45 protein-coding genes (1 of these 45 running past the window's edge) are annotated in these 48706 nt (G+C 71.4%); 24 read left to right on the top strand and 21 right to left on the bottom strand.

The genetic code is table 11. The features are described from left to right. The coding region (locus tag AUV07_RS07880; RefSeq protein WP_197462126.1) for a sterol carrier protein domain-containing protein at positions 1–434 on the top strand (434 nt) is incomplete at its 5' end. 62 nt (positions 435–496) lie between these two features. Here AUV07_RS07880 and AUV07_RS07875 read toward each other — a convergent pair. Beyond that, a complete protein-coding gene (locus tag AUV07_RS07875; RefSeq protein ID WP_062635106.1) occupies positions 497–4180 on the bottom strand; it encodes a multifunctional oxoglutarate decarboxylase/oxoglutarate dehydrogenase thiamine pyrophosphate-binding subunit/dihydrolipoyllysine-residue succinyltransferase subunit in 3684 nt (1227 codons plus the stop codon). Positions 4181–4341: 161 nt separating this feature from the next. Here AUV07_RS07875 and AUV07_RS07870 point away from each other — a divergent pair, with 161 nt between their 5' ends. The 3 genes from AUV07_RS07870 to AUV07_RS07860 all read left to right on the top strand — a co-directional run bounded on the left by AUV07_RS07870 (position 4342) and on the right by AUV07_RS07860 (position 8287). After that, on the top strand, positions 4342–5796 hold the full coding sequence (locus tag AUV07_RS07870) for a GuaB1 family IMP dehydrogenase-related protein (protein ID WP_062635104.1): 1455 nt from the start codon (positions 4342–4344) through the stop codon (positions 5794–5796). Positions 5797–5909: 113 nt separating this feature from the next. Further along, positions 5910–7229 carry a hemolysin family protein gene (locus AUV07_RS07865; protein ID WP_062635102.1) on the top strand — a complete coding sequence of 440 codons (1320 nt, stop codon included), beginning with the start codon at positions 5910–5912 and terminating at the stop codon, positions 7227–7229. Further along, the gene (locus AUV07_RS07860; RefSeq protein ID WP_025103069.1) at positions 7226–8287 is read left to right on the top strand and encodes a hemolysin family protein; all 1062 of its coding nucleotides are present in this window, start codon (positions 7226–7228) and stop codon (positions 8285–8287) included. Before AUV07_RS07865 ends, AUV07_RS07860 begins: the two co-directional genes overlap by 4 nt. A 59-nt stretch (positions 8288–8346) precedes the next feature. Here AUV07_RS07860 and AUV07_RS07855 read toward each other — a convergent pair whose 3' ends face one another. Next, complete coding sequence (locus tag AUV07_RS07855; RefSeq protein ID WP_062635100.1) at positions 8347–9414, bottom strand: NADH:flavin oxidoreductase/NADH oxidase; 1068 nt, start codon at positions 9412–9414, stop codon at positions 8347–8349. A gap of 56 nt (positions 9415–9470) precedes the next feature. On the opposite strand from AUV07_RS07855, the gene AUV07_RS07850 reads away from it, so the two are divergent. The 5 genes from AUV07_RS07850 to AUV07_RS07830 are packed head-to-tail and all read left to right on the top strand — an operon-like array spanning position 9471 to position 13727. Then, entirely contained in the window at positions 9471–10301 is an 831-nt protein-coding gene (locus AUV07_RS07850; protein ID WP_062635098.1) for an NAD(P)H-hydrate dehydratase, read from the top strand. Beyond that, entirely contained in the window at positions 10298–11536 is a 1239-nt protein-coding gene (locus AUV07_RS07845) for a hypothetical protein (RefSeq protein ID WP_062635096.1), read from the top strand. Before AUV07_RS07850 ends, AUV07_RS07845 begins: the two co-directional genes overlap by 4 nt. 4 nt (positions 11537–11540) lie before the next feature. Then, a complete protein-coding gene (locus AUV07_RS07840) occupies positions 11541–11873 on the top strand; it encodes a thiamine-binding protein (protein WP_062635094.1) in 333 nt (110 codons plus the stop codon). A gap of 9 nt (positions 11874–11882) precedes the next feature. Beyond that, entirely contained in the window at positions 11883–13112 is a 1230-nt protein-coding gene (locus AUV07_RS07835; RefSeq protein ID WP_062635092.1) for an MFS transporter, read from the top strand. A gap of 9 nt (positions 13113–13121) precedes the next feature. Beyond that, positions 13122–13727: an NUDIX domain-containing protein gene (locus tag AUV07_RS07830; RefSeq protein WP_062635090.1), complete on the top strand. Its 606-nt coding sequence runs from the start codon at positions 13122–13124 to the stop codon at positions 13725–13727. 6 nt (positions 13728–13733) lie between these two features. On the opposite strand, the gene metX is transcribed toward AUV07_RS07830, so the two are convergent. Both metX and AUV07_RS07820 read right to left on the bottom strand, forming a co-directional pair. After that, positions 13734–14939, bottom strand: coding sequence for a homoserine O-acetyltransferase MetX (gene metX / locus AUV07_RS07825; RefSeq protein WP_062635088.1), 1206 nt, complete (start codon positions 14937–14939; stop codon positions 13734–13736). Positions 14940–15043: 104 nt separating this feature from the next. Further along, positions 15044–16366, bottom strand: coding sequence for a bifunctional o-acetylhomoserine/o-acetylserine sulfhydrylase (locus AUV07_RS07820; protein WP_025103077.1), 1323 nt, complete (start codon positions 16364–16366; stop codon positions 15044–15046). 160 nt (positions 16367–16526) lie between these two features. Between AUV07_RS07820 and AUV07_RS07815 the strand changes: the two genes are divergently transcribed. The 3 genes from AUV07_RS07815 to AUV07_RS07805 are packed head-to-tail and all read left to right on the top strand — an operon-like array spanning position 16527 to position 18644. Continuing rightward, positions 16527–17309, top strand: coding sequence for an SDR family oxidoreductase (locus tag AUV07_RS07815; RefSeq protein WP_197462125.1), 783 nt, complete (start codon positions 16527–16529; stop codon positions 17307–17309). Then, positions 17306–18025: a uracil-DNA glycosylase gene (locus AUV07_RS07810; protein ID WP_062635083.1), complete on the top strand. Its 720-nt coding sequence runs from the start codon at positions 17306–17308 to the stop codon at positions 18023–18025. The genes AUV07_RS07815 and AUV07_RS07810 overlap by 4 nt, the downstream gene beginning before the upstream one ends. Before the next feature lie 4 nt (positions 18026–18029). Next, a complete protein-coding gene (locus AUV07_RS07805; RefSeq protein ID WP_062635082.1) occupies positions 18030–18644 on the top strand; it encodes a GNAT family N-acetyltransferase in 615 nt (204 codons plus the stop codon). Between the two features lie 87 nt (positions 18645–18731). Here the strand turns inward: AUV07_RS07805 and AUV07_RS07800 are convergent, their stop codons facing one another. From AUV07_RS07800 to AUV07_RS07775, 6 genes are all read right to left on the bottom strand, one after another. Continuing rightward, positions 18732–19520: an ABC transporter ATP-binding protein gene (locus AUV07_RS07800; protein ID WP_025103081.1), complete on the bottom strand. Its 789-nt coding sequence runs from the start codon at positions 19518–19520 to the stop codon at positions 18732–18734. Continuing rightward, entirely contained in the window at positions 19517–20308 is a 792-nt protein-coding gene (locus AUV07_RS07795) for an ATP-binding cassette domain-containing protein (protein WP_062635080.1), read from the bottom strand. Before AUV07_RS07795 ends, AUV07_RS07800 begins: the two co-directional genes overlap by 4 nt. Beyond that, positions 20305–21174: an ABC transporter permease gene (locus tag AUV07_RS07790; RefSeq protein ID WP_062635078.1), complete on the bottom strand. Its 870-nt coding sequence runs from the start codon at positions 21172–21174 to the stop codon at positions 20305–20307. Before AUV07_RS07790 ends, AUV07_RS07795 begins: the two co-directional genes overlap by 4 nt. Beyond that, entirely contained in the window at positions 21171–22121 is a 951-nt protein-coding gene (locus tag AUV07_RS07785; protein WP_062635075.1) for an ABC transporter permease, read from the bottom strand. The genes AUV07_RS07790 and AUV07_RS07785 overlap by 4 nt, the downstream gene beginning before the upstream one ends. Positions 22122–22137: 16 nt before the next feature. After that, on the bottom strand, positions 22138–23655 hold the full coding sequence (locus AUV07_RS07780; protein WP_062635074.1) for an ABC transporter substrate-binding protein: 1518 nt from the start codon (positions 23653–23655) through the stop codon (positions 22138–22140). A gap of 92 nt (positions 23656–23747) precedes the next feature. Next, positions 23748–24665, bottom strand: a complete 918-nt coding sequence (locus tag AUV07_RS07775; RefSeq protein WP_062635073.1) for an alpha/beta fold hydrolase — start codon at positions 24663–24665, stop codon at positions 23748–23750. A gap of 177 nt (positions 24666–24842) precedes the next feature. Between AUV07_RS07775 and AUV07_RS07770 the strand changes: the two genes are divergently transcribed. Genes AUV07_RS07770 through AUV07_RS07760 form a run of 3 tightly spaced genes read left to right on the top strand, consistent with a single transcriptional unit; the run spans position 24843 to position 26554 of the window. Next, on the top strand, positions 24843–25319 hold the full coding sequence (locus AUV07_RS07770; RefSeq protein WP_062635071.1) for a carboxymuconolactone decarboxylase family protein: 477 nt from the start codon (positions 24843–24845) through the stop codon (positions 25317–25319). Further along, positions 25316–26050 (top strand): tyrosine-protein phosphatase, encoded by a 735-nt coding sequence (locus tag AUV07_RS07765; protein WP_062635069.1) that lies wholly within the window; start codon positions 25316–25318, stop codon positions 26048–26050. Before AUV07_RS07770 ends, AUV07_RS07765 begins: the two co-directional genes overlap by 4 nt. A 33-nt stretch (positions 26051–26083) precedes the next feature. Continuing rightward, positions 26084–26554: an SIP domain-containing protein gene (locus AUV07_RS07760; RefSeq protein ID WP_025103089.1), complete on the top strand. Its 471-nt coding sequence runs from the start codon at positions 26084–26086 to the stop codon at positions 26552–26554. A 1-nt stretch (position 26555) separates the two neighbouring features. On the opposite strand, the gene AUV07_RS07755 is transcribed toward AUV07_RS07760, so the two are convergent. From AUV07_RS07755 to AUV07_RS07740, 4 genes are all read right to left on the bottom strand, one after another. Then, positions 26556–26999, bottom strand: a complete 444-nt coding sequence (locus tag AUV07_RS07755) for a hypothetical protein (protein ID WP_062635067.1) — start codon at positions 26997–26999, stop codon at positions 26556–26558. Beyond that, positions 26996–27799 (bottom strand): arginase family protein, encoded by an 804-nt coding sequence (locus AUV07_RS07750; protein WP_062635065.1) that lies wholly within the window; start codon positions 27797–27799, stop codon positions 26996–26998. The genes AUV07_RS07755 and AUV07_RS07750 overlap by 4 nt, the downstream gene beginning before the upstream one ends. Positions 27800–27862: 63 nt before the next feature. Further along, complete coding sequence (locus AUV07_RS07745) at positions 27863–28606, bottom strand: PspA/IM30 family protein (RefSeq protein ID WP_025103092.1); 744 nt, start codon at positions 28604–28606, stop codon at positions 27863–27865. A 59-nt stretch (positions 28607–28665) separates the two neighbouring features. Continuing rightward, on the bottom strand, positions 28666–30696 hold the full coding sequence (locus AUV07_RS07740; protein WP_062635063.1) for a TPM domain-containing protein: 2031 nt from the start codon (positions 30694–30696) through the stop codon (positions 28666–28668). A gap of 122 nt (positions 30697–30818) precedes the next feature. Between AUV07_RS07740 and AUV07_RS07735 the strand changes: the two genes are divergently transcribed. Genes AUV07_RS07735 through AUV07_RS07720 form a run of 4 tightly spaced genes read left to right on the top strand, consistent with a single transcriptional unit; the run spans position 30819 to position 34389 of the window. Beyond that, complete coding sequence (locus AUV07_RS07735) at positions 30819–31658, top strand: DUF3097 domain-containing protein (protein WP_062635061.1); 840 nt, start codon at positions 30819–30821, stop codon at positions 31656–31658. A gap of 41 nt (positions 31659–31699) precedes the next feature. After that, on the top strand, positions 31700–32425 hold the full coding sequence (gene trmB, locus AUV07_RS07730) for a tRNA (guanosine(46)-N7)-methyltransferase TrmB (protein WP_062635059.1): 726 nt from the start codon (positions 31700–31702) through the stop codon (positions 32423–32425). Beyond that, complete coding sequence (locus AUV07_RS07725) at positions 32422–33273, top strand: CPBP family intramembrane glutamic endopeptidase (protein ID WP_062635057.1); 852 nt, start codon at positions 32422–32424, stop codon at positions 33271–33273. Before trmB ends, AUV07_RS07725 begins: the two co-directional genes overlap by 4 nt. A gap of 39 nt (positions 33274–33312) precedes the next feature. After that, the gene (locus AUV07_RS07720; protein WP_062635054.1) at positions 33313–34389 is read left to right on the top strand and encodes a DNA polymerase IV; all 1077 of its coding nucleotides are present in this window, start codon (positions 33313–33315) and stop codon (positions 34387–34389) included. A gap of 1 nt (position 34390) precedes the next feature. Here the strand turns inward: AUV07_RS07720 and AUV07_RS07715 are convergent, their stop codons facing one another. Genes AUV07_RS07715 through AUV07_RS07705 form a run of 3 tightly spaced genes read right to left on the bottom strand, consistent with a single transcriptional unit; the run spans position 34391 to position 36095 of the window. Continuing rightward, positions 34391–34792, bottom strand: a complete 402-nt coding sequence (locus tag AUV07_RS07715) for a RidA family protein (protein WP_062635254.1) — start codon at positions 34790–34792, stop codon at positions 34391–34393. A gap of 43 nt (positions 34793–34835) precedes the next feature. Then, a complete protein-coding gene (locus AUV07_RS07710; RefSeq protein ID WP_062635052.1) occupies positions 34836–35669 on the bottom strand; it encodes a mechanosensitive ion channel family protein in 834 nt (277 codons plus the stop codon). Positions 35670–35708: 39 nt separating this feature from the next. Then, positions 35709–36095 (bottom strand): SHOCT domain-containing protein, encoded by a 387-nt coding sequence (locus AUV07_RS07705; RefSeq protein ID WP_025103101.1) that lies wholly within the window; start codon positions 36093–36095, stop codon positions 35709–35711. Positions 36096–36277: 182 nt separating this feature from the next. On the opposite strand from AUV07_RS07705, the gene AUV07_RS07700 reads away from it, so the two are divergent. Further along, positions 36278–37948, top strand: coding sequence for a SulP family inorganic anion transporter (locus AUV07_RS07700; protein WP_062635050.1), 1671 nt, complete (start codon positions 36278–36280; stop codon positions 37946–37948). A gap of 615 nt (positions 37949–38563) precedes the next feature. On the opposite strand, the gene AUV07_RS17545 is transcribed toward AUV07_RS07700, so the two are convergent. Then, positions 38564–38728 (bottom strand): hypothetical protein, encoded by a 165-nt coding sequence (locus AUV07_RS17545; RefSeq protein WP_157523948.1) that lies wholly within the window; start codon positions 38726–38728, stop codon positions 38564–38566. Positions 38729–38776: 48 nt separating this feature from the next. On the opposite strand from AUV07_RS17545, the gene AUV07_RS07690 reads away from it, so the two are divergent. Together AUV07_RS07690 and AUV07_RS07685 are read left to right on the top strand one after the other, a co-directional pair. Next, positions 38777–39034 carry a hypothetical protein gene (locus AUV07_RS07690; protein ID WP_197462124.1) on the top strand — a complete coding sequence of 86 codons (258 nt, stop codon included), beginning with the start codon at positions 38777–38779 and terminating at the stop codon, positions 39032–39034. 132 nt (positions 39035–39166) lie between these two features. After that, positions 39167–41698, top strand: coding sequence for a LuxR C-terminal-related transcriptional regulator (locus tag AUV07_RS07685; protein WP_062635044.1), 2532 nt, complete (start codon positions 39167–39169; stop codon positions 41696–41698). 23 nt (positions 41699–41721) lie between these two features. Here the strand turns inward: AUV07_RS07685 and AUV07_RS07680 are convergent, their stop codons facing one another. The 3 genes from AUV07_RS07680 to AUV07_RS07670 all read right to left on the bottom strand — a co-directional run bounded on the left by AUV07_RS07680 (position 41722) and on the right by AUV07_RS07670 (position 45624). Then, positions 41722–44064 (bottom strand): arylsulfatase, encoded by a 2343-nt coding sequence (locus AUV07_RS07680; RefSeq protein ID WP_062635042.1) that lies wholly within the window; start codon positions 44062–44064, stop codon positions 41722–41724. 127 nt (positions 44065–44191) lie between these two features. Then, positions 44192–44908 carry a GAP family protein gene (locus AUV07_RS07675; RefSeq protein ID WP_062635040.1) on the bottom strand — a complete coding sequence of 239 codons (717 nt, stop codon included), beginning with the start codon at positions 44906–44908 and terminating at the stop codon, positions 44192–44194. Between the two features lie 44 nt (positions 44909–44952). Further along, on the bottom strand, positions 44953–45624 hold the full coding sequence (locus AUV07_RS07670; RefSeq protein WP_062635037.1) for a GAP family protein: 672 nt from the start codon (positions 45622–45624) through the stop codon (positions 44953–44955). Positions 45625–45791: 167 nt separating this feature from the next. On the opposite strand from AUV07_RS07670, the gene AUV07_RS07665 reads away from it, so the two are divergent. Both AUV07_RS07665 and AUV07_RS07660 read left to right on the top strand, forming a co-directional pair. Next, complete coding sequence (locus AUV07_RS07665) at positions 45792–47138, top strand: hypothetical protein (protein WP_197462123.1); 1347 nt, start codon at positions 45792–45794, stop codon at positions 47136–47138. 80 nt (positions 47139–47218) lie between these two features. Beyond that, positions 47219–48706, top strand: the 5' portion of a protein-coding gene (locus tag AUV07_RS07660) for an arylsulfatase (protein ID WP_062635035.1). It continues 846 nt past the right edge of the window; 1488 of the gene's 2334 nt are visible here — the first part of the coding sequence; its start codon is at positions 47219–47221; the stop codon falls past the right edge of the window.

The following is a 48706-nucleotide window of genomic DNA, read 5'->3' as shown; positions in this document are numbered from 1 at the left end:
TCGACGAGGTGACCGCCGATCTCCGACCGCTCGACGACGCCCTGCCGTGGCTGGTCGCGGACCCGCGCGGCGTCACCCAGGAGGTTCACGACCACGGTTGGCTCCGCGTCCTGGACGTCCCCGCCGCGCTCACGGCCCGGACCTACGCCGCGCCCCTGGACACCGTGCTCCGCATCGAGGACCCCCTGGGATTCGCCGCGGGCACCTGGCGCCTGCGCGTCGACGCGGAGGGGCGGGCGCACATCGAGGAGGCTCCGGGCGCCGAGGCGGACCTCGTCCTCGACGTCTCCGCACTCTCGTCGATCTACGCCGGCAGCATCCGCGTCGCCGCGCTGCACGGAGCGGGCCGGATCACGGGCCCGGTGGACGCCGTCGAGGCACTGGACCGTGCGTTCGTCGCCTTCCCGGCGCCGTCCCTCGACATCTGGTACTGACCCACAAACCGAGAAGGGCGCCCCGGCCGAAGCCGGGGCGCCCTTCGTCGTCAGAGAGGCGGTCAGCCCAGGGTGACCGCCGCGCGGATGAGCGCGGCCTGCTCGGTCGCATGCACCTTGGACGAGCCCGTCGCCGGCGAGGCCGACGCCGGACGCGAGACCGGGCGGAACGAGCGGTCGCCGGGGACGTCCGCGAAGGCCAGAGCCAGGAACGGCCACGCGCCCTGGTTCTCCGGCTCCTCCTGCACCCACACGAGCTCGGCGTTCGGGTACGAGTCCGTGATCTTCTTCAGCGCGTCGATGGGCGTCGGGTAGAGCTGCTCCAGACGCACCAGGGCGATCTCCGGGTTCGGGTTCTTCTCCAGCTCGGCGCGGAGGTCCCAGTGCACCTTGCCGCTGTGCACGAGCACGCGCTTCACGGTGGAACGGTCGAGACCGCGGTCGTCGTCGAGGACCGGCTCGAAGCGGCCCCCGGTGAACGCCTCCACCGGGCTCGTCGCGCCGCGCAGGCGCAGCATGGCCTTCGGGGTGAACACGATGAGAGGCTTGCGCGGGCGGGCGTAGGCCTGCCGGCGCAGCAGGTGGAAGTGCGACGCCGGGGTCGACGGACGCGCCACGATCATGTTGTCCTGGGCGCACAGCTGCAGGAACCGCTCGATGCGCGCGGAGGAGTGGTCCGGTCCCTGGCCCTCGTAGCCGTGGGGGAGCAGGAGCGTGACGCTGGACTGCTGACCCCACTTCTGCTCCGCGGCGGAGATGTACTCGTCGATGACCGACTGGGCGCCGTTGACGAAGTCGCCGAACTGCGCCTCCCACAGCACCAGGGCCTCGGGAGCTTCCACGGAGTAGCCGTACTCGAAGCCGAGCGCGGCGTACTCGCTGAGGAGGGAGTCGTAGACGAAGAAGCGGCCCTGCGCGTCGGACAGGTTCGACAGCGGCAGCCACTCCTGGCCGTTCGCCCGGTCGTGGAGCGCGGCATGCCGCTGCACGAAGGTCCCGCGGCGCGAGTCCTGGCCGGCGAGGCGCACCGGGGTGCCCTCGACCAGGAGCGAGCCGAAGGCGAGCAGCTCGCCGAAGCCCCAGTCGATGTTCCCGTTGCGGCTCATGTCGAGGCGCTTCTCCAGCAGCTGCTGGATCTTCGGGTGCACCGTGAAGCCCTCGGGCTTGTTCACGAACGCGTCGCCGATGAGGCGGATGACCTCGGCGGGGACACCGGTGACCTCGGGGGCTCCGACCTGGTCCTCGACCTGGGGGGCCTCCTCGGGGGCGATCGGGGTCGCGCCGGTCTCGGCGGCGTGCGTCTCGGCGAAGGCGATCTCCAGACGGTTCTGGAAGTCGGCCTTGGCCTCGTCGTACTCCTCCTCGGTGATGTCGCCGCGACCGACGAGGGACTCCGTGTACAGGCGGCGGACGGAGCGCTTCGCCTGGATGAGGTCGGTCATCAGCGGCTGCGTCATCGAGGGGTCGTCGCCCTCGTTGTGGCCGCGACGGCGGTAGCAGACGAGGTCGATCACGACGTCGCGGTGGAAGCGCTCGCGGTACTCGAACGCGAGCTGCGCGACGTGGATGACCGCCTCGGGGTCGTCGCCGTTCACGTGGAAGACCGGCGCCTGGATCGTCTTGGCGACGTCGGTGGCGTAGACCGAGGTGCGGGCGTCGCTCGGCGTCGTGGTGAAGCCGACCTGGTTGTTGACGACCACGTGGATCGTGCCGCCCGTGCGGTAGCCGCGCAGCTGCGACATCTGCAGGGTCTCGACGACGACGCCCTGGCCGGCGAAGGCCGCGTCGCCGTGGACGAGGATGGGCAGCCAGGCGAAGGTGCCGATGGGCTTGCGGTCCTGCTTGGCGCGGACGATGCCCTCCAGCACGCCGTCGACCGTCTCCAGGTGGGAGGGGTTGGCGGCGAGGTACACCGGCAGCGCGGAGCCGTCGTCGGCGACGAACGTGCCCTCGGTACCCAGGTGGTACTTCACGTCGCCCGAGCCGCGCTGGTTGCCGGGGGTCTGCGTGCCCTCGAACTCCCGGAAGACCTGGCCGTACGTCTTGCCGGCGATGTTGGTGAGCACGTTCAGGCGGCCGCGGTGGGCCATGCCGATCGCGGCGCCCTCCAGCCCGGCCGTGGCCGCGCCCTGGAGGATCTCGTCGAGGAGCGGGATCAGCGACTCGCCGCCCTCGAGCGAGAAGCGCTTCTGGCCGACGAACTTCGTCTGCAGGAAGGTCTCGAAGGCCTCGGCCTCGTTGAGCTTGCGCAGTACGCGCAGCTGCTCGTCATGGCCGGGCTTCTGGTACTTGACCTCGACCTTCTCCTGGAACCAGCGGCGCTGCTCCGGGTCCTGGATGTGCATGTACTCGATGCCGAGAGTGCGGCAGTACGAGTCGCGCAGCACGCCGAGGATGTCGCGGAGCTTGGCGACGCGGCGTCCGCCGAACCCGCCCGTGACGAACTCGCGGTCGAGGTCCCAGAAGGTCAGGCCGTGGCTCTCGATCTCCAGGTCGGGGTGCGAGCGCTGACGGTACTCGAGCGGGTCGATGTCGGCCATGAGGTGGCCGCGCACGCGGAAGGAGTTGATGAGCTCCTGCACGCGGGACTGCTTGTCGACGCGCTCGGCGAGGTCGACCGCGATGTCCGGGTTCCAGCGGATGGGCGCGTACGGGATGCGCAGCGCCGCGAAGATGTCGTCGTAGAAGCCCCGCTGCCCGATGAGCAGCTCGTGCACCTTCTTCAGGAATTCGCCGGAGCCGGCGCCCTGGATGACGCGGTGGTCGTAGGTGCTCGTGAGCGTGATGGTCTTGCCGATCGCGAGCTCGTTGAGCGTCTTGTCGCTCGCGCCCTGGAACTCGGCGGGGTACTCGAGGGCGCCGGCGCCGATGATGCAGCCCTGGCCCTTCATGAGACGCGGGACCGAGTGCACCGTGCCGATGCCGCCCGGGTTGGTGAGCGAGACCGTGGTGCCCTGGAAGTCGGCGGCGGTGAGCTTGTTGGCGCGGGCGCGGGTGACGAGGTCCTCATAGGCGGCGAGGTACTCGGTGAAGGTCATGGTGTCGGCACGCTTGATGCTCGGGACCATGAGGGCGCGGGTGCCGTCCGGCTTGGGCAGGTCGATCGCGATGCCGAGGTTGACGTGCGCCGGGGCCACGACGGAGGGCTTGCCGTCGATCTCGGCGTAGAAGACGTTCTGGCTGCGGAACTCGTCGAGGGTGCGGATGAGCGCCCAGCCGATGAGGTGGGTGAAGCTGACCTTGCCGCCACGGGTGCGGGCCATGTGGTTGTTGATGACGATGCGGTTGTCGATCATCAGCTTGGCCGGGACCGTGCGGACGCTCGTCGCGGTGGGGACGGTGAGCGATTCGTCCATGTTCGCGGCGAGGGTCTTCGGCAGACCGCGCAGCGGGGTGACCTTGTCCTCTTCGGACGGCTGCTGCGTCTCCTTGGACTCCTGCTTCGGCTTCGGCGCCTGGGCGGGGATCGGCGCGGCCGCGGCCGGCTTCGCGGTGGTGCGGGCGACGGGCTGTGCACCGATCACGGGGATGGGAGCGGTCACGGGGTGCGCCGGGGCCGCGGTCGCGGTGGGAGCGGCAGCGCCTCCGGCGGCCGTGGTCTCGGAGTGGTACTTCTCCAGAATGGGCCACCACTCCTTGTCGACCGAGTCGCGGTTCTCCTTGAACTGCTCGTAGAGCTCTTCGACGAGCCAGGAATTGGCTCCGAACCCCCCGTCGCCACCGACGCCGGTCACCTGGTTCGACACGCTCTATCGCCCTCTTTCATCGCTGAAGATCTCCGATGCGGACGCACGACGCAGGATGCGCTCGGGCCCGCACACTCTCGACCACCAAGCCTAACCTGTTTCGACCGAGGAGACGTCGAACAGCACGACCCGTGGCGCGCCGATCTGGGTACCGTGGAGACATGGAGTTCTCAGGTGCGCAGCCGACCGTCGATCTGACCTACTCGGACGTCTTCCTGGTGCCGCGCCGCTCGGCCGTCACCAGTCGCCTCCAGGTCGATCTCGCTCCGCACGACGGCACCCCGGCGACGCTGCCGCTCGTCGCCGCGAACATGAACTCGGTGACCGGGCCGCGGATCGCCGCCGTGCTCGCGCGCCGAGGAGCGCTGGGCGTGCTGCCGCAGGACCTCCCGCTCCAGGAGCTCGACGCCGCGATCCGCGACGTGAAGGAGCAGCCGGTGCTCTGGGACACGCCGCTCGTGCTGCCCCCGGAGGCGACCGTCGCCGACGCCCTCCGCCTGCTCCCCGCCGCCCCCGGCCACGGCATCGTCGTGGCCTCCGGCGCGGCACCGATCCCCGTCGACCGCATCGTCGGGGTGCTCCCGGCCACCCGTCTCGCGACCGCGCTGCCCGACGCGCAGCTCGGCGACCTCGTGCACCGGGGCACGCCGTCCATCGACGCGGACGACATCGGCTCCGAACGGCACGCCTTCGACGTCATCACCGAGGCGGACGTCGAGGTCGTCACGGTCGTCCACCACGGCCACCTCGTCGGGACGCTGAGCGCCCGCAGCGCCCTCCGCGCCACGCTGTACCGGCCGGCCGTGGACGCCGACGGGCGCCTGGCCGTCGCCGCGGCGGTCGGCATCAACGGCGACGTCGGGGCGAAGGCGAAGGCGCTCGCGGCGGCCGGGGTCGACGTGCTCGTCGTCGACACCGCGCACGGCCACCAGGAGGGCATGCTCCGGGCGCTGCAGGAGGTCGCGTCCCTCGGGCTCGGGCTCCCCATCGTCGCGGGGAACATCGTCACCGCGGACGGCGTGCGGGATCTCGTCGACGCGGGCGCCTCGATCCTCAAGGTCGGCGTCGGACCAGGGGCGATGTGCACGACGCGGATGATGACGGCGGTCGGTCGTCCCCAGTTCTCCGCGGTGCTGGAGACCGCACAGGCCGCCGCCGAGGCCGGAGCGCACGTCTGGGCCGACGGCGGGGTGCGCTACCCGCGGGACGTCGCCCTCGCGCTCGCGGCCGGTGCGGCCTCCGTCATGGTCGGCTCCTGGTTCGCCGGGACGATCGAGGCCCCGGGCGAGCTCCAGCGCGACACGGACGGTCGTCTGTTCAAGGAGTCGTGGGGGATGGCCTCGACCAAGGCGGTGAAGGCGCGGTTCGGTCGGCTCGACGCCTACGAGCGGGCGCGCAAGGAGCTGTTCGCCGAGGGCATCTCCTCCTCCAAGATCTACCTCGACCCGCTGCGCCCGGGCATCGAGGACCTGCTCGACATGATCACGTCGGGCGTGCGGTCGTCCTTCACCTACGCCGGGGCCGCGACCGTGCCGGAGTTCCACGACCGTGCTCTCGTCGGACTGCAGTCGGCGGCGGGCTACGAGGAGGGCAAGGCGCTGCCGGTCAGTTGGTGATCACCTGCCGCGACCACAGTCCGCTTCTGTAGAATCGAGCGCACTATGGACGACCCTCCCAGTTGCCGAACATCGCCCCACCGTCCCGTTCTCTCCCCGGAGAGGAAGATCTGATGGACTACATCATGTTGGGCGTGGGGCTTCTGCTCACGGTCGGCACCGGCCTCTTCGTCGCGAGCGAGTTCGCCCTCGTGAACCTCGACCGCGCGGATCTGGAAGCGCGGCAGGCGCGAGGCGAGTCCCGCCTCTCCCTGACGATCAGCGCCCTGCGGCACACCTCGACGCATCTCTCCTCCGCGCAGCTCGGCATCACGCTGACCACGCTGCTGACCGGATACACGATGGAACCGGCGCTGTCCAACCTCCTGCGCCCCACGCTCGTCGCCTGGAACATCCCGGAAGCCGCCGTCGCTCCCATCGCGACCGTGGTGGCGATGTTCGTCGCGACGGTGCTCTCGATGATCCTCGGCGAGCTCGTCCCGAAGAACTTCGCGCTGGCGCTGCCCCTGGCCACGGCGAAGCTCGTCGTGCCGTTCCAGATCGCCTTCACGACCGTGTTCAAGCCGGCGGTGGTCGTGCTCAACGGCAGCGCCAACGGGGTGCTGCGCAGCATGGGCATCGAGCCCAAGGAGGAGCTCTCCGGCGCCCGCAGCGCGGAGGAACTCTCGTCCCTCGTGCGACGGTCGGCGAGCGCCGGAGTGCTGGAGGCCGACACCGCCACGCTGCTGGACCGCACGCTCACGTTCTCGCGGCTCACCGCGGCCGACGTCATGACGGCGCGCCCGAGCATGCACGCGATCGCCGCGGGCGACTCGGTCGACGACGTGATCCAGCTGGCGCGGCGCACCGGCCACAGCCGCTTCCCGGTCTTCGATGAGGACCTCGACGACATCACCGGCGTCGTGCACCTCAAGGCCGCCATCTCGGTGCCGCGGGAACGCCGGGCCGAGGTGCCCGTCGGTGCCCTCGCGACCGACCCGCTCCGCGTGCCGGAGACCGCCCACGTCGACGCGCTCATCTCCGACCTCCGCGGTCGCGGCTACCAGCTCGCGGTCGTCGTCGACGAGTACGGCGGGACGGCGGGGATCGTGACGCTGGAGGACCTCGTGGAGGAGCTCGTCGGCGAGGTGTCCGACGAACACGACCGGACGAGGGCCGGCATCATCCGCAACCGCGACGGGGTGACCTTCCCCGGCGAACTGCGTCCGGACGAGCTACGCAGCCGCGCCGGCGTCGAGGTGCCGGAGGGCGATGTGTACGACACGGTCGGCGGCTACGTCATGAGCGTCCTCGAGCGGGTGCCGGTCGTCGGCGACGAGGTGCCCCTGGACAGCGGCACGCTGCAGGTGGTCCGCATGGACGGCCGCCGCGTGGATCGGGTGCGCTACGTCCCGAGACCGGATGCCGTCGTCATCGAGGGGGTGTCCCTGTGAGCGATTGGGGAGGCCTCGCCTGGCTCGTCGTCCTGCTGGCGGCGAACGCGTTCTTCGTCGGCGCCGAGTTCGCGGTGATCTCCGCGCGGCGCTCCCAGATCGAGCCGAAGGCCGAGCGCGGCTCGCGCCCGGCCAAGACCGCGCTGTACGCCATGGAGCACGCGACGCTCATGCTCGCGACCTCGCAGCTCGGCATCACGATCTGCTCGCTGCTCATCCTGAACGTGTCCGAGCCCGCCATCCACCATCTGCTCGCCGTGCCGCTGCACGCGCTGGGCTGGTCGGACGGCGCGGTGGATGTCGTGTCGTTCACGATCGCGCTGCTCATCGTGTCGTTCCTGCACGTCGTGTTCGGCGAGATGGTGCCGAAGAACCTCGCGTTCTCGATTCCGGACCGTGCCGTGCTGCTGCTGGCGACGCCGCTGGTGTGGGTTTCGAAGGTGTTCATGCCGGTGATCTGGCTGCTGAACGCGGCGGCGAACGGCGTGCTGCGCCTCTTCCGCGTGGAGCCGAAGAACGAGGCGGCGTCGACGTTCACCCTCGACGAGGTCGCGACCATCGTCAACCAGTCGCGCCGTGAGGGCGTGCTCATGGACACCGCGGGCACGGTGACGGCCGCGGTCGAGTTCACCGACAAGAAGGCGCGCGACGTGGCCGTGCCGCTGAGCGACCTCGTCACGCTGCCGCAGACGACCACGCCCGACGACATCGAGAAGGCGGTGGCCCGCTACGGGTTCTCGCGCTACGTGATCGTCGACGACGAGGACGTCCCGATCGGCTACGTCCACCTCAAGGACATCCTGCGGGCCTCGGAGGGCCCGGATGCCGAGGCCAAGGTGCTCGAGCCGATCCCCGGCAAGCGCATCCACCACATGGTGCCCGTGCAGGAGGACACCGATCTGGAGGACGCGCTCGCCGTCATGCGACGGGCGGGTCGCCACCTCGCCAAGGTCCGCGACGCCCGGGGGGAGACCACCGCCGTGCTGTTCCTGGAGGACATCCTCGAGGAGCTCGTCGGCGAGGTGCAGGACGCGACCCGTCGCGTCCGCGGCCACTGACATCCGGATACGCGAAGGCCGCCGGCTCCCTCGGGGACCGGCGGCCTTCGTCGTGGGCGTCAGCGCCAGTGCGCGCGTTCGTACTGCGGCGGCCAGGCGACCGTGTCGCCCAGCTCGTGCGCGGCCCGGAGCGCGAAGTGCGGGTCGCGCAGCCACTCCCGTCCGGCGAAGATCGCGTCGGCCGCCCCGTCGGCGAGCACCTGCTCGGCCTGGGCGGCGGCGGTGATGAGGCCCACGGCCGACACCGGGATCCGCCCGCCCTGGCGGACGGTCTCGGCCAGCGGGACCTGGTAGCCGGGGGAGACGCTGATGCGCTGGTGCGCGACGAGGCCGCCGCTGGAGACGTCGATGAGGTCGGCGCCGCGCGCGGTCGCCCAGCCGCCGACCGTCGCGGCCTCCTCGGGCGTGAACCCGCCCTCGGCGTGATCCGTCGCCGAGATCCGGACGAAGACCGGCACGCCGTCGCCGGCCGCCTCGCGCACCGCGTCCACGACGCGCAGCAGCAGCCGGGCCCGGTTCTCCAGCGAGCCGCCGTACTCGTCCTCGCGGAGGTTCGACAGCGGCGACAGGAACTGGTGCAGGAGGTAGCCGTGGGCGCCGTGGATCTCGATGACGTCGAAGCCGGCCTCGAGCGCCCGACGGGTCGCCGCGGCGAACCCGTCGACCACGCGGTCGATGCCCGCCGCGTCCAGCGCGACCGGCGCGGCGAACCCCTCGTAGGCCACCGCGGACGGGGCGGTGGTCGTCCATCCGCCCGCGGCGGCGGGGACCGAGCCGCGCTCGTCGGCCCAGGGCCACCAGGTGGAGGCCTTCCGCCCGGCGTGCGCGAGCTGGATGCCCGCGGCGGCCCCGCGGACGTGGATCGCTCGCACGATCGGGGCGAGGGCGTCGCGCTGCGCGTCGTCCCAGAGGCCGAGGTCGCGCGGGGAGATCCGCCCCTCCGGGACGACGGCCGTGGCCTCGGCGACGATGAGCCCGGCACCGCCCGAGGCGAACTGCGCAAGGTGGGTGTGGTGCCACTCCTGCGCCACGCCGTCGACGGCGCTGTACATGCACATGGGGGAGACCCAGAGGCGGTTGCGGAACGTGGTGGACCGGATGGTCAGCGGGGAGAAGAGAAGACTCACCGTTCGACGGTACCGCCGACGCGGACGGGACAGGGCCGTCGGGCTAACGTGGAGTCATGAGCGACGTGCGCGAGTGGTCCCGCAGCGACGCGGCGCGGTTCTTCCGCGCGCCGACCGCCGAGGACGACAAGTACTCGCGGGGCGTCGTGGGCATCCGCACCGGATCGGCCGCCTACCCCGGCGCCGCGGTGCTGGGCGTCGAGGCCGCCTGGCGCACCGGTGCCGGATTCGTCCGCTACGTGGGCGCGCCGTCGGCGGTGGCGGCGGTGCTGGCACGACGCCCGGAGACCGTCGGCGGGCCGGATGCCGGACGCACGCGGATCGGCGCCTGGGTGATCGGGTCCGGGACCGATCCGGACGACCGGAGCACGGCGGAGGCGCAGGCGCTGCGGGAGATCGTCGACGGCGACGTCCCCGTGGTCATCGACGCCGGAGCGCTCGATCTGGCGCCGACCGCCCGCGCCCCGTTCGTCGCCACGCCGCACGGCCGGGAGTTCGCGCGGCTGCGCGAGCGCGTCGGCATCGACGGGGCCTCGGACGATCTCGCGCACGTCCGCGACGTGTCCGCCGCGATCGACGGCGTGGTGCTGCGCAAGGGCGCGCGCACCGTCCTCGCGGCACCCGACGGCACGCTCGTCGCCGTGGAGGCGGGGACCGGGTGGCTCGCGACGGCCGGGACGGGGGACGTGCTGGCCGGGATCGTCGCCGCCGTGATCGCCGCGAATCCGGACAGCCCGCTCGTCGAGTCCGCCGCGGCGGCCGTCTGGCTGCACGGGCACGCCGCCCGCCTCGCCGCCGCGGCGACCGCGGGCGCGAGCGGTCATCCGATCGTGGCGCTCGACGTCGCGGAGGCGCTGCCCCGCGCGGTCGCGGACCTCCTGTCGTGAGGACCACGGCCCGGGGGAGCGTGCTCGCGCTGTGGATCGCCTTCCTCCTCGTCCACGTCCTCACCGCATGGCTGGGCTGGGTCTACCCGAGCCAGCCCATGGGGGACGTCGTGCTGGTCTACGAGCCCTGGGCGACGGCCGCGTGGAGCGGCGGGGAGATCGTGGGTGTCACGGAGTCCTGGGTGTATCCGCAGCTCGCGCTCCTGCCGATGATGCTCGCGGCCGTGCTCGCCGCCCCGCTCCTCCCGCTGCTCGGCGTATCCAGCGCCTACCTGATCGGCTGGGCGCTGCTGGTCACGATGCTCGACGCCGTCGCCTTCGCCGTCCTCGTCGGGCGCGGACACGTGCGGTCGCGGCGCACCGCCGCGTGGTTCTGGTGCGCGGCGCTGCTGCTCCTCGGACCCATCGCGCTGTACCGCATCGATGCCGTCACCGTGCCGATCGCCGTCGTGGCCGGCCTCTGGCTGGTGACCCGCCCGACCATCGCCGCGACGCTGCTGACCATCGGCGCCTGGATCAAGATCTGGCCCGGTGCGCTCCTCCTCGCGGCGGTCGTGGCCGCGAGGGCGCGGCTGCGGATGCTCCTGGCCGCCGCGGTCGTCACCGCCGGTGTGGTGGCGGTGCTCCTGCTGCTCGGCGCCGACACCGAGATCTTCGGCGTCCTCGCCGCGCAGACCGGCCGGGGACTCCAGATCGAGGCGGTCGCTGCAACGCCGTTCCTCTGGATGGCCGTGACGGGGGCCGCCCGCATCGAGTACAGCTACGACATCCTCACCTTCCAGATCGTCGCGCCGGGCGCGGAGGCCCTCGCGACGATCCTCACCCCGCTCCTGGTGCTCGCCGCCGCCGTCGTCACCGTCGTCGGCGGGGTCAAGGCCGCCCGCGGCGCGTCGTTCGCGCGGCTCTTCCCGCCGCTGGCCCTGCTCCTGGTGACGGTGCTCATCGCGCTGAACAAGGTCGGCTCGCCGCAGTTCCAGACCTGGTTGCTCGCCCCCGTGATCCTGTGGCTCGTGCTCGACCGCGGCCGGGCGCGCACCGCCGCCGCCCTCGTGCTCGCGCTGTGCGTGCTCACGTGTCTCGTGTATCCGCTGAGCTATGACGGGCTGCTGCGTGCCGAAGCCGCCCCCGTCCTGCTGCTCACGATGCGCAACGTCCTGCTCGTCGTCCTCGCCGCCGTGAGCGCCGTCGCGCTCGCGCGGGTCCCCGCCGTCCGTCGTCCCCGAACCCAGGAGTGAACCCATGCTGATCGCCTTCTCCGTCGCCCCCAGCGGCACGCCCGCCGACGGTGCCGAGCGCACCGATGCCTCCGTGCATGACGCGGTCGCCGCGGCCGTGCGCGTCGTCCGCGCGTCGGGACTCCCGCACCGCACGACGAGCATGTTCACCGAGATCGAGGGGCCCGACTGGGACACGGTCATGGACGTGGTCAAACGCGCGACCGAGGCGGTCCTGCCGTACGGATCGCGAGTGTCCCTCGTCCTCAAGGCGGACATCCGCCCCGGGTACACGGGGGAGCTCGACGCCAAGGTCGAGCGCCTGGAGGCGGCGATCGAGGAGTCCGACGACCGGTAAGCTGAACCGGTGAATCCCTCGACACCTTCGAGGGGTGCGGCGAAGTGGGCGCTCCTCTCCCTCGCCATCGGCAGTTTCGGCATCGGCATGACCGAGTTCGTCGTCATGGGCCTGCTGCCGAACATCGCCGCCGACCTCCTCCCGTCCGTCTGGGCGTCGAGCCAGGAGGAGGCACTGAGCCAGGCCGGCTGGCTGATCTCGTTGTACGCACTCGGCGTGGTCATCGGCGCCCCGACCATCGCCGGCTTCGTCGCCCGCTATCCGCGGCATCGGGTGATGATCGTGCTCGCCCTCGCGCTGACCGTCTTCAACGCCCTCACCGTGGTGCTGCCGACGTTCGAGCTCGTCGGGGTCTCGCGCTTCCTCGCCGGGCTCCCGCACGGCGCCTACTTCGGCATCGGAGCGCTGGTCGCCGCCGACGTGATGGGGCCGGGAAACCGTGCCAAGGGCGTCGCGTTCATCCTCACCGGCCTCACGGTCGCCAATGTCGTCGGCGTGCCGCTGGGCACCTTCCTCGGCCAGGAGTGGGGCTGGCGGGCCGCCTTCGCGGTCGTCGCGCTCGTCTTCGCGCTCGCCACCGTCTTCATCGCGCTGTTCGTGCCCGCGCACCCGGGGAACCCCGGACGCACGATGCGAGCGGAGCTCGGGGTGTTCCGCATCGGTCAGGTCTGGTTCACGCTCGGCGTCGGGGCGATCGGCTTCGGCGGGTTCTTCGCCGTCTACAGCTACATCGCCCCGCTCGTGACGGAGGTCGCCAGATCGCCAGACTGGGTCGTGCCGATCGTGCTCGTGCTCATGGGGCTCGGCATGACGGGCGGGAACCTCGTCGGCGGTCATCTGGCCGACATCGACCTCCGCCGGACGCTGCTGCTGGGCCTCGCCGCGATGGCCGTCGTGTTCGCTCTCCTCGCCGTGCTCTCGTTCTGGATCGTGAGCCTGAGCCTCGTGGTCGTCCTCGTCGGGTTCGTCTCGTCCGTGCTCAGCCCGACGATCCAGACGCGGTTGATGGACGTGGCCGGCGACAACCAGTCCATCGCGGCGGCCATGAACCACTCCGCCCTGAACATCGGCAACAGCCTCGGCGCCTTCCTCGGCGGCATCGTGATCGCGATCGGCTGGGGCTTCACGGCACCGGCGTGGACCGGGGCGGTGCTCGCGGTGGCCGGACTCCTCATCGCCCTGGTGTCGTACCGCGTGGAGGCACGGCGGGTCGCGCAGACGCCGGTCCTCGCGTCGTAGAGTGACGGGGTGACCGCTCTCGACGACGACCTCCCGCTCGCCGGAACCGTCGTGCTGCTGCGCCCGAGTCCCGGTGGCTTCGAGGTGCTGCTGCTGCGCCGTCCGTCGCGAGGTTCCTTCGCGGACGCCTGGGTGTTCCCCGGGGGGAAGGTCGAGCCGGAGGATCGGCGGGCGGGCGCGGCGGACGTCGAGGACGCGCGCCGGGCCGCCGCCCGGGAGACCGCGGAGGAGGTCGGACTCGTCGTCGACGACCTGGTGCCTCTGTCGGAGTGGCGCCCGCCCGCGGAGGCGCCCGTGCGGATCCGCACCTGGTTCTTCCTCGCCCTCGCGCCGGACGTCGAGCCGTCGCCTGCCGCCGACGAGGTCGTTGAGCTCGCCTGGGTGTCACCGGACACGGCCTTCGAGCGGCACGCGGCGGGGGAGTGGCGGCTCTTCCCGCCCACCTGGCTCACGCTGCACCGGCTCTCCGCCTTCACCGACGTCGAGGCCGCGCTGGCCTCCGGCGGGGCGGTCGAGCTGTTCCAGACGGAGGTGCGCGACGGGGGCCGGGCGTTCGGCTGGGCGCAGGGGACCCTTCACGCCCACACCCTGCCGTGGCGGTTCGACCCGGCCTGACGCGGGTCAGGCGTCGAGCAGGCGCCGCAGGTGCGTGCCGACGGCCTCGGTCTCGATGAGGAACCCGTCGTGGCCGAAGTCGCTCGTGAGCACCACCGCCTCGCCGTCGAGCACGTTCCGGATGCTCCGGGCGATCCGCTGCTGACCGTCGACGGGGAAGAGGCGGTCGCTGTCGATGCCGAGGACGAGGGTCGTCGCGGTCACCGCCTTCAGGGCCTCCTCCACGCCGCCGCGGCCCCGGCCGACGTCGTGCGAGTTCATGGCCTCGACGAGGGTGATGTAGCTGTTGGCGTCGAAGCGGCGCGTGAACTTGTTCCCGTGGAAGTCGAGGTAGGACTCGACGGCGAAGCGTCCGCCGTGGCCGAGCGGCGACACGTCCGACTGCCAGGAGCGCTGAAACCGCTGGTTGAGCTCGATCGGGCTGCGGTAGTTCAGCAGCGCCATGCGGCGGGCGAGGGCCAGGCCGCGGTGCGGACCGTCGCCGTCCGCGAGGTCGTAGTACTCGCCGCCCTGGAAGCGCGGGTCCATGCGGATGGTCTCGAGCTGCACGGTGTTGAGCGCGATCTGGTCGGCGGTGGTGACCGGGGGCGAGGAGAGCACGGCGAGGCGCTGCACGCGGTCCGGCTGCGCCACGGCCCACTCGAGCGCATGCATGCCGCCCATCGAGCCGCCGACCACCGCCGCCCAGCTGTCGATGCCGAGCGCGTCGGCCAGGCGCACCTGCGCGGCCACCTGGTCGCGGATGGTGAGGTAGGGGAAGCGCGACGCCCACTCGTAGCCGTCCGGGGCGATGCTCGCGGGGCCGGTCGATCCCTGGCAGCCGCCGAGCATGTTCGGCGCGATCACGAACCACTCGTCGGTGTCGAGGGGCGCACCGGGGCCGACGACGTCCTCCCACCAGCCGGCGGTCGGGTGGCCGGCACCGGCGTCTCCGCGCACGTGGCTGTCCCCGGTGAGGGCGTGCAGGACGAGCACGGCGTTGTCGCGCGCGGCGTTGAGCTCGCCCCAGCTCTCGTACGCGAGGCGGATGCCGGGGAGCTGAGCTCCGCTCTCCGTGTCGAAGGCGCCGAACGCGGCGAATCGGCGGCCGCCGACGGGGTCGCCGTCGCGCCAGGCGCCGGTGGCCGGTGGTCGGGCACGGAGCAGCCGGACGTCGGCCTCCGTCACCGGTGCCGACGGCACCGTGTCCTCGGAGGTCGTCTGCCAGTCCATGTCTCCATTCTCGCCTGGCCGGTCGGTCCCGGCCCGCAGGTTACGACACCGGAGACGACGAAGGCCCCGGACCGTGCGGTCGGGGGCCTTCGCGGAGAGGGCGCTCAGGCGCGCGCGGCCTCGGAGACGGCGCGGGCGGCGGCGAGTGCCTGGTCGAGATCGGCCTTGAGGTCCTCGATGTTCTCGAGTCCCACGGACAGGCGCACGAGGCCGGGGGTCACGCCCGCGGTGAGCTGCTGCTCGGGCGTGAGCTGCGCGTGCGTCGTGGAGGCCGGGTGGATCACGAGCGAGCGCACGTCGCCGATGTTGGCGAGGTGGCTGAACAGGGAGAGGCTGTTGACGAACTCGCGTCCGGCCTCGACACCGCCCTTGAGCTCGAACGACAGCACGGCGCCGACACCCTTCGGGGCGTACTCGTTCGCCTTGGCGTACCAGGGCGAGGACGGCAGGCCGGAGTAGTTGACCGCGGCCACGTCGTCACGGCTGTCCAGCCACTCGGCGATCTCCTGGGCGTTCTGCACGTGGCGCTCGATGCGCAGGGACAGCGTCTCGACACCCTGGATGAGGTTCCACGCGCTCTGCGGGGCGATGGCCGAGCCGAGGTCGCGGAGCAGCTGGACGCGGGCCTTGATGATGTAGGCGAGCGGGTCGCCGACCGCGGCCGTGTAGCTGGCGCCGTGGTACGACGGGTCCGGCTCGGTGAGTCCGGGGAACTTCTCGACGTTCTCCGACCACGCGAACGAACCGCCGTCGATCACGACGCCGCCGATCGTGGTGCCGTGGCCGCCGAGGAACTTCGTGATCGAGTGGACGACGATGTCGGCGCCGTGCTCGAACGGGCGGATGAGGTACGGCGTGGCGATCGTGTTGTCGACGATCAGCGGGACGCCGTTCTCGTGCGCGATGTCGGCGACCGTGCGGATGTCGAGCACGTTGATCTGCGGGTTGCCGATCGTCTCCGCGAAGAAGAGCTTCGTGTTCGGGCGGACGGCGCGACGCCACTCCTCGGGGTCGTCCTGGTTCTCGACGAAGGTGACCTCGATGCCGAGCTTGGCGAGGGTGTACTTGAAGAGGTTGTAGGTGCCGCCGTAGATCGAGCTCGACGCGACGAAGTGGTCGCCGGCCTGCGCGATGTTGAGGATCGCGAAGGTCGAGGCGGCCTGACCGCTGGAGAGGACGAGGGCGCCGGTGCCCCCTTCGAGCGCGGCGAGGCGCTGCTCCAAGACGTCCTGGGTCGGGTTCTGGATGCGGGTGTAGATGTTGCCGAACTCGGCGAGCGCGAAGAGGTTCGCGGCGTGGTCGGCGCTGTCGAACACGTAGGACGTGGTCTGGTAGATCGGGGTCGCCCTGGCCTTGGTGACGGGGTCGGGGGCGGCGCCCGAGTGGATCTGCTTGGTCTCGAAACGCCAGGTCTCGGGTGCGGACATGTGTTCCCCCTGGAACGGTCGGAAGGTCGGATGGGCGGGTGCCCTTGCAGCGAGAGTACGGAATATCGGTCCGTGTCAACAACGACCGGGAAATGTGACGTAACACGGCGAGGGGGCCGGGAACGGGCGGAACCCGCGCGGACATCGTACGGTGGAGGACATGGCCAACAGACGTGCAGTGGTGACAGGTGCGAGTTCCGGGATCGGTCAGGCGACGGTGCGGGTGCTGCGGTCTCGGGGGTGGGACGTCGTGGGCGTCGCCCGCCGTGCGGACCGGCTCGCCGCCCTGTCCGCCGAGACCGGGGCGTCGACGATCGCCTGCGACCTGACCGACGACGCCGCGGTGGCGGAGCTCCTCGGGGAGCTCGAGCGCACCGGACCCGTGCACGCCCTCGTCCAGGTCGCCGGTGGCGCGCGAGGGACCGACCGCGTCGAGGACGCCGCGCTCGCCGACTGGCAGTGGATGTACGACGCGAACGTGCTCGCGACCCAGCGCCTCGTCGCCGGGCTGCTGCCGATGCTCCGTCGCACCGCGGACGCGGACGGACACGCCGACCTCCTGTTCGTGACCTCGACGGCCGCGCAGACCGCCTACCCGGGTGGCGCGGGCTACAACGCGGCGAAGGCGGCCGAGGCGATGGTCGTCCGTGCGCTGCGTCAGGAGCTGAACGGCGAGCCGCTCCGGGTGGCCGAGGTCGCTCCGGGGATGGTGCACACGGAGGAGTTCACGCTGAACCGGCTCGGGGGCGACGCCGTCGCCGCGGAGGCCGTGTACTCCGGGGTCGAGGCACCCCTTCGCGCCGAGGACGTGGCGGACGTGATCGCCTACGCCCTGGACGCTCCTGCCCACGTGAACCTCGACCTCGTCACGATGCGGCCCGTCGCCCAGTCGGCGCAGCACCTGCTCGCCCGAGGCCCGCTGCGGGTCCGGCCGGTCGAGTGAGTGGAGGACGCACCCTCGCGGAACTCGCCGACGAGGGACTGATCGACGCGGGATGGGCGGAGGCGCTAGCCCCGGTGCAGGACACCATCACGGCGCTCGGCGAGCGGCTGCGCGCTGAGCAGGCGGCCGGTCACGGATATCTCCCCGCGGGACCGAACGTGCTGCGTGCCTTCCAGCGACCACTCGCCGACGTGCGTGTGCTCATCACGGGCCAGGACCCGTATCCGACCCCCGGCCACCCGATCGGGCTGTCGTTCGCCGTGGACCGCGACGTGCGGCCGCTGCCGCGGAGCCTGACGAACATCTACAAGGAGCGGGAGGCCGACCTCGGCCTCCCGCCCGCACCGCACGGAGACCTCACCGCGTGGAGCGATCAGGGCGTGCTGCTGCTCAACCGCGTCCTGACGGTGCGCCCCGGAGCGGCCGCCTCCCACCGCGGCTGGGGATGGGAGCAGGTGACGGAGCTCGCGATCCGCACCCTCGTGGCCCGGGAACAGCCGCTCGTCGCGATCCTCTGGGGGCGTGACGCGGCGAACCTCCAGCCCCTCCTCGGCGACACCCCCGTGATCGCCTCCGCGCATCCGTCCCCTCTCTCCGCGAGCCGTGGCTTCTTCGGCTCCCGGCCCTTCTCCCGCGCGAACGCGCTCCTGGAGGGACTCGGCAGTGCTCCGGTGGACTGGAGGGTGGAGGGCGAGGGGTCCGGCTCTCTAAGCTGAGCGCATGCAGTTCGAGCCGGGGGACCGCCGCCGGGTTCTCCCGCGTCATCTGCGACCGACGACCGCGCCGGACACGTTCTCCTACGTCATCAGACCGGCACGCGCGGCCGATCTGCCGCACGTGCGGGAGATCTACAACCACTTCGTCAGCAATTCGGCCGTCACCCTGGACGAGCGCCGCAGCAGCATCCCGTACTGGCGGGACAAGTTCACCCTGCTGGAGCGGCTCGGGCTGCCGTTCCTCGTGGCGGTGTCGCCCTCGGGCGCCATCCTCGGGTATGCGCTCGCGCAGCCGTGGGCGGGCAAGAACGCCTACCGGTATACGGTCGAGGACTCGATCTACCTCGGCCCCGGCGCGGCCGGCAAGGGTCTCGGGTCGGCCCTTCTGCAGGCGCTGATCGCCGCGTGCGAGCAGCGGGGGCTCCGGGAGATGGTCGCCGTCATCAGCGACCAGGGTGCGGAGGCCTCGATCCGGCTGCACGAGAAGCTGGGGTTCGTGGAGGCCGGTCGCATGGGGCGCGTCGGCCACAAGTTCGGCCGCGACCTCGGCACCGTCTACCTGCGCCGGGTGCTCCGCCCGTCCCGCCCTCGCCGTCGCCTCTCGCTCTTCCCGCGCTGACCCTTCGACCCACCCCCTTGCGTGCCTCCCACCCCGTTGCGGGCGCACGCAACGGGCCGGGGTGGCCGCAAAGGGGTGGGTCGGCGCTCAGGCGTCGGGGATGACGGGGATCGCGGAGAGCAGGGTGCGGGTGTAGTCGGCGGTCGGGTGCAGGAGCACGTCGCGGGTCGGACCGCGCTCGACGATGCGGCCGTCCTTCATGACGACGACCGTGTCGCAGAGGTTCTGCACCACGCCGATGTCGTGCGACACGAGCAGCAGCGTGAGCTCGTCCGCGACTCGCAGCTCCGCGAGCAGCTCGAGGATCTGTGCGCGCACCGTGACGTCCAGCGCCGACAGCGGCTCGTCGCCCACGAGGATCCGCGGACGATGTACGAGAGCGCGGGCGAGAGCGATCCGCTGCCGCTGCCCGCCGGAGAACTCGTGCGGATAGCGATCGCCCATCTCGGGGTCCAGGCCGACCCGGGCGATGACCTCGCGCACCCGTGCCCGATGGTCGCCGTCGATGCCGAGGGCCCACAACGGCTCCCGCACAATCTGCCCCGCCGTCATCCGGGGGTCGAGCGAGGCATAGGGATCCTGGAAGACGAGACCCGTCTGCCGGCGCAACCAGTGCAGCGATCGCGCGGAGGCGCCGGCATCGACGAGCCGGCCGTCGACCGACACGGTTCCCGCGGTCGGTCGGTCCAGGCCCAGCAGGAGTCGCACGAGCGTCGACTTCCCCGAGCCGGACTCGCCGATGATCCCCAGGGAGGCGCCCTCGGGCACGTCGAGGTCGGTCGGCTGGAGCGCCGTCTGCCGCCGCGTGCGCTCGAACGCCGTCCGCTTCGGCACGACGAAGTCCCGTCGCAGCCCGCGCGCTTCGATCAGACTCATGCCTCTCCTCCCTCGGGCCGCCACAGCGTCGCGGTCGCGTCCCGCAGCAGCCCCTGCGTGACCGGAGAGGTCGGCGCGGTCAGCAGCCGCGACACCGGTGCGCTCTCGACGACGCGACCGTGCTCCAGCACGACCCCCTTCGTCGCCACCTGGGACAGCACCGCGAGGTCGTGCGTGATGAACAGGAGCGACATGCCTTCGTCGGCGACGAGCCCGAGCAGCAGGGACAGGATCTCGGCCTGGATCGTCACGTCGAGGGCCGTCGTGGGCTCGTCCGCGATCAGCAGCCGCGGACGGCAGGCGAGGGCCATCGCGATCGCGACGCGCTGCCGCTGGCCGCCGGAGAGCTGGTGCGGATACCGGTCGACGATGGTCTCCGGGTCGGGGAGTCGCACGCGGGCGGCTTCCGCGATCGCCCGGTCACGGGCCTCGCGTCGGCCCAGGCCTTCGTGGATGCGGATGGACTCCGCGATCTGGCGGCCGACCGTCCGGATCGGGTTGAGCGCCGTCCGGGGTTCCTGGAACACGATGCCGATGTCGTCGCCGCGCAGCCGGGCGAGCTCACGGTCCGGCATCCCGATCAGCTCGGTGCCGTCCCACCGGATGCTCCCGCGTGCCGTCGCCCCCTCCGGCAGCAGCCCGAGCACGGCGAGCGCCGTGAGGGACTTGCCGGAGCCCGACTCGCCGATCACCCCGAGGCGGGTGCCGTCGGGGACCTGGAGCGAGACGCCGTCGGCCACGCGGCGTCCGTCGATCTCGATGACGAGATCCTCGACCGTCAGACTCATGCGACCACCGCCGGTGTGTGCGTCTCGGCGGCACGGTGCCGCAGGGTGGGGTCCGTGGCTTCGCGGAGCCCGTCGCCGAGCAGGTTGAGGGCGAGCACGGTCAGGGTGATCGTGAGCCCGGGCCAGATCACGGTGAGAGGGTGCACGCCGATGTAGCGCTGGAGATCCGCGAGCAGCAGCCCCCAGCTCGGTTCCACGACCGAGGCCCCGAAGCCGAGGTACGACAGGCCGGCCTCTGCGAGCACGGCGACGGCCATCGACCAGGAGAGCTGCACGATGAACACCGGAGCCACGTTCGGGAGGAGGTGGCGGACGAGGCTCTGCGCAGGGGTGAGGCCGGACGCGCGCGCGGCGAGCACGAAGTCGCTCTGCTGCACGCGACGCAGCTCCGGCCGCGTGACCCGCGCGATGTTCACGCCGAACCCGATCCCCACCGCCCAGATCACGACCCAGAGCGATCCGCCCCACACCGACGAGATCATCATCGCGATCAGCAGCACGGGGAAGGCGATGAGGATGTCGACGAACACGGCGACCGTCTCCCGCACGAGCCGGGTGGTCAGGGCGCCGAGGGCGGCGAGGGCGATGCCGACGACGGTGGCCACGAGTCCCGCGCCGACACTGACGAAGACCGTGGTCCGCGCGCCCGCCATGAGCAGGCTCAGGATGTCCCGTCCCGTGTCGTCCGTCCCGAGCAGGTGCGGCCAGCCTGGCGACAGCCAGCGGTCGCCGATGCTCGAGGCCCGCGGGTCGAACGGCGTCCAGAAGAGGGACACGACGGCCGCCAGGGCGACGATGGCGATGACGATCAGTCCGAAGCGGCCGGTGGAGGTCCGCCAGAGCCGAGGGAACCAGCGCGTGCTCATGCGGCCTCCCGCTGTCGAGGGTCGATCGCCCGGTGCAGCAGATCCACGAGGAAGCCGACCACCAGCACGAAGCCGGTCAGCACGAGCAGCTCGCTCTGCACCTTGACGAGGTCGCGGGTGCCGACGTCGGTCACGAGCATGCGGCCGATGCCCGGAAGCGTGAACAGCTGCTCGATCACGACCGAGCCGACGATGATCCCGGCGACCTGGAGGCCGAGCACCGTGATGATGGAGAGCCCGACCGCCGGGATGCCGTGCTGGATGAGGGCGCGGGTCTTCGTCAGGCCCTTGGCGGCCGCGGTGCGGACGAAGTCCTGTCCGGCCGCCTGCAGGGTCGCGCTGCGCACGAAGCGCATGAGCATGGCGCCCTCGACGATGCCGATCGTGAGGGCGGGCAGCAGCAGCGCCTCGATCGCTCTGCCCGGTGTCGACCACCCGGTGCGGGGGAAGCCCTGGGGCGGCAGCCAGCCGAGCCACACGGAGAACACGACGATCAGCATCATGCCCGCCCAGACGACGGGGACGGCCGCGAGAGCCTGCGCGCCCACGCTGAGCGCCGTGCCGTCACGGCGGCCGCGACGCAGGGCGGCGAGGATCCCGAACGGCACGGCGATGAGCACGGCGATCACCAGCGACATGATCCCGAGCGGAACGGTGACCTGTGCCTTCAGCAGCAGCTCCTCGCCGACGGAGGCGCCGGACAGCAGCGACGTGCCCAGGTCGCCGCGGAGGATGCCGCCGATCCAGTCGGCGTACTGCGCGAGCAGAGGCTGGTTCAGCCCCAGCGACTCCCGCAGCGCCTCGACCTCGGCGGGGGAGGCCTGGGTGCCGGCGATGAGCTGGGCCACGTCGCCGGGGAAGACGCGCAACGTGAGGAAGATGAGCGCGCTCGACACGAGGAGCCCTGCGATCAGCAGGGCTCCTCGGACGAGCGCGTAACGCAGCACGGAGCGTCGACCGTCGTCAGCTCACGGCGGAGACGGTCACACCCGCGAGGTTGATGCGCGAGTTGATCGAGTCCTCCGGGAAGCCGCTGACGACCGGATTCACGGCGGTGATGGTCTGACCGTTGTAGAGCCAGTCCGCCGCGTGGTCCTCGGAGACGATCCGGGCCGCCTCGGCGAGGAGCTTCGCGGAGGCCTCGGGATCGACCTCGGCCAGCGCCTGCGTGTAGAGGTCCTGCACCTCGGCGTTGTCGTAGCCGAAGTAGTAGTCCGGGTTGGCGAAGTTGCCGAAGTCCCGCGGCTCGACGTGCAGGACGAAGCTCAGGTCGTAGTCCTTGTTGGTGTACACGTCCTCGAGCCAGGTCGGGAACTCCACGGAATCGACCTCGAGGTTCACACCCACCTTGTCGAAGTCCGAGATGAGGACCTTCGGGACGGTGGTGCCGTAGAACGACGGGATCGTCAGGGTGAGGTCGAGGTCCTCCTGGCCGGCCTCGGCGAGCAGCTCCTTGGCCCGCTCGGGGTCATAGGAGATGACGTCGGAGAGGTCCTCGTAGCCGGGGTCGAGCTCGGGGATGGGGCCGTACAGCGGGGTACCGGCGCCGACGGCCTCGATGAGGGCCTCATGGTCGATCGCCAGGCGCAGGGCCTCGCGCACCCGGACGTCGTCCAGCGGCGCCTTCTTGTTGTTGAAGGCGAGCGTGGCCTTGTCCGTCGTGCGTCCCGTCGTGAGGGTGAAGTCGCCCGAGTCCTCGAGCTGCGGAGCCAGGTTCGGGTCGACGGCGGTGAGCACGTCGACGTCGCCGGCGAGAGCGGCGTTCACCCCGGCCGTGAAATCGGGGATGTACTGGAACTCGACCTCGGCCACGCCGGCCGGCTCGCCCCAGTACTCGTCATTGCGGGCGAAGGTGATCGTGCTGCCCTTGTTCCAGCGCGTGAGGGTGAACGGCCCGGTGCCGTTCTCCGCGGTCTTCAGATCGGTGGTGTCGCCGTCCTTGAACACGAGCCCGGCAGGTCCGGTGAGGGCGAAGAGGAAGTTCTGGTTCGGCTGCGACAGCACGATCTCGACGGTCGTGTCGTCGGGAGCCGAGATCGAGGAGACGGACGCGAACTCCTCGTTGCCCTGCACCGTGTCATCGGTGCGGACGGTCTCGTAGGAGGAGACGACGTCGGCCGCCGTCAGGGGCGAGCCGTCGTGGAAGGTGATCCCGTCGTTGAGGGTGAAGGTGTACGTGAGGCCGTCGTCCGACACCTCGTACTCCGAGGCGAGCCGCTCCACGATCTCGTTCTCCTGCGTGCGGCTGACCAATCCCTCGTAGATGTTGTCGATGAGGATCTGCTCCAGCGCGGCACCGCTGGTGTGCCGGATGTCGAGGTTGGTGGGCTCGAGCACGAGACCGACGTGCAGGGTGGCGTCGGGGTCGGGCTCGCCGCCCGTGGACGGGGCAGGCTCGGCGGAGCCGGAGCAGGCGCTGAGGATCACGGCGGTGGCCGCGAGCGCGGAGATCAGCGCGAGGCGTCGGTGACGTCGGAACATGGGTGTTTCCTCTCGGTGCGGCAGGTGCTGTGTGCCGGTGGGACGAGCCTAGGGTCGGGCGGGATTCGGCGCGGCGGACGTGGAACGGAGCGTCATATTCCGGCCGCGGTCGCCGAGCCGACGAGCAGGGCGAGGTCTCGGGGCGCCGTCTCCTGCACGTTGTGCGTGGCGTCCATCGCGACGACCCGCGCTTCCGGAAGGCGGCGCTGGAACTCCTCCGCGTCGGCAGCGCTCACAAAGCCCCGCTCGGCGCGGACGAGCGTGACGGGCGCGGTGACCGCCGCCAGATCGTCCCAGCCGGTCTCATGCAGGACCGACGGCGCCGTCGCGGTGCCGGGGTCGTGGGCGGCCAGAGCGGTGGCGGCGAGGTGGGCGAAGTGGTGCTTCCACTCGACGCGGCCGTCCGCGCGGACACGGGTGTTCAGGAAGACGCCGCGCTCGGTCTCGGGGCGAGTGCCGCCGAACCCCAGGGCCATCGCCTTGTCGACGAGCTCGTCGCGGGTCGCGAAGTCCGTGGGCCCGGCGTAGAACTCCCGGAGCGCCGCGGGGCCGGCGGACACATCGATCCCGGGCGTGATGTCGACGACGATCAGAGCGGCCACGAGGTCGGGCCGCGCCGCGGCGACGGCGGCGCCGGTGAGACCGCCGAGCGACTGTCCCACGAGGATCTGCGGCGCGGAGACCCACGCGTCCAGAGCGGCGACGACGTCGGCGGCGAGGGTGCGGGGGGAGTAGTCCGCGTCGTCGCGCCAGGAGGAGTCGCCGTGGCCGGCGAGGTCGATCGCCAGGAGCGGCTGCCCCAGCGCCAGCGCCGTCGTGTCCCAGGTGTGGGCGTTCAGACCAGCGCCGTGCAGCAGCGTGATGCGCGGCGGCTCGGACCCGAAGCGCAGCCCGCTCACGACGCGACCCTCGGGGAGGGGGAGCGTCAGGCGCTCCACAGTCGGAAGCGGAACGCCGAGCGCGTCGGCCTGCGCGGGAAGATAGGAGAACTCGCTGGTGTCGATCGCCACGCGGCTATTCTGCGCCCCGTTTCGACCTCGCGGGAAATGCCGGAGCAAAGTGACAAGACGCAGGACGGATTAACGGGGCGAAATGTAAAAGGATCACGCTTACTGGTTGACGGTGTGCATTTCGGTGCGGCCCGTCCCGCACCGTCTCCCGCGCCCGGCGACGAATATCATGGAGGTATGACCGAACAGCGCGTGCACCTGTCCAAGACGGAGCCTGCGGCCTACCAGGCCCTCGACGCCTTCTCGAAGACGGTCGGCACGATCTGCGCCGAGAACGGGATCGACGACCGCCTGAAGGAGATCGTCATGATCCATTGCTCGCAGCTGAACGGCTGCAGCTACTGCACGCGGGTGCACGTGGACCGGGCGGTCGCCGCCGGGCTGGACGTCGACACGATCAGCCAGATCGCCGTGTGGCGGGAGAGCGGTGTGTTCAGCGATCGGGAGCGTGCCGCGCTCGAACTGGCTGAGGCCTTCACCTTCATCGCGGAGGACGGCATCTCGGACGAGGTCTACGACCTGGTCGGGAGTGTGTTCACCGAGAAGGAGTACGCCGCGTTGAGCTGGGCTTGCGTGTCGATCAACGCCTTCAACCGCATCGTCATCGCCGGGCGCTACCCGGTGCCCCCGCGCGGCCCCCGGGCGGGCGCGTGACGATCCTCGACGTCGAGGGCGTCACGAACGTCCGCGACGTCGGCGGGATCCCCGCGGAGGGTGGACGCATCCGCCCCGGCGTCCTGCTGCGCTCCGGCCAGCTCTCCACGGCGACCACGAACGGCGCGGCGCTCCTGCGGGCGACGGTGCGTCACATCGTTGACCTCCGCGACGGGGAGGAGGTCGCCGCGGAACCGAGCGAGATCGAGGGTCCCGAGACGACTCACCTGCCGCTGTTCCTCGGGTCCGTGCGCTCCTTCTTCGAATCCGACACGAGTCTCGACGACCTGTACCTGCATCTCCTGGAGGAGAGCGGGGAGCGCCTGGTCGCCGCTGTCCGGGTGATCGCCGCGGGGGAGCCGACTCTGGTGCACTGCACGGTAGGCAAGGATCGCACGGGGGTGACGATCGCGCTGGCGCTCTCGGCGGTCGGCGCCGATCGGGATGCCGTCATCGCCGACTACGCCCTCACCGAGTCGCAGTTGCCGGCCGAACGGTCGCGGCGCATCGCCGCGTATCTGCGGTCGCAGCACCCCGAGGCGGTGCACGCGGTGGATCTCGCCACCCGCTCTCCCGCCGAGGTGATGCGTCGCCTGCTGGCCCAGGTGGACGAGCGCTGGGGGTCGGCGGCCGGCTACCTGCGCGCGAACGGCATGACCGAGGGGGAGCTCGCCGCGCTGCGCGAGGCCCTCGTCGAGCCCATGACCGAAGAAGGCGTCTTCGAAGGTTAGGCAAGCCTTCGCTTGGTGTACGATGGGATCACCATGGACACCACGCTCGACACCCGAGGCACGCGTGCGGCTCGCCGCGCGGCGCGCCGTCGCGCACACCACCTGGTGACCGCCGACGAGCACTCCCTGCTCGACCTCGAGGCGTTCCTCGCGACCCTCCCGCTGTGCGCGTCCGGTCGCATCTTCATCGAGGTTCCCGACGTCTCCGACATCGGCGTCATCCACGCGCCCGGTCGCATGACGGTCACCTGGCTCGCCCGCTCCGCGCGCTCCGGAGCCCCGGGAAGCGGTCGCGGCTGCGCGCCGGGGCAGGCCCTGGCCCGAGCCACCTGCGCATGGGCCGACGAGATGCTCGTCGACGACGAGGTCGAGACGCACGTCACGCTGCTCGGGGGCTACCTCGGCACGGCCGACATCGTCGAGCACCTCACCGACCGCCTCGGCGTGGCCGTGAACCGGATCCGCGTACCGGAGCGCTTCGGACTGCTTCCCGTCGAGGGCTGAGTCAGCGGGGGCGGCGCACGTAGTTGCCGTCTTCCAGCCCGGCTTCAATCTCGAAGCGGTTCCGCATCGGGTCGCGTCCCGCGAACAGATAGAGCACCGGCATCAGGAAGCCGTAGCGCAGCCACTGCTGCTTGTGCACGGCCTCGTGGCGCAGCACGGCGTCGGTGGGCCGCGTGTCGCCGGTGAGGAAGCACCCGCCCACGCAGACGCCGCCGCGGTGGAAGGTCCATCGGGGCATGCCCCGGAACACCCAGAGACCGCCGCGCCGTTCGATCGCGCCGGTGCTCCACAGAGCGCCCCAGATCCAGCCGACGGCCGTGCCCCAGAGGTAGCCCAGGCGGCTGATCGGGGAGCGCAGCAGGAAGGAGGGGATGCGGCGGTCCGACCGTCGTCCGCGGGCGAGGCGTTCCGCCGCGACGGCCTCCCACCCCGGCGCCGGGCTCACGCGACGGCTCCGACGAGACGCAGGATCGCGCCGAGGTCGTCGACGGCGTCGGCCGGCGTGCGAGGGGCGAAGCCCGCGATGGTCGCCCCGGCGAGGGGGACGCGGCTCCGGAGCTCTCGGATCGCCGTGCTCAGGGACGCGGGGGTCACGCCGAAGGGCACGGCGGCGGAGACTCCGGCGAACGACGCCGGGTCGAGGACGTCGACGTCGATGTGCACCCACACCCGCTGCGCCCCCGTGGCCTGCACGGCGTCGGCGAGCGCCGCCGGGTCGTCCAGATCGGCCACCCCGAGATTCCGGAGGCGGTCCCATTCGCCGGTCTCCGCCTCGTCGAGGTTGCGGACACCCACGGTGACGACACGATCCCGGGGGATGCCGGGGGACAGGGCGAGCTGCGGTTCTCCCTCACCGAGGACGGCACGCAGCGCCATGCCGGAGAAGGCCCCGGACGGCGAGGTGTCCGGCGTGTGCAGATCGCCGTGGGCATCGCACCAGACCACGGCGAGGTCATCGGTACCGCCGGGGAGCGTGTCGAGTGCGGCGACGGTGATGCTGCAGTCGCCACCGATCAGCACGGTTCCGGCTTCGAGATGTCCGGCGACGAGCTCCCGCGTACGGGCGAGGGCGCTGAGCCTCCGGACACCCGTGCCCAGCGCCTCGCCGGCTTCGACCGGAACGTCGAGGACGGTCGTGGCCGCACGCGGCAGATCGCCGGCGATCGCCGACGCGCCGTCGACGAGGAGCATCGCGCGGGCGGCGGGCGAACCCTGCCACTGCGGCACGACCAGGAAACGCACCATGGGAGACCTCCCGGAGACGGAACCGCGGATGCCCGGGCGTGCGCCCGGGCATCCGCGTCGGTGTCAGTTGCCTTCGAGCGCCTGGCGCGGCGCGGTGCCGCCGGCCTTCAGCTCGGCGAGGCGCGCCTCGACCTCGGTCAGCTCGCCGAGGTCCTCGAGGCTCTCGAATTGGGCGTCGAGGCTCGACGCGGCGAGCTCCGCCTTGCCCTGGGCGAGAGCCTCCTGGCGGCGGACCTTGTCCTCGAACCGGCCGAGCTCGCTGGTGGGGTCGAGCACGTTGATGGAGCTGACCGCGTCCTGCACCTTGGTCTGCGCCTCGGCGACCTTGGCGCGGGCGAGGAGCTCGCTGCGCTTGTTCTTGAGCTCGTTGAGCTTGTCCTTCATGCCGTTCAGGCCGCTCTTGAGCTTGTCGACGATCTCCGTCTGGGCCGCGATCTGCGGTTCCGCGCTCGTCGCCTCCCGCTCGGCGCTGATCTGGCGCTGCAGGGCGATCTTCGCGAGGTTGTCGAACTTGTCGGCGTCGGCGGTGTTGCCCGCGCCGCGCATCTCGTCGGCCTTGCGGCTGGCGGCGAGGGCCTTGTTGCCCCACTCGTTGGCCGCCTGCACGTCTTCCTCGTGGTCGCGCTCCAGCAGCCGCAGGTTGCCGATGGTCTCCGCGATGGCGGACTCGGCGTCGGCGATGCTGTTGGTGTAGTCGCGGACGAGCTGGTCGAGCATCTTCTGCGGGTCCTCCGCAGAGTCCAGGAGGGCGTTGATGTTCGCGCGGACGAGGGTGGAGATCCGTCCGAAGATGGACTGCTTGGTCATGCGTGGTTCCTTTCAGAGGGGCGTCTTCGAGAGCTTGGCGTATGTGTCTGTGCGGGGGATCAGAAGCGTCGACCTCCGGAGCGTCCGCGTCCGCCGCCGCGGGATCCGCCTCCGCCGAAGCCGGAGCTGCGGAAGCCGCCCGAGGAGCGCCAGCCGCTGCTGCGCCGGGACGAGCCGCCGCCCCCGCCGGCGGCGAGGAGTCCGCCGATGATCCCGCCGAGGATGTCCCCGCCGATGCCGGAGCCGCTGGAACGGGAGCCGGAGCCGCCGAACACTCCGCCCCAGCCGTCGTCCGGATAGCCGCCGGGGGTGTATGCGCGGAGATCGGCCTCCGCGGCGGACGTGGCCTGGCGTGCGAGGTCGAGGGCGCGCTGGGCCTCGGCCAGGGCGTTCTCGACATCCGACGTGCGCAGGGTGAGAGCCTGGGTCAACGCGGCGTCGGCGGTCGCCAAGCGGGTGCGGGCGGTGGAGCCCACGGTGCCGCGGCGCGTCTCGATGAACTCCCGGGCGGCCCGGATCTCGGAGGCCGCCTGGGCCAGGGTCTGCTCCAGGAGCTGCTGAGCCCGTCGGGCGCGCTCCACGGCTGCGTGTCCCTGCGCGATCGCGCCGTCGATCTGGGCATTCGCCGCCGTGAGGGCGTCGAGGGCCCGCTGTGGGTTGCGTGGGGTGGCGACGAGGTCGGCCTGCGCCGTCTGCAGCTGTGCGGTCACCGCGTGGGACGCACTCGCCAGGGCACCGGTCGGGTCGGGCAGTTGCGCTGCCGCAGTGACATCGCTCTGGAGTTCGGTGACGAGCGCCTGCGCCTGCGCCTCGATGCCGGACAGCTCGGTGCCGAGCGCGGTGATCGCCTGGACCAGCTGCGCCGCCTGGGCCACCGCCTGCTCGGCCGTGCGGATCGCGAACGCCGCTTCACCGGTGCGCCCGTTCGCGAGGGCCTGGGCCGCGGCGTCGATCGCCCGATCGGCCAACGCCGCGCGCTCCTGGGCCTGCGCCGGGTTGTCCGTCACGGTGCTCAGGGCGGCCGGGTCGTAGGTCGCGGCGAGAGCGGCGAGGGCGGGAGCGGCCGAGGCGAGGAGCGGCGTCAGGTCGGCGCGCTCTCGTCGCACCCGCTCCAGCTCCTGCGGTGCGTTCTGCTCGAGCTGGCGCAGCTCGTCGAAGGCCTCGGTGTTGTCGTCGAGGATGTCGTCGATCTCGTCGGCAAGCCGGATGATGCGGATGTGCCACGCACGGCGGTCGTGGACGGAATCCTCGATCTCGTCGTCGAGCTTCTGCCGGAGGTCGAACGCCTCGGCGATCTTCGCCTTCGCCGCGTCGACGGCGCGGGAGAACTCCGCGGTCGCGCCCTCGCCGTATTGCGCCACGGCGAATCCCAGCTCCTCCCGGCTGGAGGTGATGGCGTCGTCCGCGCGCACGAGCGCGACGCCGGCCTGCTGCTCGACCTGGGCATCGGTGAGCGTGGAGAACGGGTCGGCGGGATCCGGGGTCTCCGGCATGGCGCCTCGCTCGCGGATGGCCGCGGTGCGGCGTGCGCGTCGGACCAGAGCGACGACGAGCCAGATGAGCAGGGCGGCCGCGACCACCCCGACGACGATCAGGGTGACGCGGAGCGCCCCGGCGCCCCCGTCCCCCTGGATTTCGTCCGCGGCCAGCGTGATCGCGCCGACCCAGTCGCCGTCGCCGGCGAGGGGCGCGATCGCGTCTTCGATGGCGGCGAGCTGCCCGTCGCTCAACGGCCCGGAGGAGTCCGCGGAGATGTAGAGGCTGCGGCCCTCGACGGCGATCGCGAGCAGGTACTGATCGGGGCCGAGCCGGTTGTCGTTCGCGACCTGATCGGCCCAGGCGACGCTGTCGCTCGGGTCGGTGAAGTCGTCGACGAGGACGACGAACAGGTCGGCGGAGGAGTTGTCGGTGAGCTCCTGCAGGCGCGACTCGACCTGTTCCTCCTCGGCGGGGGAGAGGACGTCGGCCTGGTCGGTGACATACCCGGAGTCGAGCGTGAGCGGATCGGTCGCGGACGCCGCCGAGGCGGACAGCGCACCCGTCGCGACCGCAAGGGCGAGAGCGCCCAGCGTCAGCCACCGTTTCGTCATCGTGTTCCCTCCGACCGGCAGCCGAGCCCCATGTGTCGAGTCTATGCACTGGGTCCGACACGCGACAGCACTCGCGCGCGTCTCGGCGTTCGCCCTCAGCGGAGACACATACGCTGGAAGGCATGGACGACAGGTACGGATCGGACGTGCTGGCAGCGGGCTGGCGCGAGCGCGGCGTGAAGCCGGTGCCGCAGGTGCCCGCCGAGGTCGACCTCGTGGTCGAGGTCGCGGCGGACGGATTCTGCGGCGCCGTGACGAAGGTGCAGGGTGGCACCGTGGAGCTCGAGGACCGCGTCGGGCGACGGCGGCTGTTCCCCCTCGGCGGCGGCTTCCTCATCGACGGGGCACCGGTGCGCCTCACGGTGCCGGCGGCATCCGCGCAGGGACCTCGCCGCACCGCCTCCGGGTCCTTCGCGGTGGCGGATCAGCGGGCGCGGACGGCGCTGCCCAGCCGGATCCTCGTCGAAGGACGGCACGACGCCGAGCTCGTCGAGAAGGTGTGGGGTGCCGACCTGCGCGTCGAAGGCGTCGTCGTCGAGTACCTGCAGGGCGTGGACCTGCTCGACGAGCTCCTCGCGGCGGAGCCGCCGAGTGCGCGCCGGCGGTACGGCGTCCTCGTCGACCATCTCGTCCCCGGGTCGAAGGAGTCCCGCATCGCCGAGGCGGTGGCCCGCGGACCGCACGGCCGGCACGTCCGCATCGTCGGCCACCCGTTCGTCGACGTCTGGCAGTGCGTGACCCCGCGGGCCCTCGGCATCGCGGCGTGGCCCGAGATTCCGCGCGGCGTCGACTGGAAGACGGGCATCTGCCGTGCCTTCGGCTGGCCGCACGAGACGCAGGCCGACACGGCCAGGGCCTGGCAGCACATCCTGTCGAAGGTGACGACCTACCGCGACCTGGAGCCCGCGCTCCTCGGCCGGGTGGAAGAGCTGATCGACTTCGTCACCGCGCCCGCGGGCTGACCGCGTCCGGCGGCGGCGGCCCCGGCGGCTACCCTGGATCCATGCCCGAACCGCGTACCTTCCGCGACGAGCCGGTGTCCTTCGTGCGTCGGAGCGGCCGGATGTCCGAGGCGCAGGAGCGCGCCTTCAGCGACCTCGCCCCGCGCTATCTGCTGGATGTCCCGCGCGCAGTGGCATGGACCTCCGTGCACCCCGAGGCGCGGTTCGACGTCGCCGCCGAGTACGGCAGGGAGGCGGACCTCTTCGTCGAGATCGGCTCCGGCCAGGGGCATGCCATCGTCGCCGCCGCGTCGAGCCGGCCGCACGACGACTTCCTCGCCGTCGAGGTCTTCCGCGCGGGCCTCGCCCGGACCATGCTCGACGCCGACCGTGCGGGTGCACAGAACCTCCGCGTCGTGGAGGCCAATGCGCCGGAGGTGCTCTCCTCGTACCTGCCGGAGGCCGCGGCAGCCGAGGTGTGGATCTTCTTCCCCGATCCCTGGCACAAGAAGCGCCACACGAAACGTCGTCTGGTGCGGCGCGGATTCGGTGACACGGCGGCCAGGGCGCTGCGCGACGGCGGCCTCCTGCGGCTCGCGACCGACTGGGAGGACTATGCGCTCCAGATGCGGGAGGTGCTCGACGCCGAGCCCCTGTTCGAGCGGGCCTTCGAGGGCGACTGGGCCGAGCGGTTCGACGGTCGGGTCATGACCGCGTTCGAGCGGAAGGGTCTCGCGAAGGGGCGCGATATCCGCGACCTCGTGTACCGCCGACGGGATCGTGCATGACGCAGGCCCCTCCGAGCGCGCCCGTGGGGGTGCGCCTCGTCCCGGCGGCGCTGGTGTGTGCGGCCGCCCCCGCCTTCTTCGTCGTGGCGCTGCCCTGGCTCGGTTGGCTGCTGCTGGCGCTGGGCGTCGGTGCCGCCCTGCTCCTGGAGCGCCGCGGCGAGGCGCTCACCGGGGCCGAGGGGTCCCGGCGGCCATCGCTCACGCGAGACCTCTCGCTGATCGCGCTCGGCATGCTCATCGTGAGTGTGATCCCGCTCGCGGCGGAGCTGGACAACCTGGCCATGCTGCGCTTCACGCTCGCGCTCGGCGGCGCGGTGCTGGTGCCGTATCTGGTCTCGCGGTTCGTCTATCGCGACCGGGCGATCCGGTTCCCCTGGCGCACCGGGCAGCGCTGGGGAGTGCTCCACTGGGGCTGGCTCGTCGCGGTGCTCGTGCTCGGCTGGCTGATCCTGCCCTTCTACTTCATTACCAGCGGCGTCTATCAGAACTGGCCCGTGGTGGACACGCCCGATCTCATCGCGCGGCTGTTCGTCGGCGTCGGCGCCGTCGGCATCTGGGACGAGCTGTTCTTCATCTGCACCGTCTTCGCGCTGCTGCGGCGCCATTTCCCCGATGCGCTCGCGAACGTGCTGCAGGCCGTCGTGTTCGTCTCCTTCCTGTGGGAGCTCGGGTACCGTGAATGGGGCCCGCTGCTGACCATCCCGTTCGCGCTCCTGCAGGGATTCATCTTCCTCCGGACGCACTCGCTGGCCTACGTCGTCACGGTGCACCTCCTCTTCGACGCGGTCGTCTTCGCCGTCCTCGTCCACGCCCACAATCCCGGGCTCCTGCCGGTCTTCCTCGTCTGACGGGGTGACTTCCCGGGCGTCAGCGGCCACACTCGATGCATGGCCGAGTGGGTGCTGCACGTCGACATGGATCAGTTCATCGCCGCGGTCGAGGTGCGGCGCCGTCCGGAGCTGGCCGGGCGTCCGGTCATCGTCGGGGGCCGCGGTGATCCGACCGAGCGGGCTGTCGTCTCGACGGCGTCGTACGAGGCGCGTGCGTTCGGCATCGGGTCGGGGATGCCGCTGAAGATCGCGGTGCGCAAGGCACCGGAGGACGCGGTGTTCCTGCCGGTAGATCACGCGGAGTACGAGCGGGCCTCCGAGGAGGTGATGACGGCGTTGCGGACCCTGCCGGACGTGGTGCTGGAGGTGCTCGGATGGGACGAGTGCTTCCTCGGCGTCGCGACCGACGATCCGGAGGGCGTCGCGCGGGCCGCGCAGCGGGCGGTGGAGGAGGCCACGGGCCTGCACTGCTCGGTCGGCGTGGGCGACAACAAGGTGCGCGCGAAGATCGCGACGGAGTTCGGCAAGCCGCACGGCGTCTTCCGGCTGACCGCCGACAACTGGTTCGCCGTGATGGGCGACCGGCCCACCCGCGATCTCTGGGGCGTGGGGCCGAAGGTGCAGAAGCGCCTCGCGGCACACGGCATCGCCACGGTGCGCGAACTCGCGGCGGCGGACGAGGAGACCCTCGTCGCGGAGTTCGGCCCCAAGATGGGGCGGTGGTATCTCGGGCTGGGCTCCGGGCTGGGGCCGCGGATCGTCGACGATACTCCGTGGGTGGCACGGAGCCACAGTCGGGAGACCACGTATCAGCAGAACCTCACGACGCCTGAGTCGGTGCAGGACGCGCTGCGGGAGCTCGCGGGACACGCGTTCGACGACTGCGCCGCCGAGGGGCGCCCGGTCATGCGGGTGCATCTCAAGGTGCGGTACGCCCCGTTCGAGACGAGGACCTTCGGCCGGAAGCTCCCGGCTCCCACGGCGGATCGAGAAGACGTGGTCGCGATGGCGCTCGCGCTCGGTGAGACCCTCGACCCCGCCCGGGAAGTGCGTCTGCTCGGCGTCCGTGCCGAGATGACGATGCCCGACGAGCCGGACGGCGTCGAACGCACCCCCGTGCGCGGTCGCATCTGACTCAGTCGCGGATGGTCGCGGCGATCGCGCTCACCTCGATGAGGGCTCCGGGCACGCCCAGGCCCGCCACCCGGGCGGCGGTGACCAGCGGCGGGGCGCCGTCCCTGGCGAGGGTGGCGGCCACGGCGCCATACGCCGCGCGCAGATCGGCATCCTGATCGATGAGGATGGTCCAGCTCACGACGTCGTCGAGCGTCGCCCCCGCCGACTCCAGCGCGACCCGGGCGTTGTCGAGAGCGCGAAGCGCCTGCGCCCCCACGTCGGGGGAGACGACGGCGCCGGAGGCGTCGACGCCGTTCTGCCCTCCGATGTAGACGGTGGTCGCCCCGGGAGGGATGACGGCGGCATGGCTGAAGGCGGGGCTGCGGACGAGGCCGTCCGGCTGCAGGAAGGTGATGTCCATGCGCAGATCATGCCCGAGGGCACCGACATCGCGCACCCCGTCCTCACACGGCGTCGGACGGCACGAGGGGTGGCGGGGCCGGGACGCTGGTGACCGTGCCGGTCGTGCCGAGAGCGCCGAGGGCGTCGAAGACCGCGACCACGACCGCGGCGCTGACGAGGGCGCCGTGCAGCGGGTGGTGCCAGAACTGTAGGCGGGCGATCAGCCGGTCTCCGCTCACGCCGACCACGAGCGCCCGCACGCCCTCGTGCCGGTGCACGCCCTCCGCCGTCCGCGCGGCGTCGACGAGCGGTGCGAGCACGCCGTCGATCCCGGTCGTCCCGTCCCGTCGCACCCTGACCTCCACCTCGCTGCGCCGGGCTCCGCGGGTGGAGTCGTTGACCACGGGGTCGGAGAGCAGCCGCGCGTTGGGGATGTGCAGGGTGCGCCCGTCGACCGTGTGCAGGATCACCGCGCGGGCGTTGAGCTCGGTCACCGTCCCCGCGATCACGGAGTCCAGCGCCTCCACGACGATCTCGTCTCCGATGCGGACCGTCTGCCGTGCCTGCAGCAGCACGCCGGCCGCGAAGTTGTCGGCGACACCGCGGAGGACGAGGATCGCGACGACGCCGAGGATGACGACGATCGCGAGCAGCGGCTGCACGTTGGCGCCGAGCATCGCGAGCGCGATGCCGAAGCCCAGCAGGAGGATGGCGTAGCCGACGAACTGCGCGATGGCCGTCCCGACGGCGGTGGAGATCCCGGGGGCGCGCCGGAGCAGGGCGGTGGTGCCCCGGCGCGCGAACCGCGAGATGATCCAGGTCGCGAGGGCCACGAGCAGGGCGAGCAGCAGCTGCCACCAGTCGATGTCGGTGGGCAGGAGATCCTGCAGGTCCATGCCGCGGGCTCCTCGCGCTGGTGCGGTCCGGGCTGCGCCTTACTGCAGCGCCTTCGCCTTGATGAGGGAGTACTCGTCCGGCGTGATGGTTCCGGCGTCCAGGAGCGCCTTCGCCTTCGCGATCTCCTCGCTCGGACTGCTGCCGGCGACCTGCTGGATGTAGGCGTTCGCCGCCTCCTGCGCCCGACGCGCCTCGGCGCTGCTGCGTTCGGCCATGCCGTTGCCGCGGGCGATGAGGTAGACGAGGGCGGTGAGGAACGGCACGAAGATCAGGAAAAAGATCCACACGGCCTTCCACCAGCCGCTCAGCTTGTGATCGCGGAACAGGTCTCCGATGATCGCGAACAGAGCGAAGAGATACGCGGTGAAGGCGAAGATCCACAGGAACCACCAGATGATGTCCCAGAACGATGCCCAAAATCCCATGACTGCTCCTTTCTCGGTGCCGCCGTCGCCGGGGGCACGCTGGGACCATACCGGCGGGCGCTGTGGCTGCGCACCGCTTCCGTCGGGAGTTCACCCGGGTGACTCACGGCCCGTCCGGCGCCCCGGCGGGCCGCCGCGGGAGCGTCGGCAGTACGCTTCCCTCGACGGCGGAGGGAGTCCCCATGAGCGCAGCAGGCAGACCGTCCTGGCTGCTCAGCACGCTGGACGGGTACCAGCGCCGCTGGATCGTGCGCGACGTGCTCGCCGGCCTCTCCGCGGGCGCCGTCGTGGTGCCGCAGGCCATGGCCTATGCGACGATCGCCGATCTTCCGGTGCAGGTCGGCCTCTACACCTGCATCGTGCCGATGCTCGTCTACGCCCTCCTGGGCGGCAGCCGGGCGATGAGCGTCTCGACGACGTCGACCATCGCCACCCTCACGGCGACCACGCTGGTCTCGGCGGGTGTCGCCGCGGGCGCGGACGACGCCATCGGGGCGCTCATGATGCTCACCCTCCTGGTGGGCGTGGTGCTGCTGCTCGCCCGGGCGTGCCGCCTGGGCTCGCTCGTCGAGAACATCAGCGGGGCCACTGTTCTCGGGTTGAAGATCGGGGTCGGGGCGACGGTCGCCGTGGGGCAGCTCCCGAAGCTCCTGGGGGAGTCCTTCGACTTCTCCGGCCACGGCTTCGTCCGCTCTCTGGTCGCCGTGGGGGAGGCGCTCGACAGCGTCAACATCCCCACGTTGCTCCTCTCGATCGGCTCCATCGCCACCCTCCTGCTCCTGAAGCGCTTCGCCCCTCGCGTGCCGGGCACCCTCGTCGTCGTCGCGGCCGGCATGCTGCTCGTCGGGGTCGGCGGGATCGATGAGCTCGGGGTCGACCTCATCGCCCCGGTGACCGGCGGACTGCCGGTCCCGGGGATCCCGGACCTGTCCGAGGCCGCGGCTCTCGTGCCCGGAGCGCTTGCCATCGCCGTCATGGCGTTCCTCGAGTCCGCCGCCGTCGCGCGCAGCCTGCGTCAGGCGACGGAGCCGCAGATCGACAGTGACCAGGAGCTCTTCGCCACCGGCGCGGCGAACACGGTCGGCGCGTTCTTCTCGGCCATGCCCGCGGCGGGGGGATTCTCGCAGAGCGCCGTGAACCAGGGGGCCGGAGCCCGCTCCCAGCTGGCGACGCTGACCACGGTCGCGCTCGCCGTGGCGGTCGCGCTCTTCCTCGCCCCGGTGCTCAGCCTGCTGCCCGAGGCCACGCTCGCGGCGATGGTCTTCACGGCGGTGGCCGGACTCGTCAACATCCCGGAACTCGTGCGGTGGGCGCGCATCAGTCGGATGGACTTCTGGGTCGCCACGGCCGTGGCGGCGATCGGGCTCACCGCGGGACTCCTGCCCGCTGTCGCCGTGGGGGTGGTGGTGACCCTCGTGCTCGTCCTCCGGGAGCTCAACATCCCTCGGATCCGTGTGGTGGGCAGGAGAGGGAGTGCCCTCGGGGTGGAGTCGGAGCGGGGGCTGTACACGGCGAACGCGCTCGCCAACCAGCGGCTCATCGTCCAGACCGTCTCAGCTCAGGCCGAGCCGGTCCGGACGCTCGTCCTCGGGCTGCCGCAGCAGGTGGTGATGTCCATCACCGTGCTCGACACGCTCGAGGCGCTCGACCGGGAGCTGTCCCAACTCGGCGTGCGGCTCCACCTCGCGGCGGTGCCGGAGGCGGCGGCGGCCGTCGCGGCGCGGACGCCGTGGTACTCCGGGCTGGTGGAGGACGGCCGTGTGCACCCCACTGTCGACATCGGGCTCCGGGCCGCTGCAGATCGGGAGGGGAGCGGAGGCGTTCACCCGGGTGAAGTGGCCGACGAGCGGTGACGTGCGGTCATCGCCTGCCTAGGCTGACGGCACGGAGGATCCGAGAGGCGATCGAGAACGGGGAGTGCATGCCCGACCGCAGCCGGAGCCGGAGAGCGAGACGGTGATGGCGGCGCGCGGGGGACTGACCTGGCGATGGTCGCGGTTCGGTCTCGGCCTCCTGTACGCCGTGCCCTCGATGGCGGTCGCCCCGTTCGACCCTGCCGTCGCCCTGGCCCTCAGCATCGGCGTCCTTCCCGCGGCCGCCATGGGACTGCCGGCGCGGCGGCGGGCCCGGTCGGCGATCCCGGTGCTCGGGACGCTGGTCGCGCTGGGGCTCCTGCTCGGCGCGACCCTCGCGCTCGCACCGGTCCTCGCCGTGCCCGCCCTCGCGGTGCTGGCGGTGATGGCCAGCATGCTCGCCGCCCGCGAGCGTGCCGGACCGCTCGCGCTGACGCTGGTCCTGCCCATGGTCGGGCTCGGTCTGAGCTTTCCTCTCTCGGCGACGACCATCCTCCTGGCGGGCGCGATCGTCGCGGGCTCGGTGTACGCGTGGCTCATCGCCCTGCTGTGGCCGGAGCACCGGGCGGGCGCGCGGGTCCCGGCCGCCATGCCCAAGGGACGCGCTCTGCTGGTCTACGGCGTCCTGCTGGGTGCGGCCGCGGGGACGGCCGCCGCGATCGGCTTCGCGACCGGGGTCGAGCACGTGGGCTGGGCGACCGGCGCCGTGCTGCTCGTGATGCGTCCGGTGCGCGGCCAGCTCGTCCTGCGCAGCGTCGGTCGGGCGGCGTCGGTGCTCATCGGGGCCCTGGCGGCCGCCGGTTCGCCCTGCTCTCTCCGAGCGGCGTGGTGGTCGCGCTCGCGATCGGTGTCGTGGTGGGCGGCCTCGGCGCGGTCCAGGAGAGTCGGTGGTACGTCGCGCCGGCCTTCACGACCTTCCTCGTGCTCTCCCTGCTGCTCTCGACGTCGGACGCATCGCCGACGTCGCGGTTCCTGGAGCGGACCCTCGAGACGCTGCTCGGTGTGGCTCTCGCCCTGTTCTTCGGCGCCCTCGTGCCGGCGCTTCTCGCGATGCGGCGGCCGTCGCGCGCGGACGTCTCCGAGTGATCCCCTCTTGCGGGACCGCTCCCACCTTGCAATAGACTGCCCGCGAGGGGGAGCAAGGTCGAAATCGGGGGGTTTCGAGTGCTGCACAGTGCAAGAACGGCGGGAACGAGCGAGAGCCCAGGATCCGCTGCGGTGAAGGGCGAGGTCCGTCGAGAGCGCCTGCTCTCGCGGTTGACGGCGGCGATGGACGGGCCGTGGACGCTCACGCTCGTGAGCGCGCCGGCGGGATCCGGCAAGACGAGGCTGCTGTCGCAGTGGGCGCAGGGTCTGCGTGCCGATCCCGGTATCGACCTCGTGTGGGTGTCCCTGGAACGCGGCGAGGCGGACCTGCCGCTCCTGCGCGCCGCCCTCAAGAGGATCGACGATCCCGGACTCCAGGACGCGCTCGCGGCCGTACCCGCCGTGCACTCCGCGACGACGGCGCGTGCGCTCGCCAGGGCCCTCCGAGAGGCGAGGAACCGGATCGTCCTCATCGTCGACGACGTGCACCGCGTCGAGGACGAGCACACCGCCCAACTGATCTCGACGTTCGTGCAGAGCGCTCCCGGCACCGTGCACGTGGTGCTTTCCGGGCGCGGGACGCGGGCGATCCCGCTGGCACGACGCCGCATCGCCGGCGTGGCCCTCGAACTCGACGCCCGTGCGCTCGCCTTCACCCCGGCCGAGGTCCGCGCCTTCTTCGGCGCGCGAGGTCTCCGGCTCTCTCAGGGCGAGGTCAGTACCGTGCTCGCCCGTACCGAGGGCTGGGCGACCGGGCTGCAGCTCATGATGCTCGACGCCGCCGGGGCGCAGACCGTCCTCGGGCCCACGCTGCGCGGGGACGCCCCCGAGGTGGCGGACTACTTCGTCGAGGAGGTGCTCGCCGACCTCGACGGCCAACTGCGCGCCTTCCTCGAGGCGACCGCGGTCGTGGACCGCTTCAGTCCCGAGCTCGCCGCCGTGCTCTCCGGGGCCGATTCCGTGACCGCCATGATCGACCGACTGCTCCGCCTCAATGTGCTCGCAGGCCCGGACGCCGAGGAGCCGTCCCGCTACCACTACCCGCCGCTGCTGCGGGAGTTCCTCCTCGGCCGGCTGCGGGAAGGCGGTGCCGGCCGCGAGGAGCGGCTCCACCGGCGGGCCGCCGACTGGTTCGCGCAGCAGGGGCAGCCCCTCCTCGCGCTGCAGCACGCCGTCCGTGGCGGGGAGACGGCCTGCACGGCCGGCGTCCTGCGGCGCTGCGGGATGCAGCTCGTGCTGGACGGCCGGGCGGACACGGTGTGGCGGGTGATGGCGGAGCTGCCGACCGCCCTGCGCGCCGTGCCCACCGTCCGGATGCTCGTCGCCGCGGCGGAGCTGTCCTGCGGCGATCCGTCGGCCGCCGTGATCGTGCCACCCGTGGGCGCGGGGGAGTCCGACGCCGACCGACGCTGGCGCCTCGGGATCGAGATGCACACGGCGCTGCGGCGGGGCGGGATCGCCGAGACCCTCGACGGCGTCGGAGCCGACCTCCGCGATCTCAGCGGAGAGGAGCAGCTCGACACCTATGCCCTCCTGGAGACCGCGACGGCGGAGCTCTATGTGGGACGACTCGATCAGGCGGAGGCGACAGCGCGCCGTGCCGGTGACCTCGCGCGAGCGATCGGTGCCCGCGCCGCGGAGCTGCAGGCGCAGGCGGTCCTCGCCACCAGCGTGCTGTTCCGCGGCCGGCTCCGCGACGCGATCGAGGCGGGAGCCGCCCTGGAGCGCCGCTGGCACGAGTTCGACGAGCCGGACAGCCCGTTCTTCGAGGTGACCAGGGTGTGGCGTTTCTGGGGCTCCTACGAGGGCATGCAGATCCTGGAGGTGGCCGAGACCCTGGAGTCCTCGGCGCAGGTGATCGCCGCGGGCGGAGAGACCGCGATCGCGCGGGGCCTGCAGGGGATGCGCGCGCTGCTCGGCGCGGAGCAGGGCGGCGATCCCCACAACGCGGCCGTGCGGCTCCTCGACACCCTGACTCCCCGTGACGATCTGCCGCTTCCGCCACACTGGTACGCCATGATGGGGCCCTTCGCGGTGCACGCCTTCGACCGGTTGGGGGAGCCGACGCTCCGCGACCGGTTCCTCGCCGACATCGAGGAGGCGCTGGGGGACACGGGAGACGTGCTCGTGCTCCGGGCCATCGCCGCCGTGCACGACCGCCGTGACGGCATCGCGCGTGGCGCGCTGGCGCCGGTCCTGGAGGGCGCCGTCCCGTGTCTGCTCCCGGCATCGATGATCGACGCGTGGTTGGTCGAGGCCGAGCTCGACGTGCACGACGGGGAGCCGGATCGGGCGCAGCTCGCGCTCGCCACCGCGCTCGCCCTCGCGGAGCCGGAGGACCACGTGCGCCGCGTTGCCGAGGCCGGCCCGATCGTGTCGCGGTTGCTCGCTGCGCGGGCGACGGCGGGCGCGCGCACGCACTTCGCCGATCGCGTGCGCGAGCGGCTGTCCGCCGCCGGAGTCCTCGTCGAGGAGGAGCTGACGGAGCGGGAGCGCATCGTGCTGCGCGCGCTGAGCCGGAACGCGACGCTGCGGCAGATCGCGCAGCAGGAGTACATCTCGCCGAACACGGTGAAGACGCATGTGCGCAATATCTACCGCAAGCTCGGTGTCTCGGATCGGGACGGCGTGACAGCGGCCGCCCAGGCCCTCGGATTGCTCTGAGGGCCCGGGCGGCCGCGGGGTCGTCAGTCGCGGGCCATAGCGGCCGCCAGGTGCGCCTCCAGGTCGAGGTAGGCGTCGTCGGCGATGTCGAACACGACCTGGGCGATCTCCCCGCCGCGGAAGTCGAACCCGTAGCCGTACAGGGACGACACGGGGTCGGCGCTGTCCCGCCCGATCGTCAGGCCCTCGCCGCAGAGCGAGAAGTGACCGAGGACCGTGCGGATCTGCTTCTCGTCGACCTTTTCCTCATCGATGTAGAGCCGTGCGGGTCCGACGCCCTCCCGGTACTCGCCCATGCCCTCCTTGACGAACTCGACCCCGATGATGTGCTTCCCGGAAGTGGGGGCGGGCCCCGAGATGCGGTCTTCCGGCGGGATCCCGAGGAAGTTGTAGACGTAGTGGATCTGACCGTCCTTGACCACCAGGGCGTGTCCGCCGAACCGGGAGCCGTGCGCGAAGATGACGCCCTCGGTCTCCGGAGTGAACTCGACCTCCGCGGCGATCTTGAAGGAGACGCCGTGGGTGTTCGCCGCCGACCGCTCCGGCACCTCGCTGGTGCCCGGGTAGTAGACGAACCGGCCGGAGGGCGGCGCGGGCTGATGGAACTCCATCGCGACGAAGGTCTCGAAGTCCTCTGGGTTGCCCAGCACCTGCAGATCGTTCAGCGGAAGCACCGCGTTCGCCTTCGCCTCCTCCATCCAGAGGGCCTTGAGCTCCTCCAGCTTCTCCGGATTCTCGGCGGCGAGGTTGACGGCCTCGGCGCGGTCGACGTCCGTGTGGTACAGCTCCCACTCGTCCTCGTCGAAGTGCCCCTTGCCACTGACCGGCCCGTGCACCGTGACCGCCTTCCAGCCGTCGTGCCAGATGCCGCGCTGTCCGAACATCTCGTAGTACTGCGTCTCCTTCGCCGTCGGTGCCTCCGGTGCCGCGTCGAACGAGTAGGCCATCGAGACGCCGGAGAGCGGCGTCTGCTCGATGCCGTTGTAGACCTCCGGGAACTCGACGCCGCAGGCCTCGAGGATCGTCGGCACGATGTCGGTGGAGTGGTGGTACTGATGGCGGACCTCGCCGCGCGCCTTGATGCCGGCGGGCCAGTGGATCACCAGCGGGTCGCACACGCCGCCCTGGTAGGTGTAGCGCTTGAACATCTTGTAGGGCGTGGAGAAGGCCGCCGCCCATCCGGTCGGGTAGTGGTTGTACGTGTCGGGGGAGCCGAGCTTGTCGACGAGGCGGAGGTTCTCGGCCTCGTCGTCCGGATATCCGCCGAAGATCTTGCCCTCGTTGACGGAGCCGTTCGGGCTGCCCTCGCCGGACGCGCCGTTGTCGGCGCAGTAGATGATGAGGGTGTTGTCGAGCTGCCCCGACTCCTCCAGGTAGTCGACGATGCGGCCGACCTGGGCGTCCGTGTACTCGCTGAAGCCGGCGTAGACCTCCGCCATGCGCGAGAACATCGCCTTCTCCTCGTCGTTCAGCGAGTCCCAGGGACGCACCTCATCGGTCTGCGTGAAAGTCCCCTCCGGCATCGGGTTGAGCGCGGTGAGCTCGGTGCCCTCCGGGACGATGCCCTTCTCGATCATCCGGGCGAGGACCCACTCGCGGTAGGCTTCGTAGCCGTCGTCGAACACGCCCTTGTACTTGTCGATGTACTCCTGCGGCGCGTGGTGCGGCGCGTGATTCGCGCCGGGGCAGAACCACAGGTACCAGGGCTTGTCCGGCTCGGTCTGCTTCACGTCGCGGATCATCGACAGCGCGCGATCGGCGAGGTCCTTCGAGAGATGGTAGCCGTCCTCGGGGAGGTAGGGCTGGTCGATGTAGTGGTTGTCCTCGGCGAGGGACGGATACCAGTTGTTCGTCTCGCCGCCGATGAAGCCGTAGAAGCGGTCGTACCCCTGCGCCAGCGGCCAGTGCTTCTTGGACGCGCCGGCCGTCCACTCGTCGATCGGGACGTTGTGGTTCTTGCCCACCCAGAACGTCGACCAGCCGGCGTCGCGGAGGACGTGGGCCATCGTGGTGTTCGAGTCGGGGATGTGGGAGTTGTAGCCGGGGAAGCCGGTCGACGACTCCGAGATCGTCGCGAAGCCGTTGAGGTGGTGGTTGCGTCCGGTGAGGAACGTCGAGCGGGTGGGGGAGCACAGTGCCGTCGTGTGCCACTGCGAGTAGGTCAGACCGTTCTGCGCCAGGCGATCCATGGTCGGCATGTTGATGCGTCCGCCGTACGGGGACCAGGCCGCCATGCCGGTGTCGTCATAGAGGACGACCAGCACGTTGGGTGCTCCCTCGCGGGGCTTCGCCGGGAGGAACGCCTCCCAGTCGGCCTCCGAATCGCGGACGTCGAGTTCGATCCTGCCCTGGAAGTCACGGGCCATGTCCATCTCCTTCATCTCTGCCGAGCCGCCTTTCCCCGCACAGTACTGCCGGGTCAGGGCTGGGGTCACGGGTCCCGTGTCGCGTTCATCCGGGTGATCTCCGTGGGTGCCGGCGAGCGCACGTCGATCAGACGAGGGAGGTGAGGGCCTTGTCCAGCTGCAGCACGCCGATCACGAGCAGCATCGCGGCGTTGAGGACGTGTGTGTTCCCGGCGACCCAGGTGCGCAGGCGCTCCAGCGCCGGTCGTGCGGAAACCCCGCGCGCGACGACGAACAGCACGGGGACGGCGATGGGCAGGGTGCCCAGCGCAGCGAACACGACGGTCACCCCGACGGTCGTGGCGGGAGTGACGTCGGCGAGGGAGATGTCGAGCGCAGCGATGACCGCGCAGGAGGCATCGACCGGATTGAGGACGAACAGCGCGAGGCCGAGCACGAAGGTGCGCCCCGGGCGGAAGGTCTCCACCGAGTGCACCCATCCGGGAAGCTGAGGCGACGCGGCCACGACCTCCCGCGGAGAGGAGGCGCCGGCCATCGCCGCGATCCGGGCCTTCCCCTGGCGATACACCCAGACCGCGGCGCCGGTGAGGAAGAGTCCCAGAAGCAGGCGGACGAGCGGCACCCAGAGCGGAGGCTCATACTGCTCGTGGACGGCGGCGCTCCGGAACACCCAGAGGAAGAGGGCCAGCAGCCCGCCCAGTCCGAGCAGCCACCCGAGCAGGTACGCGATGCCGTTCGCGCGGGGGTGCCGGGAGACCAGAACCGCCACGAGGGCCATGATGGCCAGAGGGCTGAGCACCACACCGAGGAGGACGGGAAGCAGCGCGACGACGAGCTCTCCCATGATGCCCTCCCTCCCCGCGGGTCACCCGCGCGCACGCAGCGCATTCAGAAGCTGCCGATGCCCTTGCCGATCATCGACACGCCGATCACGAGCAGCAGCACGGCCATGATGACCGCGTTCTCGGCGGCGAGCCATCCCCGCAGCGCGTCGAGCGGAGCCCGCAGCCGTGCGGCCGCGACGAGGTAGCCGACGACGGGCACGAGCACGGTCGACGCCCCGATCAGCGTGAAGACGGCGATCACGAGGATCGTGGAGCCTGCATCGAGCGCTGCGCCGCCGATGTCGACCCCGGCTCCGGCGGCCAGGAGGAGGTTCTTCGGATTCACCGCCGACAGCAGGAACCCCAGTCCGAGCGCCGTGCCGAAGGACATCGTGTCGATCGCCTTCATCCACGACGGCAGGGCCGCCGGTTGCCCCGCCTTCGGGCGCTTGCGCCACTGACCGACCGCCAGCACCAGCAGCAGGAGTCCGAGGACGAGCTGGATGACGCCGCGGATCGGGCGGGAGGCATCCGGATCCTCCTCGGGGAGCACCGCCGACAGCAGGGTGAAGAGACCGACCGCCGCGACGATGCCCGCGATCCAGCCGAGCAGGAATCCGACGCTCGTGACCCGTGCCTTCGGGGACAGGAGCATGAGGATCGCGGCGATGATCGGCACGGGGCTGATCGCGACGCCCACGGCGAGGGGGAGGATCTCCCCGATGACGGCACCCATTCAGCTGCCCTTCCTGTTCGGAGCCGACGAAGCGGCATCGGTCGGCGCGAGGTCGGTGATGGCGGCGCGGTTGGTCGCGTAGACCGGTTCCCGGTCGAGGATCCCCAGCGAGCGGAGGCGGCGGAGCGTGTTGAGCTGAGCGTCGCGACGATCGAGACGAGGCGGCGATGAGCGAGATCGAGGACCTGCGGGCACGGCTGCGTGTGCTGGAGCAGGAGAACGAGGCGCTCCGACGCCCCCGACGCCGCATCTCCGCCCGCAGCATCATCGCCGGGATCGTGCTCGTGGTCGCCGTGCTCCTCGCGCCGATCGCGGCGATGGGGACATGGGCGCGGCTGCAGCTCGTCGACGCGGACCGGTTCGTCGCGACCTTCGCCCCGCTGGCCGAGGATCCGGACGTGCAGGACTTCGTCGCCGATCAGGTGACGGCCGCCATCGACGAGCAGGTCGACCTGGATGCGGTGGTCGGCGAGCTCTTCGACGGCCTGCGTGCCCTCGACCTCCCTCCGCGCGCCACCGCCGCCCTCGGCCTGTTGGAAGCGCCGGCCGCCTCCGGCCTGTCGTCTCTGATCGACGGCGTCGTGCACGAGGTGGTGTCGTCGCAGCAGTTCGCCGACATCTGGGCGGAGACGCTGCGCTTCACCCATGAGCGCGCCGTCGCCATCCTGCAAGACGAGCCCGGCACCGCGCTGGACCTCAGCGACGACGGGGTCCTCTCGGTGGACGTGGGGGCGGTCGTCGAACGCGTCAAGGAGGCTCTGGCCGAGCGTGGGGCCGGGGTCGCCGACCTCATCCCGGTGATCGATCGCACCATCCCGGTGGTGCAGGCCGACGCCCTGGTGCTGGTCCGCACGGTCTACCAGATCGCGGTGACGGCGGGCTTCTGGCTGCCGTGGGTCGTGCTCGGTCTCGTCGTCCTCGGTGTGCTGCTCGCGGTGAACCGGCCGCGGGCGCTGTTCTGGACGAGCGCCGGGTTCGCCCTCGTCTTCCTCCTCCTCGCCGGCGGGATGGGGATCGGGCGCGGGTTCTTCGTCAGCGCCGTCAGCCCGTCGATCATGACGGCGTCGGCAGCCGAGTCCCTCTTCGATCAGCTCACGGCCCTCCTCGGGTCCACCATCGTGGCGCTCGCCCTCGTCGGAGTCCTCATCGCGCTGTGGGCCTGGCTCGTCGGATCGAGCCACAGCGCCCGTACGGTGCGCGGCGTCACGGAGAGCGGGTTCGGGGCTCTGCGCGACGCGGCGGAGGCTCGGGGGATCTCCACCGGGCGGTTCGGGCGGGCGGTCGACCGCTATCGCGGTGCGATCCTCATCGCCGGGATGGCGATCGGGGTGCTCATCCTCCTGGCGACGCGTCCCGTGACCTTCGGCGCCGTCCTGGGCGTGGCGATCGGCGTGCTCGTGCTCACGATCCTCGTGGAGCTGCTGCGACGGCCAGGCCCCGCCGCGGCGCCGGAGGAGCAGGACGCCGCCGCCGTCGCGGACGCGGGCGACCCGGAGATCACCCGGGGCGGGTGAGGGCCCCTGTCGGCACGCACGCGGGGTCGGAAGACTCAGGCCGAGGAGAGCGCGGACGCGCCCTGAGCGAAGGAGAGACGATGTCGGAATTCAACGCGGACTTCTCGGGCGAGATCACGCTGGACGTCCGCGACGCCCGACCCGACTGGTCGCCGTACGAGCTGCGGAAGGCGCCGGACGGAGCGCCGAACGTCCTCGTGGTGCTCTACGACGACACCGGTCTGGCCTCGTGGTCGCCGTATGGCGGCCGCATCGCGATGCCGACGATGGACCGTCTGGCCGCCGGGGGTCTCACCTACACGCAGTGGCACACCACGGCGCTGTGCTCTCCCACGCGGTCCACCATGCTCACGGGCCGTAACCACCACGTCAACCGCGCCGGCGTCATCATGGAAGGCACGAACGGCTTCCCCGGCTTCGCGGGGCGGCTCCCCGCCGAGTGCGCGACCATCGGACAGGTGCTGCAGGAGAACGGGTACAGCACGTTCTGGCTCGGGAAGAACCACAACGTCCCGGAGGAGGACATCGCGCCGGGGGGCAGCCGCTCGATGTGGCCGCTGCAGCTCGGCTTCGACCGCTTCTACGGCTTCCTCGGCGGGGAGACCAACAACTGGTACCCCGACCTGGTCGAGGACAACCACTTCATCGAGCAGCCGTACCGCCCGGAGGACGGCTACCACCTGTCGAAGGACCTCGCCGACCAGGCGCTCGCGATGATCCGGAACCAGCAGGCCTCGAATCCCTCGAAGCCCTGGTACATGTGGTTCTGCCCCGGCGCGAACCACGCGCCGCACCACGCGCCGCAGGAGTACATCGACAAGTACAAGGGGGCGTTCGACGACGGCTACGACGCCTACCGCGAATGGGTGCTCGCCCGCATGATCGAGAAGGGCGTGCTGCCGGAGGGCACGCAGATGACGCCGTTCAACCCGCTGCCGGAGGAGGCGGCGAACCCGGCCGATCACGTGCGCCCGTGGGCGGAGCTGAACGACGACGAGCGGAGGCTGTTCGCGCGGATGGCGGAGGTCTTCGCGGGCTTCTCCGAGTACACGGATGCCCAGGTCGGCCGGATCGTGGACTACCTGGAGGAGACGGGGCAGCTGGACAACACGATCATCTTCTACTGCGCCGACAACGGCGCCTCGGGGGAGGGATCGCCGGACGGCTCCGTGAACGAGAACAAGTTCTTCAACGGCTACCCCGACGACCTCGCCGAGAACCTCGCGATGATCGACACGCTCGGGTCCGCCGACACCTACAACCACTACCCGACAGGGTGGGCGGCGGCGTTCTCCACGCCCTTCCCGATGTTCAAGCGCTACTCCCAGTACTCCGGCGGCACCTGCGACCCGATGGTCGTGCACTGGCCGAAGGGGATCGCGGCGAAGGGGGAGCTGCGCCACCAGTACCACCACTCGGTGGACGTCGTGGCGACGGTGCTCGACGTGATCGGCATCGCGATGCCGGAGTCCTACCGCGGAGTGCCGCAGCGACCGCTCGACGGCATCTCGATGAAGTACTCCTTCGACGCCGCGCCGGACGGGCCGACGCGGAAGAGCGTGCAGTAC

The sequence above is a fragment of the Microbacterium sp. CH1 genome (assembly GCF_001595495.1).
In the GTDB taxonomy this organism is placed as follows: domain Bacteria; phylum Actinomycetota; class Actinomycetes; order Actinomycetales; family Microbacteriaceae; genus Microbacterium.
The sequence above is the reverse complement of the archived record's forward strand: the minus strand, read 5'-3'. Positions and strand labels throughout refer to the sequence as shown.

Excerpts from the sequence above, each read along its gene's own strand:
- AUV07_RS07710 (WP_062635052.1), bottom strand. The coding sequence starts at position 35,669 with ATGGACCTGCAGGATCTCCTGCCCACCGACATCGACTGGTGGCAGCTG.
- AUV07_RS07805 (WP_062635082.1), top strand. The coding sequence starts at position 18,030 with ATGCAGTTCGAGCCGGGGGACCGCCGCCGGGTTCTCCCGCGTCATCTG.
- AUV07_RS07760 (WP_025103089.1), top strand. The coding sequence starts at position 26,084 with ATGGACACCACGCTCGACACCCGAGGCACGCGTGCGGCTCGCCGCGCG.
- AUV07_RS07820 (WP_025103077.1), bottom strand. The coding sequence starts at position 16,366 with ATGTCCGCACCCGAGACCTGGCGTTTCGAGACCAAGCAGATCCACTCG.
- AUV07_RS07840 (WP_062635094.1), top strand. The coding sequence starts at position 11,541 with ATGCTGATCGCCTTCTCCGTCGCCCCCAGCGGCACGCCCGCCGACGGT.
- AUV07_RS07870 (WP_062635104.1), top strand. The coding sequence starts at position 4,342 with ATGGAGTTCTCAGGTGCGCAGCCGACCGTCGATCTGACCTACTCGGAC.
- AUV07_RS07815 (WP_197462125.1), top strand. The coding sequence starts at position 16,527 with ATGGCCAACAGACGTGCAGTGGTGACAGGTGCGAGTTCCGGGATCGGT.
- AUV07_RS07745 (WP_025103092.1), bottom strand. The coding sequence starts at position 28,606 with ATGACCAAGCAGTCCATCTTCGGACGGATCTCCACCCTCGTCCGCGCG.
- AUV07_RS07700 (WP_062635050.1), top strand. The coding sequence starts at position 36,278 with ATGAGCGCAGCAGGCAGACCGTCCTGGCTGCTCAGCACGCTGGACGGG.
- AUV07_RS07780 (WP_062635074.1), bottom strand. The coding sequence starts at position 23,655 with ATGTTCCGACGTCACCGACGCCTCGCGCTGATCTCCGCGCTCGCGGCC.
- AUV07_RS07670 (WP_062635037.1), bottom strand. The coding sequence starts at position 45,624 with ATGGGTGCCGTCATCGGGGAGATCCTCCCCCTCGCCGTGGGCGTCGCG.
- AUV07_RS07725 (WP_062635057.1), top strand. The coding sequence starts at position 32,422 with ATGACGCAGGCCCCTCCGAGCGCGCCCGTGGGGGTGCGCCTCGTCCCG.
- metX (WP_062635088.1), bottom strand. The coding sequence starts at position 14,939 with ATGGACTGGCAGACGACCTCCGAGGACACGGTGCCGTCGGCACCGGTG.
- AUV07_RS07850 (WP_062635098.1), top strand. The coding sequence starts at position 9,471 with ATGAGCGACGTGCGCGAGTGGTCCCGCAGCGACGCGGCGCGGTTCTTC.
- AUV07_RS07735 (WP_062635061.1), top strand. The coding sequence starts at position 30,819 with ATGGACGACAGGTACGGATCGGACGTGCTGGCAGCGGGCTGGCGCGAG.
- AUV07_RS07665 (WP_197462123.1), top strand. The coding sequence starts at position 45,792 with ATGAGCGAGATCGAGGACCTGCGGGCACGGCTGCGTGTGCTGGAGCAG.
- AUV07_RS07795 (WP_062635080.1), bottom strand. The coding sequence starts at position 20,308 with ATGAGTCTGACGGTCGAGGATCTCGTCATCGAGATCGACGGACGCCGC.
- AUV07_RS07740 (WP_062635063.1), bottom strand. The coding sequence starts at position 30,696 with ATGACGAAACGGTGGCTGACGCTGGGCGCTCTCGCCCTTGCGGTCGCG.
- AUV07_RS07790 (WP_062635078.1), bottom strand. The coding sequence starts at position 21,174 with ATGAGCACGCGCTGGTTCCCTCGGCTCTGGCGGACCTCCACCGGCCGC.
- AUV07_RS07800 (WP_025103081.1), bottom strand. The coding sequence starts at position 19,520 with ATGAGTCTGATCGAAGCGCGCGGGCTGCGACGGGACTTCGTCGTGCCG.
- AUV07_RS07680 (WP_062635042.1), bottom strand. The coding sequence starts at position 44,064 with ATGGCCCGTGACTTCCAGGGCAGGATCGAACTCGACGTCCGCGATTCG.
- AUV07_RS07865 (WP_062635102.1), top strand. The coding sequence starts at position 5,910 with ATGGACTACATCATGTTGGGCGTGGGGCTTCTGCTCACGGTCGGCACC.
- AUV07_RS07705 (WP_025103101.1), bottom strand. The coding sequence starts at position 36,095 with ATGGGATTTTGGGCATCGTTCTGGGACATCATCTGGTGGTTCCTGTGG.
- AUV07_RS07715 (WP_062635254.1), bottom strand. The coding sequence starts at position 34,792 with ATGGACATCACCTTCCTGCAGCCGGACGGCCTCGTCCGCAGCCCCGCC.
- AUV07_RS17545 (WP_157523948.1), bottom strand. The coding sequence starts at position 38,728 with ATGAGCACCGACGCCGCCCGACCGACGCTGCGCAGGACGAGCTGGCCG.
- AUV07_RS07720 (WP_062635054.1), top strand. The coding sequence starts at position 33,313 with ATGGCCGAGTGGGTGCTGCACGTCGACATGGATCAGTTCATCGCCGCG.
- AUV07_RS07750 (WP_062635065.1), bottom strand. The coding sequence starts at position 27,799 with ATGGTGCGTTTCCTGGTCGTGCCGCAGTGGCAGGGTTCGCCCGCCGCC.
- trmB (WP_062635059.1), top strand. The coding sequence starts at position 31,700 with ATGCCCGAACCGCGTACCTTCCGCGACGAGCCGGTGTCCTTCGTGCGT.
- AUV07_RS07770 (WP_062635071.1), top strand. The coding sequence starts at position 24,843 with ATGACCGAACAGCGCGTGCACCTGTCCAAGACGGAGCCTGCGGCCTAC.
- AUV07_RS07675 (WP_062635040.1), bottom strand. The coding sequence starts at position 44,908 with ATGGGAGAGCTCGTCGTCGCGCTGCTTCCCGTCCTCCTCGGTGTGGTG.